The organism is Pseudomonas sp. AOB-7 (genome assembly GCF_003696305.1).
Lineage (GTDB): Bacteria > Pseudomonadota > Gammaproteobacteria > Pseudomonadales > Pseudomonadaceae > Aquipseudomonas.
The window spans coordinates 56,432-112,122 of the sequence record NZ_RFFK01000013.1; the positions used below are offsets into that span (position 1 = coordinate 56,432).

At 65.4% G+C, this 55,691-nt stretch carries 54 protein-coding genes, 1 tRNA gene, 2 pseudogenes and 2 riboswitches (2 of these 59 running past the window's edge); of the genes and pseudogenes, 37 read left to right on the top strand and 20 right to left on the bottom strand.

Annotation, left to right across the window (positions count from 1 at the left end; genetic code table 11):
- The 4 genes from EA796_RS19660 to EA796_RS19675 all read left to right on the top strand — a co-directional run.
- Positions 1-1,004: the 3' portion of an iron-containing alcohol dehydrogenase gene (locus EA796_RS19660; RefSeq protein WP_122109826.1), read on the top strand. The gene continues 148 nt to the left of window position 1, outside the view; only the last 1,004 of its 1,152 coding nucleotides appear in the window; its start codon lies beyond the left edge, outside the window; it ends in the stop codon at positions 1,002-1,004.
- 67 nt (positions 1,005-1,071) lie between these two features.
- Positions 1,072-2,226 (top strand): succinyl-diaminopimelate desuccinylase, encoded by a 1,155-nt coding sequence (gene dapE / locus EA796_RS19665; protein WP_122109827.1) that lies wholly within the window; start codon positions 1,072-1,074, stop codon positions 2,224-2,226.
- The gene (locus EA796_RS19670; RefSeq protein WP_122109828.1) at positions 2,223-3,050 is read left to right on the top strand and encodes a putative RNA methyltransferase; all 828 of its coding nucleotides are present in this window, start codon (positions 2,223-2,225) and stop codon (positions 3,048-3,050) included. The genes dapE and EA796_RS19670 overlap by 4 nt, the downstream gene beginning before the upstream one ends.
- A 5-nt stretch (positions 3,051-3,055) precedes the next feature.
- Positions 3,056-3,427 (top strand): hypothetical protein, encoded by a 372-nt coding sequence (locus EA796_RS19675; protein WP_122109829.1) that lies wholly within the window; start codon positions 3,056-3,058, stop codon positions 3,425-3,427.
- Positions 3,428-3,620: 193 nt separating this feature from the next.
- On the opposite strand, the gene EA796_RS19680 is transcribed toward EA796_RS19675, so the two are convergent.
- The 6 genes and pseudogenes from EA796_RS19680 to EA796_RS19705 form a co-directional block, all read right to left on the bottom strand.
- A complete protein-coding gene (locus EA796_RS19680) occupies positions 3,621-3,830 on the bottom strand; it encodes a cold-shock protein (RefSeq protein WP_031303182.1) in 210 nt (69 codons plus the stop codon).
- Between the two features lie 232 nt (positions 3,831-4,062).
- Positions 4,063-5,055 (bottom strand): DUF4340 domain-containing protein, encoded by a 993-nt coding sequence (locus tag EA796_RS19685; protein WP_122109830.1) that lies wholly within the window; start codon positions 5,053-5,055, stop codon positions 4,063-4,065.
- 279 nt (positions 5,056-5,334) lie between these two features.
- Entirely contained in the window at positions 5,335-7,167 is a 1,833-nt protein-coding gene (locus EA796_RS19690; protein ID WP_021443701.1) for a Gldg family protein, read from the bottom strand.
- A gap of 9 nt (positions 7,168-7,176) precedes the next feature.
- Positions 7,177-7,908 carry an ABC transporter permease subunit gene (locus EA796_RS19695; RefSeq protein ID WP_021443702.1) on the bottom strand — a complete coding sequence of 244 codons (732 nt, stop codon included), beginning with the start codon at positions 7,906-7,908 and terminating at the stop codon, positions 7,177-7,179.
- Positions 7,905-8,828, bottom strand: a complete 924-nt coding sequence (locus EA796_RS19700) for an ABC transporter ATP-binding protein (RefSeq protein WP_021443703.1) — start codon at positions 8,826-8,828, stop codon at positions 7,905-7,907. Before EA796_RS19700 ends, EA796_RS19695 begins: the two co-directional genes overlap by 4 nt.
- A gap of 319 nt (positions 8,829-9,147) precedes the next feature.
- Positions 9,148-10,112, bottom strand: a pseudogene (locus EA796_RS19705) (integron integrase).
- A gap of 154 nt (positions 10,113-10,266) precedes the next feature.
- Between EA796_RS19705 and EA796_RS23135 the strand changes: the two are divergent.
- The 9 genes from EA796_RS23135 (at position 10,267) to plsB (ending at position 18,147) form a co-directional block, all read left to right on the top strand.
- Positions 10,267-10,671 carry a hypothetical protein gene (locus tag EA796_RS23135; RefSeq protein ID WP_147459062.1) on the top strand — a complete coding sequence of 135 codons (405 nt, stop codon included), beginning with the start codon at positions 10,267-10,269 and terminating at the stop codon, positions 10,669-10,671.
- Positions 10,672-10,778: 107 nt separating this feature from the next.
- Positions 10,779-11,357: a hypothetical protein gene (locus tag EA796_RS23140; RefSeq protein WP_147459063.1), complete on the top strand. Its 579-nt coding sequence runs from the start codon at positions 10,779-10,781 to the stop codon at positions 11,355-11,357.
- 90 nt (positions 11,358-11,447) lie between these two features.
- Complete coding sequence (locus EA796_RS23145) at positions 11,448-11,834, top strand: hypothetical protein (protein WP_147459064.1); 387 nt, start codon at positions 11,448-11,450, stop codon at positions 11,832-11,834.
- 91 nt (positions 11,835-11,925) lie between these two features.
- Positions 11,926-12,603: a DUF4145 domain-containing protein gene (locus EA796_RS23485; RefSeq protein ID WP_122109832.1), complete on the top strand. Its 678-nt coding sequence runs from the start codon at positions 11,926-11,928 to the stop codon at positions 12,601-12,603.
- A gap of 115 nt (positions 12,604-12,718) precedes the next feature.
- On the top strand, positions 12,719-14,011 hold the full coding sequence (locus tag EA796_RS23150) for a HEPN/Toprim-associated domain-containing protein (protein ID WP_147459065.1): 1,293 nt from the start codon (positions 12,719-12,721) through the stop codon (positions 14,009-14,011).
- A gap of 121 nt (positions 14,012-14,132) precedes the next feature.
- Positions 14,133-14,528, top strand: coding sequence for a lysozyme inhibitor LprI family protein (locus EA796_RS19725; RefSeq protein WP_082457837.1), 396 nt, complete (start codon positions 14,133-14,135; stop codon positions 14,526-14,528).
- 83 nt (positions 14,529-14,611) lie between these two features.
- Complete coding sequence (locus EA796_RS19730; protein WP_082457838.1) at positions 14,612-15,001, top strand: hypothetical protein; 390 nt, start codon at positions 14,612-14,614, stop codon at positions 14,999-15,001.
- Positions 15,002-15,145: 144 nt separating this feature from the next.
- Positions 15,146-15,517 carry a hypothetical protein gene (locus EA796_RS19735; protein ID WP_031303034.1) on the top strand — a complete coding sequence of 124 codons (372 nt, stop codon included), beginning with the start codon at positions 15,146-15,148 and terminating at the stop codon, positions 15,515-15,517.
- A 146-nt stretch (positions 15,518-15,663) separates the two neighbouring features.
- Positions 15,664-18,147 (top strand): glycerol-3-phosphate 1-O-acyltransferase PlsB, encoded by a 2,484-nt coding sequence (gene plsB, locus EA796_RS19740; protein ID WP_021443709.1) that lies wholly within the window; start codon positions 15,664-15,666, stop codon positions 18,145-18,147.
- Between the two features lie 245 nt (positions 18,148-18,392).
- Here plsB and EA796_RS19745 read toward each other — a convergent pair whose 3' ends face one another.
- The 5 genes from EA796_RS19745 to EA796_RS19765 all read right to left on the bottom strand — a co-directional run bounded on the left by EA796_RS19745 (position 18,393) and on the right by EA796_RS19765 (position 23,524).
- On the bottom strand, positions 18,393-20,000 hold the full coding sequence (locus EA796_RS19745) for a malate:quinone oxidoreductase (protein ID WP_021443710.1): 1,608 nt from the start codon (positions 19,998-20,000) through the stop codon (positions 18,393-18,395).
- A gap of 298 nt (positions 20,001-20,298) precedes the next feature.
- Positions 20,299-20,985 (bottom strand): LrgB family protein, encoded by a 687-nt coding sequence (locus EA796_RS19750; RefSeq protein WP_021443711.1) that lies wholly within the window; start codon positions 20,983-20,985, stop codon positions 20,299-20,301.
- A complete protein-coding gene (locus tag EA796_RS19755; protein ID WP_021443712.1) occupies positions 20,982-21,335 on the bottom strand; it encodes a CidA/LrgA family protein in 354 nt (117 codons plus the stop codon). Before EA796_RS19755 ends, EA796_RS19750 begins: the two co-directional genes overlap by 4 nt.
- Before the next feature lie 15 nt (positions 21,336-21,350).
- Positions 21,351-21,860, bottom strand: a complete 510-nt coding sequence (locus tag EA796_RS19760) for a DUF934 domain-containing protein (protein ID WP_021443713.1) — start codon at positions 21,858-21,860, stop codon at positions 21,351-21,353.
- A complete protein-coding gene (locus EA796_RS19765) occupies positions 21,857-23,524 on the bottom strand; it encodes a nitrite/sulfite reductase (RefSeq protein ID WP_021443714.1) in 1,668 nt (555 codons plus the stop codon). Before EA796_RS19765 ends, EA796_RS19760 begins: the two co-directional genes overlap by 4 nt.
- A gap of 336 nt (positions 23,525-23,860) precedes the next feature.
- On the opposite strand from EA796_RS19765, the gene ccoG reads away from it, so the two are divergent.
- On the top strand, positions 23,861-25,273 hold the full coding sequence (ccoG, locus tag EA796_RS19770; protein WP_021443715.1) for a cytochrome c oxidase accessory protein CcoG: 1,413 nt from the start codon (positions 23,861-23,863) through the stop codon (positions 25,271-25,273).
- 204 nt (positions 25,274-25,477) lie between these two features.
- Positions 25,478-26,890, top strand: coding sequence for a GntR family transcriptional regulator MpaR (gene mapR / locus EA796_RS19775; protein ID WP_021443716.1), 1,413 nt, complete (start codon positions 25,478-25,480; stop codon positions 26,888-26,890).
- 24 nt (positions 26,891-26,914) lie between these two features.
- On the opposite strand, the gene ung is transcribed toward mapR, so the two are convergent.
- Positions 26,915-27,604, bottom strand: coding sequence for a uracil-DNA glycosylase (gene ung, locus EA796_RS19780; protein WP_021443717.1), 690 nt, complete (start codon positions 27,602-27,604; stop codon positions 26,915-26,917).
- Between the two features lie 182 nt (positions 27,605-27,786).
- Here ung and EA796_RS19785 point away from each other — a divergent pair, with 182 nt between their 5' ends.
- Positions 27,787-28,200, top strand: a complete 414-nt coding sequence (locus EA796_RS19785; RefSeq protein WP_021443718.1) for a PaaI family thioesterase — start codon at positions 27,787-27,789, stop codon at positions 28,198-28,200.
- Positions 28,201-28,316: 116 nt separating this feature from the next.
- Here EA796_RS19785 and EA796_RS19790 read toward each other — a convergent pair whose 3' ends face one another.
- The gene (locus tag EA796_RS19790) at positions 28,317-29,198 is read right to left on the bottom strand and encodes an AraC family transcriptional regulator (protein WP_031303036.1); all 882 of its coding nucleotides are present in this window, start codon (positions 29,196-29,198) and stop codon (positions 28,317-28,319) included.
- A gap of 126 nt (positions 29,199-29,324) precedes the next feature.
- Between EA796_RS19790 and EA796_RS19795 the strand changes: the two genes are divergently transcribed.
- The 6 genes from EA796_RS19795 (at position 29,325) to mmsB (ending at position 36,328) form a co-directional block, all read left to right on the top strand.
- A complete protein-coding gene (locus tag EA796_RS19795; protein ID WP_122109833.1) occupies positions 29,325-30,821 on the top strand; it encodes a CoA-acylating methylmalonate-semialdehyde dehydrogenase in 1,497 nt (498 codons plus the stop codon).
- A 97-nt stretch (positions 30,822-30,918) separates the two neighbouring features.
- On the top strand, positions 30,919-32,166 hold the full coding sequence (locus EA796_RS19800; RefSeq protein WP_122109834.1) for an ABC transporter substrate-binding protein: 1,248 nt from the start codon (positions 30,919-30,921) through the stop codon (positions 32,164-32,166).
- Positions 32,167-32,172: 6 nt separating this feature from the next.
- Positions 32,173-33,336, top strand: a complete 1,164-nt coding sequence (locus EA796_RS19805; protein ID WP_122109835.1) for an acyl-CoA dehydrogenase family protein — start codon at positions 32,173-32,175, stop codon at positions 33,334-33,336.
- Positions 33,337-33,390: 54 nt separating this feature from the next.
- Positions 33,391-34,209 carry an enoyl-CoA hydratase gene (locus tag EA796_RS19810; RefSeq protein ID WP_021444473.1) on the top strand — a complete coding sequence of 273 codons (819 nt, stop codon included), beginning with the start codon at positions 33,391-33,393 and terminating at the stop codon, positions 34,207-34,209.
- A gap of 88 nt (positions 34,210-34,297) precedes the next feature.
- A complete protein-coding gene (locus EA796_RS19815; RefSeq protein ID WP_122109836.1) occupies positions 34,298-35,401 on the top strand; it encodes an enoyl-CoA hydratase/isomerase family protein in 1,104 nt (367 codons plus the stop codon).
- A gap of 42 nt (positions 35,402-35,443) precedes the next feature.
- Complete coding sequence (mmsB, locus tag EA796_RS19820; RefSeq protein ID WP_122109837.1) at positions 35,444-36,328, top strand: 3-hydroxyisobutyrate dehydrogenase; 885 nt, start codon at positions 35,444-35,446, stop codon at positions 36,326-36,328.
- 154 nt (positions 36,329-36,482) lie between these two features.
- Here the strand turns inward: mmsB and EA796_RS19825 are convergent, their stop codons facing one another.
- Together EA796_RS19825 and EA796_RS19830 are read right to left on the bottom strand one after the other, a co-directional pair.
- Positions 36,483-36,728 carry a DUF1145 domain-containing protein gene (locus EA796_RS19825; RefSeq protein ID WP_122109838.1) on the bottom strand — a complete coding sequence of 82 codons (246 nt, stop codon included), beginning with the start codon at positions 36,726-36,728 and terminating at the stop codon, positions 36,483-36,485.
- 80 nt (positions 36,729-36,808) lie between these two features.
- On the bottom strand, positions 36,809-38,596 hold the full coding sequence (locus EA796_RS19830) for an alkyl/aryl-sulfatase (RefSeq protein WP_122109839.1): 1,788 nt from the start codon (positions 38,594-38,596) through the stop codon (positions 36,809-36,811).
- 97 nt (positions 38,597-38,693) lie between these two features.
- On the opposite strand from EA796_RS19830, the gene EA796_RS19835 reads away from it, so the two are divergent.
- On the top strand, positions 38,694-39,605 hold the full coding sequence (locus EA796_RS19835; RefSeq protein WP_122109840.1) for a LysR family transcriptional regulator: 912 nt from the start codon (positions 38,694-38,696) through the stop codon (positions 39,603-39,605).
- 6 nt (positions 39,606-39,611) lie between these two features.
- Here EA796_RS19835 and EA796_RS19840 read toward each other — a convergent pair whose 3' ends face one another.
- The 3 genes from EA796_RS19840 to EA796_RS19845 all read right to left on the bottom strand — a co-directional run bounded on the left by EA796_RS19840 (position 39,612) and on the right by EA796_RS19845 (position 40,512).
- Positions 39,612-40,097, bottom strand: a complete 486-nt coding sequence (locus tag EA796_RS19840) for a hypothetical protein (protein WP_122109841.1) — start codon at positions 40,095-40,097, stop codon at positions 39,612-39,614.
- An 80-nt stretch (positions 40,098-40,177) separates the two neighbouring features.
- The gene (locus tag EA796_RS23315; RefSeq protein WP_021442965.1) at positions 40,178-40,333 is read right to left on the bottom strand and encodes a hypothetical protein; all 156 of its coding nucleotides are present in this window, start codon (positions 40,331-40,333) and stop codon (positions 40,178-40,180) included.
- Positions 40,333-40,512 (bottom strand): hypothetical protein, encoded by a 180-nt coding sequence (locus EA796_RS19845; RefSeq protein WP_031302854.1) that lies wholly within the window; start codon positions 40,510-40,512, stop codon positions 40,333-40,335. The genes EA796_RS23315 and EA796_RS19845 overlap by 1 nt, the downstream gene beginning before the upstream one ends.
- 206 nt (positions 40,513-40,718) lie before the next feature.
- Positions 40,719-40,838, top strand: a riboswitch (guanidine-I (ykkC/yxkD leader).
- 54 nt (positions 40,839-40,892) lie between these two features.
- Between EA796_RS19845 and EA796_RS19850 the strand changes: the two genes are divergently transcribed.
- From EA796_RS19850 to EA796_RS19905, 12 genes and pseudogenes are all read left to right on the top strand, one after another.
- Positions 40,893-41,954 (top strand): putative urea ABC transporter substrate-binding protein, encoded by a 1,062-nt coding sequence (locus EA796_RS19850; protein ID WP_122109842.1) that lies wholly within the window; start codon positions 40,893-40,895, stop codon positions 41,952-41,954.
- A gap of 170 nt (positions 41,955-42,124) precedes the next feature.
- Positions 42,125-42,228, top strand: a riboswitch (guanidine-I (ykkC/yxkD leader).
- Between the two features lie 66 nt (positions 42,229-42,294).
- A complete protein-coding gene (locus EA796_RS19855) occupies positions 42,295-43,365 on the top strand; it encodes a putative urea ABC transporter substrate-binding protein (RefSeq protein WP_122109843.1) in 1,071 nt (356 codons plus the stop codon).
- Positions 43,366-43,466: 101 nt separating this feature from the next.
- Positions 43,467-44,282: an ABC transporter permease gene (locus EA796_RS19860; RefSeq protein WP_021442969.1), complete on the top strand. Its 816-nt coding sequence runs from the start codon at positions 43,467-43,469 to the stop codon at positions 44,280-44,282.
- Entirely contained in the window at positions 44,279-45,196 is a 918-nt protein-coding gene (locus EA796_RS19865; RefSeq protein WP_122109844.1) for an ABC transporter ATP-binding protein, read from the top strand. Before EA796_RS19860 ends, EA796_RS19865 begins: the two co-directional genes overlap by 4 nt.
- A gap of 2 nt (positions 45,197-45,198) precedes the next feature.
- Positions 45,199-45,927: an urea amidolyase associated protein UAAP1 gene (locus tag EA796_RS19870; RefSeq protein ID WP_122109845.1), complete on the top strand. Its 729-nt coding sequence runs from the start codon at positions 45,199-45,201 to the stop codon at positions 45,925-45,927.
- A 10-nt stretch (positions 45,928-45,937) separates the two neighbouring features.
- A complete protein-coding gene (locus EA796_RS19875; RefSeq protein ID WP_021442972.1) occupies positions 45,938-46,573 on the top strand; it encodes an urea amidolyase associated protein UAAP2 in 636 nt (211 codons plus the stop codon).
- A 196-nt stretch (positions 46,574-46,769) separates the two neighbouring features.
- Complete coding sequence (uca, locus tag EA796_RS19880) at positions 46,770-50,420, top strand: urea carboxylase (protein WP_122109846.1); 3,651 nt, start codon at positions 46,770-46,772, stop codon at positions 50,418-50,420.
- Positions 50,421-50,541: 121 nt separating this feature from the next.
- Positions 50,542-50,781, top strand: a pseudogene (locus tag EA796_RS19885) (GGDEF domain-containing protein); the annotation flags it as partial.
- Positions 50,782-50,840: 59 nt separating this feature from the next.
- Positions 50,841-51,062, top strand: a complete 222-nt coding sequence (locus EA796_RS19890) for a cysteine-rich CWC family protein (RefSeq protein ID WP_122109847.1) — start codon at positions 50,841-50,843, stop codon at positions 51,060-51,062.
- A 3-nt stretch (positions 51,063-51,065) separates the two neighbouring features.
- Complete coding sequence (locus tag EA796_RS19895; RefSeq protein ID WP_122109848.1) at positions 51,066-51,758, top strand: pseudouridine synthase; 693 nt, start codon at positions 51,066-51,068, stop codon at positions 51,756-51,758.
- 403 nt (positions 51,759-52,161) lie between these two features.
- The gene (locus EA796_RS19900) at positions 52,162-53,049 is read left to right on the top strand and encodes an alpha/beta fold hydrolase (protein WP_122109849.1); all 888 of its coding nucleotides are present in this window, start codon (positions 52,162-52,164) and stop codon (positions 53,047-53,049) included.
- Positions 53,050-53,134: 85 nt separating this feature from the next.
- Positions 53,135-53,208, top strand: a tRNA-Gly gene (locus EA796_RS19905).
- 100 nt (positions 53,209-53,308) lie between these two features.
- Here the strand turns inward: EA796_RS19905 and EA796_RS19910 are convergent.
- Entirely contained in the window at positions 53,309-53,596 is a 288-nt protein-coding gene (locus EA796_RS19910; RefSeq protein WP_122109850.1) for a DNA-binding transcriptional regulator, read from the bottom strand.
- A 135-nt stretch (positions 53,597-53,731) separates the two neighbouring features.
- Between EA796_RS19910 and EA796_RS19915 the strand changes: the two genes are divergently transcribed.
- Entirely contained in the window at positions 53,732-54,427 is a 696-nt protein-coding gene (locus EA796_RS19915; RefSeq protein ID WP_122109851.1) for an endonuclease, read from the top strand.
- 77 nt (positions 54,428-54,504) lie between these two features.
- On the opposite strand, the gene EA796_RS19920 is transcribed toward EA796_RS19915, so the two are convergent.
- The gene (locus EA796_RS19920; RefSeq protein ID WP_122109852.1) at positions 54,505-54,702 is read right to left on the bottom strand and encodes a hypothetical protein; all 198 of its coding nucleotides are present in this window, start codon (positions 54,700-54,702) and stop codon (positions 54,505-54,507) included.
- A gap of 73 nt (positions 54,703-54,775) precedes the next feature.
- Between EA796_RS19920 and EA796_RS19925 the strand changes: the two genes are divergently transcribed.
- Positions 54,776-55,691: the 5' portion of a sigma-54-dependent transcriptional regulator gene (locus EA796_RS19925; protein WP_122109853.1), read on the top strand. 602 nt of this gene lie beyond the right edge of the window; the window shows 916 of its 1,518 coding nt (coding positions 1-916); its start codon is at positions 54,776-54,778; the stop codon falls past the right edge of the window.

Below are 55,691 nucleotides of genomic sequence, written 5' to 3' on the forward strand. Positions count from 1 at the left end.
TGGAGCGCAGCCTGCACGGGCGCCCGCTGAGCCGCTTCGCCGGGATCGAGCCCAACCCGCAGTACGACACCCTGCTGCGCGCCGTGGCCCAGGCCCGGCACGACGCCTGCGACTTCGTCCTGGCCATCGGCGGCGACGCGCCGATCGATGCCGGCAAGTTCCTCACCGCCGCCCTGTGCCACCCCGGCGATCCGCTGCAACTGCTGTGCGGCGCGCCGATCCGCGCGGCGCTGCCGCTGGGCTGCCTGCTGACCCTGCCGATCGGCAGCGCCCTGAGCCACGCCGAGGGCCTGGTCAGCCATGCCGAACGCCAGCAGAAGCTGCCCTTCGCCAGCCCGCTGCTGCACCCGCGCTTCGCCATCGTCGACCCCGGCCTCCACCTCGACGCGCCGCGTCAGCAACTGGCGCACGCGGTGATCGAGGCGTTCGCCCGCACCTGCGAGCACTACCTCGGCGTCGCGGCCGATGCGCCGCTGCAGGCGCGCTACGCCGAGGCCCTGCTGCTGACCCTGATTGAAGAAGGTCGCAAGTTGATCACCGATCCCGAGGACCAGGCCGTGCGCGCCAACCTGCTGTGGTGCGCGCTGCAGGCGCTCGACGGCCCCGCCGGCTGCGGCGTGGTACCGGCGGGCGGCGCGCGGCGGATCGCCCGGGAGCTGAGCGCGCTGTACCACCTGGCCCCGGCGCAGAGCCTGGCCGTGGTGCTGCCCGCGCTGCTCGCCGAATGCCGCGAGGCGCACGGCGCCAGGCTGCAGCAATACGCCGAACGGGTCTGGCAGCTGCCCGCCGGCAACGCGGAGCAGCGCATCGACGCCGCCATCGCCGCCACCGCGGCGTTCTTTCGCGATCTCGGCCTGGCCACCCGGCTGAGCGAGCACGGCCTGGACGCCGAGGCGGTCCCGGAAGTGCTGGCGCAGTTGCAACGCCGCGCCCCGGGCGCCCTCGGTGAAGGCGACGAGCTCGACCCAACCGTGTGCGAACGCATCCTGCTGCGCGCCTTATGACCTGATCGGTAACGACTTTTGCTTTAAGATGGCCAGCCTTCACGCTAGCCGCCGTACCGGAGCCGCAATGACCGCCACCCTCACCCCGACCCTGGAACTCGCCTTCGACCTGATCCGCCGCCCGTCCGTGACCCCGGTCGACGAAGGTTGCCAGGAGCTGATGATGCGTCGCCTGGCCGCCTGCGGCTTCGAGGTCGAGCACATGCGCATCGAAGAGGTGGAGAATTTCTGGGCCAAGCGCGGTGGTCGCGATGGCGCCCAGGGCCCGGTACTGTGCTTCGCCGGGCATACCGACGTGGTGCCCACCGGCCCGCTGGACGCCTGGCAGTACCAGCCGTTCGACGTACGCGTCGATGAAGACGGCATGCTCTGCGGCCGCGGCGCGGCGGACATGAAGGGCAGCCTGGCGAGCATGATCGTCGCGGTGGAGCGCTTCACCGCCGACCACCCTAATCACAAGGGCGCCATCGCCTTTTTGATCACCAGCGACGAGGAAGGCCCGGCCCAGCACGGCACCAAGGCGGTGGTCGAGCGTCTGCGCGAACGCGGCGAGCGTCTGGACTGGTGCATCGTCGGCGAACCGTCGAGCACCAGCCTGCTCGGCGATGTGGTGAAGAACGGCCGCCGCGGCTCGCTCGGCTGCACCCTCACCGTATACGGCAAGCAAGGCCACGTGGCCTACCCGCACCTGGCGAAGAACCCGATTCACCTGGCTGCCCCGGCACTGGCCGAACTGGCCGCCGAGCACTGGGATCATGGCAACGACTACTTCCCGCCGACCAGCTTCCAGGTGTCCAACCTCAACTCCGGCACCGGCGCCACCAACGTCATCCCCGGCGAACTGAAGGCGGTGTTCAACTTCCGCTTCTCCACCGAATCCACCGTCGAAGGCCTGCAGCAGCGCGTCACCGCCATCCTCGACAAGCACGGCCTGGACTACCACCTGGAGTGGGCGCTGTCCGGCCTGCCCTTCCTCACCCAGCCGGGCGAGTTGCTCGACGCCGTGGCCGCCAGCATCAAGGGCGTCACCGGCCGCGAGACCACGCCGTCGACCAGCGGCGGCACCTCCGACGGTCGCTTCATCGCCACCCTGGGCACCCAGGTGGTCGAGCTCGGCCCGGTCAACGCCACCATCCACCAGATCAACGAGCGGGTGCTGGCCAGCGACCTCGACCTGCTCACCGAAGTCTATTACCAGACCCTGGTGAAACTGCTGGCATGAGCCTGATCTGCCCCCTCTGCCAGACGCCGCTGCAGCCCAGTGACAGCGGCCTGGTCTGCAGCAACCGGCACAGCTTCGACCGCGCCCGCCAGGGCTACTACAACCTGCTGCCGGTGCAGCACAAGAACAGCCGCGATCCCGGCGACAACGCCGCCATGGTCGAGGCGCGCCGACGCTTTCTCGACGGCGGTCACTACGCGCCGCTGGCCGCGCGCCTGGCGGCACTGGCGGCCGAGTACCAACCGGCGCGCTGGCTGGATATCGGCTGCGGCGAGGGCTACTACACCGAGCAGATCGCCCGCGCCCTGCCCCATGCCGACGGTTATGCCCTGGATATCTCCCGCGAGGCGATCAAGCGTGCCTGCAAACGCGCCCCGCAGCTGAACTGGCTGGTGGCGAGCATGGCCCGCGTGCCACTGGCGGATGCCAGCTGCGAGCTGCTGGCCAGCGTGTTCAGCCCGCTCGACTGGGCCGAGGCCAATCGCCTGCTAGCCCCCGGCGGTGGCCTGCTGCGCATGGGCCCGACCCGTGTGCACCTGATGGAGCTGCGGCAGAAGCTCTACGATGAGGTGCGCGACTACGACGACGAGAAGCACCTGGCGCTGATTCCGCCGGGCATGCACCTGGCCCATAGCGAAACCCTGCAGTTCCCGCTGCACCTGAGCGATGCCCAGGCTCGCGCCGACCTGCTGGCCATGACCCCGCACGGCTGGCGCGCCAGTGCCGAACGGCGCGAGGCGGTGATTGCCGCGCCCTTCGAAGTTACCGTTGCCATCCGCTACGATTGGATCGTCAAAACCCAGAGCCCACGCTCTCAGGACTGAATGCCATGCGCCAACCCGATATCGAGATCTACCTGAAAGACGCCGAACGCGACGCCGTGGCGCAGTGGCTGGGTGAGGCCCTGGGCCCTTGCAGCGACTGGCAGCAGAAGGGCCAGACCTTCAAATGCAAGGCCGGTGACGTGCCGGTGACCTGGCTGCCGAAGGCCGTGGGCAAATGGCACAGCCTGTACCTGGAAAGCGACGCCACGCCCTGGGCCGACGACCTGGCCTGCGCCCGCGCCGCCCATGCCGCGCTCGGCGTGCAGATCCGCTGCGCGCCGGGAACCTGGGTGGAAGATGAAAGCGACGAGGAAGCCGACCGCTGGATCAAGGTGGATGCCGACGGCGAAACCGAGATCGTCTGGCGTACGGAATGACAGCGGCCGCATCCGTAGGGTGCGTAGCGCGCACCGTGGCCATTCATCCAACCACCCGTTGCGCCCGGCACGATCCGTAGGGTGGATCACGCCTTATCGATCCACCGCGTGGTGGATGTAAAAACGACATCCACCCTTGCGCCATAAACGAAAAGGCCCGTCATCGACGGGCCTTTTCGTTGGAGTCTGGAACTCAGACCGCGGAAACGTCTTCCGCCTGCAGGCCTTTCTGGCCCTGGGTCACGCCGAACTCGACCTTCTGCCCCTCGATCAGGGTGCGGTGGCCTTCGCCACGGATGGCCCGGTAGTGAACGAATACGTCCGGGCCGCTTTCGCGCTGAATGAACCCGTAGCCCTTGGAATCATTGAACCATTTAACGGTTCCGGTCTCACGATCTGCCATTACCCACTTCTCCAACTCGCAAATTTTTATTGTCCCGAATAGGCGCTGTGACGGCTCGGTAAAAACGTTCTGTTCATCGTTCGCCAACCCCGGCAATTGGAGCATGGAGCAGGTCAAGCGAAGGGCGTTCTTGCTGCAACCGCTGGGCCGAGTATAAAGCATGAAATGTGACTGAAAAGCACTTTTTTAGAACCGAGCGCAAACCAGACAACATCGGGGTTACAGCCGGTTTTTATCCGTTTTTCGCCAGCAAATCGCGTAATTTCTTCGCCAGCCTCTGCACCTGCTCGGCGTCCAGACGATAGGCCCAATCGCTGCGCGCGGCCACCTCGCCGTCCTCGAATCCCTGGCGCTCGCCGAGCACCAGCCAGTGCTGCTCGCCCTGCTGGTACAGCGCGCCTTCGAGGCTCTGGCCGTCGAAGCCGGTCAGGCTCAGCCTGAGCATCGGCGCCTGCTTGAAAGCGATCTGCGCCAGCGGCGCGGCATCGGCGAAACGCAGGTTGGAGAACAGCGTGACCATGCCGTTGGCCGCGCCCTCGAAACTGAGCTGCTGGCCCTTGCCCAACTGCTCCACAGTGAAGTTGTACTGCTCGGCGTCGGCCTTGCTCAGGGTCAGCGTCTCGCCGCTGGCGTAGCGCAGCTCCAGGCGTTTGACGCTGGCGAAGGGAATGTCCGCGACGCGGCGATCCAGCCAGTCCAGCTCGCGGCTGGGCAGGTCGAGCTGCTGGTCGATCAGCCACACCTGATCCTCGCCGGCGCGGCGCACCAGTTGCCCGCTGCCCTGCTGCGACGGGTTGCCCAGACGCAGGCTCAACTCGGGATGGCCGTCGAACTGCAGCTGCAGACGCAGCGCCTGCTCGCCCTCCTCGCCGCTTTCCGCCAGGCCCAGGCGTGCGTGCCACTGCGCGTTGGCGGTCTTGGCCTCGACGGTGCGCGCCTCGCGCAGCGCCCGCAGCAGCTCGGCCAGGGGCTCGCGCGCGGCCGGGTAATCGGCCTTGGCCGGCACCACCCAGGCCTCGCCGCGGCGCTCGATACGCACCGCCGGCTGGCCGGGCGGCTGGATTTCCAGCGCCTGCAGGCTACCCAGATAGCCCTGCTCGGCGGCCAGCCAGGGCGTGCGTTCGAGCTGTGCAGTGCCCTGCTGCTGGCGCTGCTGCAGCGCCAGGTAACCCAGCAGGCACAGCAGCACGATGACGATCAATGCGATCAGACCTTTACGTCCCATGATCCCCTCACTGTTGAAAACTCGGGAGGCTCATCCTTCGGCTCCCCATCGGAGCGACAGATGCCCCCAAGGTTGAAAGCGACGAACCGTGGTGCGCCATGCGCACCGCCTCAAAAGCTTTGGTGCGAGTGGCGCACCCTACGGCCCCGGTTCGTAGGGTGGATCACGCTTCACCGATCCACCGTTGTGGTGGATGTAAAAAGCGACAGCTACGCGCCCCGATCCACCCGACGCGCTTTAGCTGCGAACGAGTCGCCGCTAAAGCGCCTCCCACAATGCTCAGGCCCGGCGGCGGCGCCGCCACAGCCACAGGGCCAGCACGCCGAGGGTCAACAGTGCCGGCACCAGGGCGATATTGATCACCTTGAGCGTGCGGCCCAGCACCTCGATATCGGCGTTGAGCTGGTAGCGCACGTCGCGCAGCTCCTTGCGGATCGCCAGCTTCTCCTGGATGAAGCGCTGCACCGCGCCCTGCTGCTCCGGGGTCAGCTCCAGCGCCTGGCTGGGGTCGTCGTTGCGCTGCAGCGCCGCCAGTTGCTGCTCGGTCTCGGCCAGGCGCGCCTGCAGCGCCTGTTCCTTCTCGCGGAAGCGCTGCTCGGCGGCGCGCTGCAACTCTTCCACCACCACGAAGGGACGGCTGAAGCGGCCGCGCGAACGCACGCTGATCAACGCCTCGGAGCCGGCCAGGTTGTCCAGCGCGTTGATCGCGAAGCTGCCGTTGTCGGCCCAGGGCTGCGGAATGCGCTGGCCGAAGAAGTCCTGCACCTGCACCCACAGGCGGTCGCTCAAGATGTCGGTATCGGCCACCGCGATCACGTTGATGGTGTCGGCCTGCTTGAGGCCGTCCTTGCGCCCTTCGATGCCGTCGGGGAAGGCGCTCTGCGCCGGGCCGTCGATGCGTGCGGCGATGGCGTAGCGCTCGCCGGTGGGCTCCAGCTCGCGGATCAGCTCCTCCGGATTGCTCAGCATGGCGAAACGCTGGGCGTCGAAGGGCATGGCGTACTCGGAGCTCTGCAGCAGCGGGGTGAAGCGGGTCTTGGCGCCTTCCACCGGTTCGAGGATGCCGGCGGTGGCGACGGTGATGCTCTCCAGCCCGGCGGTGGCGATGTCCTCCTGGTCCAGCGCCTGGCGCGGCAGGCTCAGCCAGGCGGCATGACGCACCGCACGCTGGCCCTGGCCCATGCTCACCGACATGGCGTAGGAGCCGTCGCCGAGCACCTTGTCCGGCACCAGACGCAGGCCCCAGGCCTGGAACAGCGGCTCGAGGTTGGAGCCCTTGTCCACCGCCATCTCGCCCGGCATGTCGCCAGTGTCGGCCTCGGCATAGGGGTCGACGAACACCATCAGCTTGCCGCCGCGCAGGACGAACTGGTCGATGGCGTACAGGGTCTGCTCGGGCAGGTTCTTCGGGTGCACCAGCCACAACACCGAGACGCTGTCGGGAATCAGGTCGACGTCGGCCTTGAGCTGCTCGATCGAAAACAACTGGCGCACCTGCTCCAGCACCATCCATGGCGGCGTCGGCTGCCGCGCCATCATGTCGAAGCCACCGGTCATGGGCAGCCCGGAGAGCACCCCGACCACCGGCAGCTGCGGCTTGGCCAGGCTCTGCACCAGGCGGCTCAGCTCGTATTCGAGGTGCTCCTCCTGATCCAGGGCGAAGAACGGGATCACCTGGGTGTCGTCCAGCGCGTTGGTGCCGGCCAGGCCGAAGTAGATGGAGTCGCCACCCTGCTGCAGGGGGATGCCCTGCAGGCCGAACTCGGCGGCCTTGTCCTCGTCCTCGGAGAAGGGCTCGGGGTCGATGAGGTGCAGGCGGATCTTGCCGCCGGCCTGGCGCTGGTAGGCCTTGAGCATCTCCTCCACGCGCTGGGCGTAGGTGCGCAGCGCCGGCAGGTCCTTGGCTACCTTGTCGGAGTAGAAGAAGTACAGGTTGATCGGCTCGTCCAGCTCGCCAAGGATCTGCTTGGTGCCATCGGAAATGGTGTAGAGCTTCTGCTCGGTCAGGTCCAGGCGGGCGCCGCCCAGGCCGAGGCCGGCCAGCAGGTTGAAGGCGAGAAAGGCCGCCGCGATCAGCAGCAGCCCGGCGCCGGAATAGATCAGCTTTTTCATGGGCGCTCCTCAGTCGGCTTTCTTCAGGTCGATGACCACGGCGGTGGCGGTCAGCCAGGCGGCGATCAGCGAGAGGAAATACAGCAGGTCGCGCAGATCGATCACGCCCTTGCTGATGGCGTCGAAGCGCACCAGGAAGCTCAGCGAGGCGATGGCGTCCACCAGCCACTGCGGCGCCCAGGCGAAGGCATCGAGCACCATCGGAAAGCCGCTGACGATAAACAGGAAGCAGGCGCTGACCGCGAGGATGAAGGCGATCACCTGGTTCTTGCTCAGCGCCGACATGCACGAGCCGATGGCCAGATAGGCGCCGGCCAGCAGCCAACTGCCGATGTAGCCGGTGACGATGGCGCCGTTGTCCGGCTCGCCCAGGTAGTTGACCGTGACGATCATCGGGAAGGTCAGCAGCAGCGCGAGGCCGGCGAACACCCAGGCGGCGAGGAACTTGCCGGTGACCGCCTCGAAGCGGGTGATCGGCAGGGTCATCAGCAGCTCGATGGAGCCGGACTTGCGCTCCTCCGCCCACAGGCGCATGGCAATCGCCGGCACCAGGAACAGATAGAGCCAGGGGTGGAAGTTGAAGAAGGCGGACAGATTCGCCTGGCCGCCCTCGAAGAAACCGCCCAGGTAGAAGGTGAACACCCCGGACAGCACCAGGAAGATCACGATGAACACATAGGCCAGCGGCGTGGCGAAGTAGCTCGCCAGCTCGCGCTTGAAGATCACCGGCAACTGGGTCATGGCTGCTCTCCCCGGGTCAGGCTGCGGAACACTTCGTCGAGCCGGCCGCGTTCCACGTTGAGTTCCTTGATGTTCCAGCCACGCTGGCCGATCAGCGCGTTGACCTGCGGGAAGATCACCTCGCCCGGCTTGGCCAGCACGCTGAAGCTGTGCTCCAGGTGGTTCTCCTCGATCCCGGCCACCCCCGGCAGCGCGGCCAGGGCATCCAGATCCAGCGGCTCGGCGGCCACCAGGGTCACCGCCTGGTGGTAGCGCGAGCGGCTTTCCAGCTCCAGCGGCGTGCCATCGGCCAGCAGGCGGCCCTGGGCGATCACCACCGCGCGGGTGCACAGCGCCGTGACCTCTTCGAGGATGTGGGTGGAAATGATCACGATCTTGTCGCGCGCCAGGCCCTGGATCAGCTGGCGCACCTGATGCTTCTGGTTGGGATCGAGGCCGTCGGTGGGCTCGTCGAGAATCAGCACGCGTGGATCGTGGAGGATCGCCTGGGCCAGGCCGACGCGGCGCTTGAAACCCTTGGACAGCGTCTCGATGCTCTGCTCCAGCACCTTGTCCAGCTCCACCTGCGCCACGGCGCGCTCGACCCGCTGACGCTTCTCGGCGCCACGAAAGCCGCGCACCTCGGCGATAAAGTCGAGAAAGCCGCGCACCGTCATGTCGCCGTAGCAGGGCGCGCCTTCCGGCAGATAGCCGATCTGCCGCTGGGCCTGCAGGGTCTGGGTCTGGATATCGCAACCGAGGATGCTCGCCGTGCCGGAGCTCGGCGCGAGAAAGCCGGTGAGCATCTTCATGGTGGTGGACTTGCCGGCGCCGTTGGGGCCGAGAAAGCCCAGCACCTCCCCCGGCTGGACGCTGAACGACAGATCGTCGACTGCCGTGTGCTGCGCAAAACGCTTGGTCAGGTTTCTTATTTCGATCATGGCCTCTCACCAGTGCGGTCAAAGCCTGGCGCGCCGCTCGTGGGCACGAGCCAGGCCTGCAAAAATGCCGGCGGAACTATAAGAAGTCGGATGCGCTGATTGCAACCGAGTGGCGCCCGCGGAAATTTACCGGAGGTTACCGCTGCCCGGCGGCGCGCCCAGCAATACCTGAAATAGTCGTCGTTCCCGCGCAGGCGGGACAGCAGCTTTATCGCTGAACAGCGCTTGCGCTGGCCCGAAGGGGAATAACCCAGAGGCTGCGCAGCACCTGGACCAGCGCCTTCGCAGGTGTGGCGGTAAATGGTTTTTCAGCACGCCCTCAGCGATCCAGCGGGCTCAGCACCGCCAGGCCGCCGCGATTGAGCACATGGGTGTAGATCATGGTGGTCTTCACGTCGGCGTGGCCGAGCAGCTCCTGCACCGTGCGGATGTCCTGGCCCGCCTCCAGCAGGTGGGTGGCGAATGAATGGCGCAGCGAATGCGGCGTGGCATGCTTGATCGAGCCGGCACGCCGCGCAACCTCGCGCACCGCACGCTGAATGGTCTTCTCATGCAGGTGATGGCGAAAGATCCCCTGGCCGCGCGGGTCCCGCGAGCGGTTAATGGACGGAAAGACGAACTGCCAGCCCCATTCCTTGGCCGCATTGGGGTACTTGCGCGCCAGGGCGAAGGGCAAATTGGCCTCGCCAAAACCCTCGGCGAGATCGCTCCGGTGCAGATGCCGCACCTTATCGAAATGAAGCCGCAGCGGCTCGACGATACGCAGGGGCAGCATGGTCACCCGGTCCTTCTGGCCCTTGCCATCGCGCACCAGAATCTCCCGCCGGGCGAAATCCACATCCTTGACCCGCAGCCGCAGCGCCTCGAGTAGACGCAAGCCCGAGCCATAGAGCAGGTTGGCGACAATCCAGCTCACGCCCTGCAGCTGCGCCAGCAAGGCCTCCACCTCGGCGCGCGTCAACACCACCGGCAGATGCTGGGGCTTCTTCGCCCGCACTATGTCTTGTAACCAGGGCAAATCCAGCTTGAGCACCTCCTTGTAGAGAAACAGCAGAGCGGCCAAGGCCTGGTTCTGCGTCGAAGCGGATACATCGCGCTTGACCGCCAGATGAGTCAGAAAAGCTCGATCTCCGCCGCGCCCATCTCCGCCGGATGCCGATAGCGATGGAAGCGGATATAGCGTTTTGCCCACTCGGCATAGACAGTTTCGGTACGGATGGAATAGTTTCTGACTCGAATCTGCTGGCGCAGTTGATCCAGCAGCTTGGGCTTGCCGTCATCCATGTCGCGTTTCTCCCAGAGTGCTGTCGCGTTTGCCGCGACCACCTTCAAGCTAGACAAGGACTTACAAGACGACAAGGAAGGTTATGCGACAGGTGTCGTGGGCAAACGCGACAGCCATGTCGCCTAATTAATAGTTAGGCGACTAGGAGAAACCGTGGAAGAACTTAAAAACATACACAAGGCATTTATTAATCATCTTGGGAAAGAAAACGCTAAAGGCCTTTGTCATGTCATAAGCGTTTGCACGATGAGATGGATGAATGAAATATCATACTTAGATCAAAGCTGGAGGCTATGTCTGGGCAAGTTCTCCAGCAACAGCATCTCAGAAGAGCATTATTGGCTGGAAGGAAGCTCACCATCAAACGGAGTGGAAAATTTTTTAGACATGACGGCCGATCAATTTGGAAGCAAAGCACCGCTATTATCTATTGGCAGGCCGCCTGAATATATACTTGAGACAAATAAAGAGACAGAGCTTACCGCAATTTTGGAAGCTGCTGCAGTAGACACATGGATGCCTTTAGTAAAAGAAGCAGTATCACGTGTAGATGCCTAACAATGCGCTCAACTGCCGCTCACTCCGTTCGCTGGACGTCCAAAAGCTGCGCTTTTGGCCGCCCGTTAGCTTAATCGTTGTGCACCTAGAGAGAGGTCCAAAGCCACATGCTGAAGCACATAATTACTCTCGCAGCTTTAGCCTTGCTTACTATTGGTGTTTATCTTTTTAAATTCGGCCTACCAGTAACCTCTAGCGACTATGCCAACCTAGGATCTTTTTCTGGAGGCACCTTTGTTGCTTTAGCAACGGTGTATGGGGTGCTGTATGCAATTTGGCACAACATCTCAAGTAAAAAAGAGAACGAAAGCTCTCTTATAGACGCACATCTAAATTTAATGAGAACCTATAAAACCGCTCATACGGGCGGGTATAGCGAAGACGGTTACGCATTTCTTAATTGGCTATGGCCACTCACAGTAAACCAACTCACCGCTCCCCCGACCCGTGAAGCAGTACTCGCAAACTCAAATTTAAAAGAAATGGCGCAGTGGCTCCGCAGCGTCAAAAGGTGCGGAAATTCAAGAGCCGCAGAGCTCGTCGAAGTAATGTCACCAATAGAAGTAAAGTTGGCACAGCTATATCTCACCGTGTCGGAGATCCCAGAATCATATAAGGCTCCCATCAGTAACAAGATCTCTGGCATTGAGTTAAATGACAAAGAAAAAGCCTTGCTCTCACTCTGAAGTACGGCGCACAACAATGCGCTCAAATCGTTCGCTTCGCTCACTGGGACCGGCTAAAGCCGGCCCCTTAGCTTAATCGTTAGGCCTTATATGAAGAATGTATCGCCAGAAGAAAGTGCACTATTCAATAAATGCCAAGCTCTCGCTCAAGCACTGCGATGGCAGCGCAAGCCTTTTGATGCAAAAGAGATTGATGAACTAACAGAAGATTTTTATCGAACAGCCAAACTCTATGCGCCTTACAAAAGTGGGGATACTGCCGCAGGGCTTCGCTCAGTTTATGGAGCCGTTGACTTGCTGCTTCAAAACATCTGCGGCCCAAACAACGAAAATCCATCAGAGTGGTTTTTAATTTCAATACAGACACTAATAAATATTATTGAGCCAACATCAATAATTGAATCCGAAGAAGGCTTAGAGTTCTTATTGGAGCTTGAAAGCGGAATTGCTCGCCTTAGAACTGGGGAACAAGCCTAACAAGTGGTTCAAACCGTTCGCTTCGCTCACTGGGACGGGCTAAAGCCCGCCCCTTAACCAAACGTTAGGTGTATCCACAGTAGAGGCCACAATGAACTTCACTGCGCCAGAATTTAAATTGGAAGCCTTTCATTGCCCGACATGCGGAACATACGCGCATATGACTTGGGAGGACTTGGGTAGCCAACAAGGGCGTCACGCACTCTACACCGAAGCTATTTGCTCAAAATGTAAAAATACAAGCCTGTGGCGTATCACCAAATATAGCCACGCACATTATGGCAGGCTGGATGAAGAAGCTGAACTTATATTTCCTGACTTCGGGGTCTCTGCACTACCCGAAGACGACATGCCAGAAGATGTAAAATCCGATTACATTGAGGCCTCTAGGATATTCTCGCGGTCTCCTCGCGGGGCAGCAGCATTATTAAGACTTGCCCTTCAAAAGCTATGTAAGCACTTAGGTGAACCGGGAAAAAATATCAATGAAGATATTCGAAGCCTCGCGGCCAAAAACACCCTCCCGCCTCTCGTCGTAAAGGTGGCTGACACAGTTAGAATAACTGGCAACAATGCTGTTCACCCTGGAGAAATGTCAGATGAAGACTTCGACCATGTTGCATCAAAAATGTTCGAGCTTTTGAACTTCATAGTCAAAAAGGGAATTTCCGAACCTAAGGAACTTGAAGCTCTTTATTCAAAAACACCAGAAAAGCCTAGAAAAGACGCAGAGACCAAAGACGCAAAAGCGAAGGCCGCAGGCACCTAACAACTGGTTCAAACCGTTCGCTTCGCTCACTGGGACGGGCTAAAGCCCGCCCCTTAACCAAACGTTAGGCAGCACGAGTGCGATTAATTAAGCTAGTAATAAGAAGGTAATTTAAATGGGAACATCGATAGAGTTGTGCGTAGGGAACGTTTCTCTGTCGTATTCTAAAAATCACATGGGCATGGATTATGGATTTCTTTTTCAAGATGGTGACTTAATACGCCGAAAGTCTGAGTCAATAGACTACGAATATTATGAAGAAAATCCAGAATTAAAACATGAGATAGAAGAGGCGGAGGAGACTTTTGCTAGGGCTCTATATCGGGTTATACCACGCCTAAACATACTCGGCTATACGCTTGATGCGGCACGTGCCGAATACTATTCGTTGATAGCAGAAGCGGAAGAGATCTCAAGCGAGATTGATGCAGGTGAATCAAAAAAGGAATATCTTACGTTTGAAGAGTTTTGCCACTTGGCATGTCGCTATCCGCTGTCTGGTTTAACAAACGACTATATAGAATACGACACACCAGATCGAGACACTATTTCTCAGGGCCGTCTTGCCACTGATAGCGAATTGTTTGATCGAGTTCCTTGGTCTGGAGGCTCAGATCTCTATTGGTCTGAGGCCAGTTACCTGTCTTCGAGAGTTTGTATCCTTAGTGCTGAATCTATGCTTCAGGTTTTTGCGCAAAATGCAGCAAATTCTGATGTTGAGGTTACTTGGGAGTTTGGCCCTATTGTTCATGCTGGGTGGGTTCAACGAGAGGCGTTTCGGGCTGGAGCACTCCAAAAGCAAAAGGTTTTGATAGCAACCGAGGGAACATCAGATACACGCATTATTAAGCGAGCTCTACAGGTCCTACGTCCGGATGTGGCTGATTTTTTCAATTTCGTGGATGTCGATGAGCGACATCCATACTGGGGAACGGGCAATCTAGTAAAATTTGCAGAGGGACTATTGCGAATCGAGGTCCTAAATCAGGTCTTATTTGTTTTCGATAACGATGCAGAGGGCGTTGACGCTTTTCGCAAATTTGAAAAGTTGAATTCTCCTGCCAATATGAGGGCGATGCTCCTACCTGATCTTGATGAATTTAGGGAGTTTATAACTCTCGGACCTGAAGGGGTGAGCACTTCTGATATCAATGGTAGAGCTGCTGCGATTGAGTGTTATCTTGATCTTCGCCTAGATCAATATCCTACAGCACAGGTCACATGGAGTAATTTCAAAAAAGATATCGATGCATGGCATGGTGTTTTAGATTACAAAGAATCCTATTCAAAGCATTTTTACGAGCAGTCCGATAACCAGTTGCTGGATGGCACTTATAATGCATCTAAGCTATTGAAATTAATAGATACGCTAATCCAAGAAGCTGGATTGGTTGCCCCGATTATTTGAGGAGCTTCTTCATTTTTGACATTTTGGAGAAATTAAATACCTTGCCTAACAAGGCGCTGCTGTCGGACAAACTTTCCGCTACGCTCCAAATTTGCCGCAGAGCGCGGCGTTAGGGCATTCAATGCATCGCTCACTAGTTGCCTGCCTACTAGCCTTATCTATTGAGGCATATGCAGAACCCGAGAAAAATATTGATTGTGCCAATGCATTCTCAACACCGGATATTGAACAGTGCACATCTATCTCTCTCGAAAGCACAGAGAAAGAGCTGAATTTAGCGTATAAAAAATTGGTGGAAAGCCTTTCTCAACCAAACACTGAGTATGAAAACTACACCGAATACAGAAAAAAGCTTTTAACAGCCCAAAGAGCATGGATTACATTCAGGGAAGCGGACTGCGCCGCTCAATACGAAATGCATAGATCAGGTACTATTCGCAACAGCATCTATCTAGCCTGCAAAGAAGAGCGCGCCAAACAGCGAATAAAGGAACTTCAAAACTATGCTCCGTACTAGCCCTAACAAATGGTTCAAATCGTTCGCTCCGCTCACTGGGACGGGCTAAAGCCCACCCCTTGACCAAGCCTTAGGGGGCACATATGAGAATGCGCAATGCTCGTATCGCGATAGTGCTACTCGGACTCGTATTACCTTATATGGCACGCCTGCCTCGCGGCATCGAATGGCTGCAGCAGTACACGGATACCGATCTTGGTAGTTGGCTATTTTTGGGGGCGTTCAATGCCATTGCATGGGGTGCAATCCTTGCATGTAGCTTTATGTATCTCCGCCCCTCTTCACTAATTGGACCATGCTTGCTTGGCTTCGGCTTCCTAGCATGGGCGCACAACACCTTAGATCTCAGCGCAGACGCGCAAGCCGCTATCGGCCTGATCTTCATTCCTATCTATGCTCTCTTGCCAATTGCAATTGGCGGCGCAATTGGTTACGTCTTGGATCGGAGGCTACGGCGCAATGATGCCGCCTAACAATTCGCATATGGACTCTCCCCCACAAGCGGTGAGGAATAGCTTTTTGACACTGTCGTCAGCGCGGTTGCACTCGTATATCCGGCCTTGCATCGGGCATCGCCCTGGCCATTCTGTTGCTCGCGCAGCGGGGGCCAAGCGCGCATGAGGTATCTGTTGTGGCTCGACGGCGCTGCCGCCGCGCTGGCCGGCGCTCTGCTGCTAACGTTTCGCCACTGGCTGAGCGAGTTGCAGGCGCTGCCCCTGGCGCTGCTGACCCTGATCGGCCTGGTCAATCTGCTCTATGCGGCTTACTCCCTGAGCCTGGCGCGCCGCCGGCGGCGACCGCAAGCGCTGATCGTGCTGTTGGTGCTGGGCAATATGGCCTGGGCGGCGGTGTGCCTGGGGCTGGCGGCGAGCTTTGTCGGCTCGGCGCGTCCCTGGGGCCTGGCTTATCTGGTTGGCGAAGCGCTGTTCGTCGCGCTGCTGGCCGGCCTCGAATGGCGCTGGCGCGAACGCCTGTCAGTGGCCGCTTGAGCGCTCGCCTCGCCCGCGGCGGATAGCCCGCGCCAGGCGCTGCGCGTGGCCTGCAGCGCGAGAGTTTTTTGCCCGCCACGCGCCCTTGCGGCACACTAGCGCCCTTCCCGAGCAATCGCTCGTTTTGCCATGCAAGCAGAGTCCGTATGACCCGTTCCCCCTTCCGCCGCCTCGCCTTCGGGGCGCTGCGCCGCCTGCTGTACCTCTGGGTACGCTCGGAAACCATCAACCAGTCCGCCTTCACCCTCAAGCTCGACCGCAGCAAGCCGGTGTTTTACGTGCTGCAGCAGCCTTCGGTGAGCGACCTGGCGGTGGTCGACCGCGAATGCAGCAAGGCCGGCCTGCCGCGCCCGGTGCTGCCGGTGGCGGTCGGGGAACATGTCGAGCCGGCGGCCTTCTTCTACCTGACGCCGGAGCCGGACTGGTTCGGCCGTCAGGACAAGCGCGGCATCTCGCCGACTCTGGATCGGGTAGTCGCCGCCCTCTCCCGCCAGGCGGTGGACGATGCGCAGATCGTGCCGGTCAGCGTGTTCTGGGGGCAGTCGCCGGATCGCGAGACCAGCGCCTGGAAACTGCTGTTCGCCGACAGCTGGGCGGTGACCGGGCGCCTGCGCCGGCTGGTGAGCATCCTGATCCTGGGGCGCAAGACCCGCGTGCAGTTCTCCACGCCGATTCACCTGCGCGAGCTGGTCGAGCAGGACAAGGGCCAGGAACGCACCCTGCGCATGGTCCATCGCATCCTGCGTGTGCATTTCCGCAACCAGAAGGCCGCGGTGATCGGCCCGGACGTGTCGCACCGGCGCAACCTGGTCAAGGGCCTGGTGCACGACCCGCTGGTGCGCCAGGCGATTGCCGAGGAAGCCGAGCGCGAGAAGATCAGCCTGGAGAAGGCCGAGGCGCAGGCGCTGCGCTACGGCAACGAGATCGCCTCGGACTACACCTACACGGTGATCCGCTTCCTCGAACTGGTGCTTTCCTGGTTCTGGAACAAGATCTACGACGGCGTCAAAGTGCACAACATCGAAGGCGTGCGCGACATCGCCCAGGGCCACGAGGTGATCTACGTGCCCTGCCACCGCAGCCATATCGACTACCTGCTGCTGTCCTACCTGCTGTTCACCAACGGCCTGACGCCACCGCACATCGCCGCCGGGATCAACCTCAACATGCCGGTGATCGGCGGCCTGCTGCGCCGCGGCGGCGCCTTCTTCATGCGCCGCACCTTCAAGGGCAACCCGCTGTACACCGCGGTGTTCAACGAATACCTGCACACCCTGTTCAGCAAGGGCTTCCCGGTCGAGTACTTCATCGAGGGCGGCCGCTCGCGCACCGGGCGCATGCTGCGGCCGAAGACCGGCATGCTGGCCATCACCCTGCGCAGCTTCCTGCGCTCGCATCGCCTGCCCATCGTCTTCGTGCCGGTGTATATCGGCTACGAGCGGGTGCTGGAGGGGCGCACCTACCTGGGCGAGCTGCGCGGCGCGAGCAAGAAGAAGGAGTCGATCTTCGACCTGTTCAAGGTGCTCGGCGCGCTCAAGCAGCGCTTCGGCCAGGTCTCGGTGAACTTCGGCGAGCCGATCAAGCTGGCCGAGTTCCTCGACCAGCAGCAGCCGGACTGGCGCAGCCAGGAGCTGGCGCCGCAGTTCCGCCCGAGCTGGCTGAACGAGGCGACCAATCGCCTCGGCGAGCGGGTGGCGCGTCACCTCAACGAGGCGGCGGCGATCAACCCGGTCAACCTGGTGGCGCTGGCGCTGCTGTCCACCAGCAAGCTGGCCCTGGACGACCGCGCCCTGGCGCGGGTGCTCGACCTCTACCTGGCGCTGCTGCGCGCGGTGCCCTACTCGCCGCACACCACATTGCCGGACGGCGACGGCGCGGCGCTGATCGAGCACGTCAAGGGCATGGACCTGCTGGCCGAGCAGAAGGACGCCCTCGGCAAGATCCTCTATCTGGACGAGCAGAACGCCGTCCTGATGACCTACTACCGCAACAACGTGCTGCACATCTTCGCCCTGCCGGCGCTGCTGGCGAGCTTCTTCCAGAGCAGCGCGCGGATCAGCCGCGAGCAGATCCTGCGCTTCACCGGCGCGCTCTATCCCTACCTGCAGGCCGAGCTGTTTATCCGCTGGGATAGCGACCAGCTCGAGGAAGTGGTCGACCAGTGGCTGGCCGCCTTCGTCGAGCAGGGCCTGCTGAAGACCGAGGGCGACGTGTACCTGCGCCCGGCGCCCAGCTCGCGCCAGTTCGTGCTGCTGACCCTGCTGTCGCGCTCGGTGGCGCAGACCCTGCAGCGCTTCTACATGGCCATCGCCCTGCTGCTCAACGCCGGGCAGAACGCGATCAGCGCCGAGGAGCTGGAGGACCTGTGCACGGTGATGGCCCAGCGCCTGTCGATCCTGCATGGCCTGAACGCGCCGGAGTTCTTCGACAAGAGCCTGTTCCGCCACTTCATCCAGAGCCTGCTGGACCAGGGCGTGCTGCGCCAGGACGAGGCCGGCAAGCTCAGCCACCACCCGCTGCTCAGCGAGCTGGCCGAAGGCGCCGCCAAGCGCGTGCTGCCGGCGGAGATTCGCCTGTCGATCCGCCAGGTGGCGCTGGATCGCAACGAGGACGAGCCGGCAGCGCCGTAATTGTCGCGTCGTAGGGCGCGCTATGGCAGAACCCCCAGGGTGGCTGTCGCCTTTTACCTCCACCAGGGCGGTGGATCGGTGAAGCGTGATCCAGCCTACGCGCCGACCGGCAATCGCGGCTAAAGCCCCTCCCACGGCGTCCACCCCACCCGTAGGAGGGGCTTTAGCCGCGACAGGTTCGCAGGCCAAACAAAACCCGCCGTGCGCGAGGCGCAGGGCGGGTTCTCTTTACCGCGTGAAAGGCCTTACAGGGTCACCGCCGCCGGCTTCGGCTCGGCGGCCACTTGCACGTCCGGCGCCACTTCGATGTGCTGCAGCTCGAGGCGCTCGCTGCTCCACTGGCGCACGCGGTTGGTCAGCGCCAGGTCGTCGTTCAGCTTCTGCCCGTAGGAGGGGATGATCTGCTGCAGGCGCGCCTGCCACGCGGGGCTGGCGACCTGCTCGGCGAAGGCCTTCTCGATCAGCTGCAGCATGATCGGCGCGGCGGTGGAGGCACCCGGCGAGGCGCCGAGCAGCGCGCTGATGCTGCCGTCGGCGGAGGTCACCACCTCGGTGCCGAACTGCAGTACGCCGCCCTTCTCGGCATCCTTCTTGATGATCTGCACGCGCTGGCCGGCCTGGATCAGCTCCCAGTCCTCGCTCTTGGCCTCCGGGAAGTATTCGCGCAGCGAGGCCATGCGGTCTTCCTGGCTGAGCATCAGCTGGCCGATCAGGTAGGTGCTCAGCGGGATGTTGTCCATGCCGGCATTGGCCAGCGGCAGGAAGTTGTCGCTGGTCATGCTGCCGAACAGGTCGAGCAGCGAGCCATGTTTAAGAAACTTGGTGGAGAAGGTGGCGAAGGGGCCGAACAGCAACACGGTCTCGTCGCCGATCACGCGGGTGTCCAGGTGCGGCACGGACATCGGCGGCGAGCCGACCGAGGCCTTGCCGTACACCTTGGCCTTGTGCTGGGCGACGATCTCGGGGTTGCGCGTCATCAGGAACTGGCCGCCGACCGGGAAGCCGGCGTAGCCCTTGGCCTCTTCGATGCCGGATTGCTGCAGCAGCTTGAGCGCGCCGCCGCCGGCGCCGATGAACACGAAGCGCGCCTTGACGCTGCTCTCGGCGCCATCGTTGGCCAGGTCGGCGACCACCACGGTCCAGCTGCCGTCAGCGTTGCGCCGCAGGTCGCGCACCTCGTGTTCCAGGTGCAGGCGCGCCTGGTCCTTGGCGATCAGCGAGTCGATCAGCTGGCGGGTGATCTCGCCGAAGTTGACGTCGGTGCCGATGGCCATGCGGGTGGCGGCGACGGGTTGGCCCTGGTCGCGGCCCTGCATGACCAGCGGCGCCCACTGGGCGATCTGCGCGTGATCCTCGCTGAACTCCATGCCGCGGAACAGGTTGCTGTGCTCGAGCGCGGCATGGCGCTTGCGCAGGTATTCGATGTTGTCCTCGCCCCAGACGAAGCTCATGTGCGGGGTGTTGTTGATGAAGCTCCTGGGCTTGCTCAGCACCTCGCGCTCGACCTGGTAGGCCCAGAACTGCTTGGAGATCTCGAAGGATTCGTTGATCGCCACCGCCTTGCCGATGTCGATGCCGCCGTCGGCGGTTTCCGGGGTGTAGTTCAGTTCGCAGAACGCCGAGTGGCCGGTGCCGGCGTTGTTCCAGGCGTTGGAGCTCTCGCCGGCGACGCGGTCGAGGCGCTCGTAGATTTCTATGCTCCAGTCCGGCTCCAGCTCGTTGAGGTAGGTGCCGAGGGTGGCGCTCATCACGCCGGCGCCGATCAGCAGGACGTCGACGGTTTTCTCGGGCTCGCGGGGCTTGGAGCAACCGATCACGCTGAGACAGAGCAGCGTCAGCAGGATTTTCTTCATGGCACAGTCCAGTGGTGTGCACGACGGCGCGCCGTGCAGGCAAGGTTTCGGGTGGCAGCCGTATGGGCCGCCCATGGGCGATGGCCGCCGATCGGCGGCGCGGCGGGAGGAAGGGTGTTCCAGGCCTCTTGGCGGGCGTATTCCGCTTGTGCCGCCGGCAGGAGCAATATGCGTGCCGCTGAAAGGATTCAGCGCTGGATCGGGCCTCGCCGCGCGCCGGGAGGCACGATGCAGTGGCGAGTTCTCGCCAAAGGCGGCGGGCCCGCGCGGCGCCGGTGGCGGGATTCCGCCCCGCGCCTCAGTTGGACAGCAGCAGGGGCAACAGCAGCGCCGTGGCGATCCCCAGCAGGCTCATGGCCAGGGCGGCGAAGGCGCCGCACTCCTCGCCTTCCTGCAGGGCATGGGCGGTGCCGATGGCATGGGCATTGATACCGTAGCTGAGGCCTCGGGCCGCCGGGTGCTCGACCCTGGCCCAGCGCAGCAGCCAGGGGCCGAGCGCGGTGCCGATCACCCCGGTGAGCATCACCAGCACCGCCGCCAGCGAGGCGATGCCGCCGATCTGTTCGGCCACCGGCATGGCGATCGGCATGGTCACCGATTTCGGCGCCAGGCTCATCAGCACCACCCAGTCGGCGCCCAGCGCCCAGCCGATGGCCAGGGTCAGCGTCACCGACAGCACGCCGCCGGCCAGCAGGGTGAGCATGATCGGCCAGAACAGCTGGCGGATGCGCTTGATGTTGTGCTGCAGCGGCACCGCCAGGGCCAGGGTGGCCGGGCCGAGCAGCCAGGCGATGGGCTCGGCGCCGGCGCGGTAGGTGGCGTAATCCACCCCACACAGCAGCAGGGTGGCGACGATCAGCGTCACCGACACCAGCACCGGCTGCAGCAGCAGCCAGCCGCTGCGCCGATACAGCCAGGCGGCGATCAGAAAGGCCGCGAGGGTCAGGCCGATGGCGAACAGCGGATGCGCGGCCAGGGCATTCATCCCTTGCGCTCCTGACGGCGGATCAGTGTCTGCAACAGCCAGCCGCAGAACGGTACGGTGACCAGCAGCGACAGCACCAGGGCCGTGGCGATCACCGGCAGCTCGGCCAGCAGCAGCTCGCTGCTGGTCATGATCCCGGCGGCCGGCACCGCCAGCAGCAACGGCAGGTAGGGCAACAGGCCATTCGCCGCCTGCTGCAGCGGCTCGGGCACCGCGCCGCGCCACATCAGCCAGGCCGACAGCAGCAGCAGGCCGATGATCGAGCCCGGCAGCATGGGCAGCAGCCACTGGTTCAGGGCCACGCCCAACAACTGCAGCAACACCAGCCAGAACAGGCCACGCAACATCATGATCTCCACTCCTCCTTAATTGCGCCCCCGGCGAAACAGCGGACGCGGCTCGATGGCCGAACGACCATACAACACACTGAGCCCGGCCAGGCCCTTGAGTGCATCCTCCAGCGACTTGTCGGCGCGCACGGCGAAGGCGTCGAAACCGCACTGGCGCATATGCGCCAGCTGGTCGCGCAGCACATCGCCCACCGCGCGCAGTTCGCCGCGCCAGCCCAGGCGGGTGCGCAGCAGGTAGGCCTGGCTGTAGCCGCGGCCGTCGCGGAAGCTGGGGAAGTCGATGGCGATCAGCGGCAGGCTGGAGAGAAACGGCTGCAGCGCTTCCGGCTCGTCATCCACCTGCAACAGCAGGCCGTCGGCGCTCGCCGCCCTGCCCTGCAGCACTTCGGCCGACTGCCGTTCGCGCCAGGCGGCCAGCGGCAGGATCTGCGGCGCCGCGCCAACGCTGTCGGCGTCATGCAGTTGCCAGGGGTCGTCGGTGATGATGCGGGCCTGGCCCTCGACCAGGCGGATCAGATTGTTCATGCCACCGCCTCCCGGGCGTAGACGCGCTCCTTGAACGGCTCCAGGCCGATGCGCTGGAAGGTGTCGAGAAAGCCTTCGTTCAGCTCGCGGTAGTCGACGTAGGTCTGCACGATGCGCTCGATCACCTCGGGCACCTGCTCGGCGGCGAACGCCGGGCCGATCACCTTGCCCAGCGCCGCCTGCCGGCCCTGGCTGCCGCCGAGGGTGAGCTGGTACCACTCGCTGCCGTTCTTGTCGACGCCGAGGATGCCGACGTTGCCGATATGGTGGTGGCCGCAGGCGTTCATGCAGCCGGAGATGTTCAGGCTGATATCGCCCAGGTCGTGCAGGTAGTCGAGGTCATCGAAGCGCTGCTGGATGGCCTGGGCGATGGGGATCGACTTGGCGTTGGCCAGCGAGCAGAAGTCGCCGCCCGGGCAGGCGATGATGTCGGTGAGCAGGCCGGCGTTGGCGGTGCCCAGCCCGGCCGCCCGAGCCTCGCTCCATAGCGCATGGAGATCGCGCTTGCGCGCGTCGGGCAGCACCAGGTTCTGTTCGTGGGCCACGCGAATCTCGCCGAAACCGTAGCGCTCGCTCCAGTCGGCCAGCGCCTCCATCTGCTCGGCGCTGACGTCGCCGGGCGGCGCGCTGATGCCGGGTTTGGTCGACAGCACCACGCTGGCGTAACCGGGCACCTGATGCGCCATGACGTTGCGCGACACCCAGCGGGCGAAGTCCGCGTCGCGCGCCAGCTGGGTGCCGAAGTCGATATCGGCATCGGCCAGCTCGGCATAGGCCGGCTTGTGGAAGGAGGCGGCGACGCGCCGGTATTCCTCATCGGTGAGCCGCGCCGGGCCGTCCTTGATCGACTGCCACTCGCGCTCCACCTCGGCGGCGAAGGCCTCGATGCCGAGCGCCTTGACCAGGATCTTGATCCGCGCCTTGTACTTGTTGTCGCGCCGGCCGTGGCGGTTGTACACGCGCAGGATGGCCTCGACGTAGGACAGGCAGTCCTGCCAGTGCAGCCCTTCACGCAGTTGCTGGGCAATGATCGGCGTGCGCCCCAGGCCGCCGCCGACCAGCACCCGCAGGCGCAACGCGCCGGCCTCGTCGCGATGCAGCTGCAGGCCGATATCGTGCACCTGGATCGCCGCGCGATCTTCGGCGGCGGCGCACAGGGCGATCTTGAACTTGCGCGGCAGGAACAGGAATTCCGGGTTGACCGTCGACCACTGGCGGAGGATCTCGGCCAGCGGACGCGGGTCGAGGTACTCGTCGGCGGCAACGCCGGCGAAGGCTTCGGTGGTGATGTTGCGCACGCAGTTGCCGGAGGTCTGGATGGCGTGCATGTCGTGCGCGGCCAGCCAGTCGAGGATGTCCGCCACGCGCTCGAGCTCGATCCAGTTGAACTGGATGTTCTGCCGCGTGGTGAAGTGGCCATAACCGCGGTCGTACGCGCGGGCGATATGCGCCAGCGCGCGCATCTGCTTGGCCGACAGGGTGCCGTAGGGAATCGCCACGCGCAGCATGTAGGCATGCTTCTGCAGGTACAGGCCGTTCTGCAGGCGCAGCGGCAGGAACTCCTCTTCGCTCAGCTCGCCTTCCAGGCGCCGCTGTACCTGGTCGCGGAACTGGGCGACGCGCTCGCGCACCAGCGCACGGTCAAAATCGTCGTATTGGTACATGCCGGCAGGCCTCCTGATCACGGGCGTCGACTATGCCTGCCGGACGTGTTTCGAAAACAGCGCCAGAAAAGCCTAAAAAAACCAGATCAGATAAGCGAAAGAAGGCTGTGGCTTACCGGAGATTGGCGCGGCGCGATGTCGCAGGCCGAGGCCTGTAGCGCTCAGGCTGAAATCCACAGCAGCCAGAGATGGCGTGGCCTGGAGACCTGTCAGGCACTTTTCCCGGCGCCCACCGGCCGCATCTGATCCGCTTTTTTTACGAAAACCTGAGACTGTTTCGCAAACAGTTCGCCTCGGATCATGGCGCCAGCCTGATTAACGCCTGAGGGCAACGCCATGACCGAGCTGATCCCCGTGCGGGCCGTCGAGAGCATCGACCCTGCCAAACCCATCCGCCTGACGCCGGCCCAGGCCGGTGGGCCGATCCACACCCGCAGCTTCACCGGGCGCTTTCGCAACCTGCGCCTGCTCGGCGCCGGCCTGCTGTTCCTGCTGTTCTTCGGCACCGCCTGGATCGACTGGAACGACCGCCAGGCCGTGCTCTGGGATCTGGGCGCGCGTCAGTTCCATATCTTCGGCGCCACCTACTGGCCGCAGGATTTCATCCTGCTCTCGGCCATCCTGATCATCGCCGCCTTCGGCCTGTTCTTCATCACCGTGCTGGCCGGGCGCGTCTGGTGCGGCTACGCCTGCCCACAGAGCGTGTGGACCTGGATCTTCATGCGCGTGGAACAGCTCACCGAGGGCGACCGCGGCCAGCGCATCAAGCTCGACGCCGCGCCCTGGTCGCTGCACAAGATCCTGCGCCGCGGCGCCAAGCATGGCCTGTGGCTGGCGGTGAGCCTGGTCACCGCGCTGGCCTTCGTCGGCTACTTCACCCCGATCCGCCAGCTGACCCTGGACCTGGCGACCCTCGAGGTCGGCGCCACCACGGCCTTCTGGGTGCTGTTCTTCACCGCCGCCACCTACATCAACGCCGGCTGGCTGCGCGAGAAGGTGTGCCGCGACATGTGCCCCTACTCGCGCTTTCAGAGCGTGATGTTCGACCGCGACACGCTGATCGTCTCCTACGACGCCGCCCGCGGCGAGAACCGCGGGCCGCGCCGCAAGGACGCCGACTACAAGGCCGAAGGCCTGGGCGACTGTATCGACTGCACCATGTGCGTACAGGTCTGCCCCACCGGCATCGACATCCGCGATGGCCTGCAACTGGACTGCATCGGCTGCGGCGCCTGCATCGACGCCTGCGACAGCGTGATGGACAAGCTCGGCTATGCCCGCGGCCTGGTGCGCTACGGCTCCGAGCGCGAGCTGGCCGGCGGCAAGACCCGCTGGCTGCGCCCCAACCTGGTCGGCCATGCGGCGATGCTGGCGCTGATGATCGGCGCCTTCGCCTGGGCCCTGGCCGAGCGCCCGCTGCTGTCGCTGGACGTGACCCGCGACCGCGGCCTGTACCGCGAGAACGCCCTGGGCCAGATCGAGAACATCTACAGCCTGAAGATCATCAACAAGACCCAGCAGGCGCGCAGCTACAGCATCGCCCTGGTCGAGCCGGGCGACTTCGAGCTGCATGGGCCGAGCACGCTGCATCTGGCCCCCGGCGAGATCCGCGACCTGCCGGTCAGCGTCGCCCTGACCGCCACGCGCAATGGCGCCGGCCCGCAGCACCTGCAGTTCGAGGTGACCGACCAAGCCGAGCCGGACAGCCGCGTCGCCACCCGCAGCACCTTCCTCGCCCCGCTGCGCTGAAACCTCCTAGCCCGGATGCCATCCGGGGCCGTCCGCTGCGCGGATGGCACCCGGGCTACACCTACCCTGTAGGCGCGGATTGATCCGCGATTCGCCCAGCACGCCCGACGGTCCCGCCCGAACGACTCACGAGGCCCTGCCATGTCCGCCGTTCACCCCGTAAAGTGTTCGCCCGTACCCCTTGCACCGGTGAACCAGGACAGGATGAAACGCTACGAGAAATTCGCCGACGAGATCGCCGAGCTGATCCGCAGCGGCGTGCTCGCCCCAGGCGAGAAGGTGCCCTCGGTGCGCCACGCCAGCCGCACCTACGGGGTCAGCCCGTCCACCGTGTTCCAGGCCTACTACCTGCTGGAGGATCGCGGCCTGATCCAGGCCCGCGCCCGCTCCGGCTACTTCGTCCGCGAACACGCGCAGCGCCCGCTGCACGAGCCGGAAGCGGCCGTGCGCGCCGCGCAGACCACCGAGGTGGACGTCAGCGAACTGGTGTTCTCCGTGCTCGCCTCGCTGAAAGACCCCGACACCGTGCCCTTCGGTTCGGCCTTCCCCAGCCCCGACCTGTTCCCCCTGCCGCGCCTGGCGCGCAGCATGGCACACGCCCTGCGCGAGCTGTCGCCGCACGCGGTGATCGCCGACATGACCGCCGGCAACCCCGACCTGCGTCGGCAGATCGCCCTGCGCTACATGGTCAGCGGGGTGATGCTGCCGATGGAGGAGCTGGTGATCAGCAACGGCGCCATGGAGGCGCTCAACCTCTGCCTGCAGTGCGTCACCCAGCCGGGCGACCTGGTGGCCATCGAGTCGCCGGCCTTCTACGCCTGCCTGCAGGTGCTGGAGCGGCTCAAGCTCAAGGCGGTGGAAATTCCCGTGCACCCGCGCGAAGGCATCGACCTGGCGGCGCTGGCCGACAGCCTGCAGCGCCTGCCGATCAAGGCCTGCTGGTTCATGAGCAGCCTGCAGAACCCGCTCGGCGCGAGCATGAGCGAGGCGAAGAAACAGGCGCTGTACGAGCTGCTGGTGCGCCACCAGGTGCCGCTGATCGAGGACGACGTCTACGCCGAGCTGTACTTCGCCAGCCAGCCGCCCAAGCCGGTGAAGAGCTTCGACCGCGAGGGCCTGGTGATGCACTGCGGCTCCTTCTCCAAGAGCCTGGCACCCGGCTACCGGGTCGGCTGGGTGGCCGGCGGGCGCTACGCCGAGCAGATCGCCCGGCTCAAGCTGATGACCACCATCTCGCCCTCGGTGCCGGCCCAGGCGGCCATTGCCGACTACCTGCAGCACGGCGGCTACGACCGCCACCTGCGCAAGCTGCGCCACGCCCTGGAAATGCAGCAGGGCGCCATGCTCGCCTCCGCCGCCCGGCATTTTCCCGCCAGCACGCGGGTGACGCGGCCGGCCGGCGGTTATTTTCTCTGGTTCGAATTCCCCGAACGGCTGGACTCCCTGCAACTGCTGCGCCTGGCGCTGGCCCAGGGCATCAGCCTGGCGCCGGGACCGATCTTCTCCGCCAGCCAGGGCTTTCGTCACTGCGCCCGCCTGAACCACGGCCACCCCTGGGACGCGCGCAGCGAACAGGCCATGGAGGTGCTCGGCCGGCTGGTGGCGGGGTTGCTCTGACAGAGCGGCGCAGCCTGCGCGCAATTAGAGCGCCGGCAACCGCCAGTCGATGGGCGTCATGCCGTTCTGCACGAGGAACTGGTTGCAGCGGCTGAAGTGACCGTTGCCGATAAAGCCGCGGTGCGCCGACAACGGCGAGGGGTGCGGCGAGCGCAGCACCAGGTGCTTGGTCGGGTCGATCAGGCGCTGCTTGCCCTGCGCATGGCTGCCCCAGAGCAGGAACACCAGCTTGGGCCGCTGCTGGCTGACCACCTCGATCACCCGGTCGGTGAACAGTTGCCAGCCCTTGTTCGCGTGGGAGCCGGCGTTGCCTCGCTCCACGGTCAGCGAGGTGTTGAGCAGCAGCACGCCCTGCTCGGCCCAGCTCTGCAGGTAGCCGTGGGCGGGGATATCCAGGTTCAGGTCGCGCTTGAGTTCCTTGTAGATGTTCACCAGCGACGGCGGCGTCTGCACCCCCGGCTGCACCGAGAAACACAGGCCGTGGGCCTGGCCGGGACCGTGGTAGGGGTCCTGGCCGATGATCACCACCTTGACCCGCTCCAGCGGCGTGGAGTTGAGCGCATTGAAGATCAGCGGGCCCGGCGGGTAGATCTCCTTGCCGGCCGCCTTCTCGGCACGGAGGAACTCGCGCAGCTCGCTCATGTAGGGCTTGTCGAACTCCTCGCGCAGCGCCTCTTTCCAGCTGGCGTCGAGTTTGATGCGGTCGTCGGTCATCCCGGGTGTTCCTGCGCTGAAAACGAAAACGGCACGCTAGGCAAGGCACGGGGGCAAGTCAAGGCATCGCACGGGATAACGCGGCGCCGACTGATGCCTGCCCATCACGCCGCTGGATGCGCGTTGCCACGCCGCCCTCGCCGGCCAAGACTCAAAGGCGATATCCCGAGGAGCAGCGCAGCATGAACACCGCGACCGCTATCAGCCGCGAACGCCTGGAACAGGCGCTAGCCCACTCCACCTTCGCCCAGTTGCTCGGCGCCGAGCTGCTCGACTTCGAACCCGGCAAGGTCAGCCTGCAGGTGCGCAGCCGCCCCGACCTGTGCCAGCACCACGGCTATCTGCACGGCGCGGTGGTCGGTTTCATGGTCGACAGCGGCTGCGCCTGGGCCGCCGCCTCGCTGGTCGGCGACGTGGTCACCAGCGAATACAAGCTCAACCTGCTCGCCCCGGCCATCGGCGAGCGCCTGCTGTGCCGGGCCGAAGTGCTCAAGGCCGGACAGCGCCAGGCGGTGTGCCGCGCCGACGTGTTCGCCTTGAAGGATGGCCAGGAGAAGCTGGTGGCCACCGGCCTGGCGACCATCGCCCGGGTGTAGGGCGGATTCAGCAGTCTTAGGTTGGGTTGAGGTACGCCGCGCCGAAGCCCAACGGGTCAGGTCGAGGACTGCTGGGCTTCGCTGCGCTCGGCGCCCAGCTAGCGGCGGGGGCCGCCCTAGCCCTGGTGCAAGGCCCGGTAATGGCTGGGCGCCATGCCCACCACCTTGCGAAACAGTCGCGAGAAATAATAGGGATCGTCGTAGCCCAGTTGCTCGGCGATCTGCCGCACCTCGGCGTCGCCCTGGTCGAGCAGGCGGCAGGCCTGGGCCATCTTCAGCTGGATGAAATCCTGGATCGGCGCGTGGCCGGTCAGGGCACGGTAGGTCTTGGCGAAGTGGAAGCGCGACAGCTTGAACTGCGCCGCCAGCTCGTCGAGGTTGAGGCTGCCATGCAGGTGGCTGCGCATCACCGCCTGCACCGCGTCGACGTCCAGCACCCGCCCGGATTTGAGGTTGGCCCGCGCCGGCAGCACCGCCAGGGAGCTGAGCAGCGCCTGCAGCTGATGGGCGGCGTGGATGAAGGGCACCGGGTTGAGACCCTGGCGCTGCAAGCCCAGCAACGCCTCGAAATCCGCCAGCAGGCGCGGCTGCACGCCGATGCGGCGCACCCGACGCGGCCCCAGCAGACGCAGGAAGTCCTCGGCCAGGCTGCCGTCGAAATGCACCCAGTACAGCGTCCAGGGCCGTACGGCGTCGGCGCCGTAGCGGTGGGCGAGGCCCTTGGGCAGCAGCAGCAGATCGCCGCCGCCGACCTCGAATCGTCCATCCGCCGTCTCCAGCCAGCCGCGCCCGGCGCGGCAGTAGATCAGCAGGTGATCCTCCGGCTGACTGCGCTGCATCAGGTGCCCGGCCGCTTCCGGGTAAAACCCCAGCGCCAGCGGGTAGCAGCCGCAGCTCAGCGGCTGACGGGCCAGCAGGCGACGCAGGCGCGGCGGGGTGATGAAGCGCTGGCCGTTGGCGGGCAGCGGCCAGCTGGAGGTTTCCACTCGTGCAGTCATCGGCGCGCCCACCTCGCTGGGGGATGGCAATGCCAAGATCGTCCATCCAAAGGCCAAGATCGTCAATCCACAAGCAGCCGGACACTGACTATAAAGAGAGCACAGAAGAACAACAGGAGGCCGACCATGCCCCGTACCCTGCCCCAGCTGATCGACGGCCAGTGGCTCGCGAGCCAGGCCCGCGAACTGATCGAAGTCACCGACCCGGCCACCCAACAGGTGCTGGCGCTGGCGCCCAAGGCCACCCATGCGGAGATCGAGGCCGCCGTGGCCGGCGCCAAGGCCGCCTTCCTCACCTGGCGCGAGGTGCCGGTGCCGGAACGGGCACGGCTGATGCTGCGCTACCAGCACCTGCTCAAGGAGCACCACGACGAGCTGGCCGAGATTCTCGCGCAGGAGACCGGCAAGACCTTCGCCGATGCCAAGGGCGATGTCTGGCGCGGCATCGAGGTGGCCGAGCACGCCGCCAACGTGGCCAGCCTGATGATGGGCGAGACGGTGGAGAACGTCGCCCGCGAGATCGACACCGCCAGCTGGATCCAGCCGCTGGGCGTGTGCGTCGGCATCACCCCGTTCAACTTCCCGGCGATGATTCCGCTGTGGATGTTCCCGCTGGCCATCGCCTGCGGCAACACCTTCATCCTCAAGCCCTCCGAGCAGGACCCGATGACCCCCAACCGCCTGGCCGAGCTGTTTCTCGAGGCCGGCGCGCCGCCCGGGGTACTGCAGCTGCTGCACGGTGGGCGCGAGCAGGTCGACGCGCTGCTGGTGCACCCGGACGTGCGCGCGATTTCCTTCGTCGGCTCGGTGCCGGTGGGCCAGCATATCTACCGCACCGGCACCCAGCACCTGAAGCGGGTGCAGGCCTTCGCCGGGGCCAAGAACCATATGGTGATCATGCCCGACGCGCCCAAGGACCAGGTCATCAGCAACCTGGTCGGCGCCAGTTGCGGCGCCGCCGGCCAGCGCTGCATGGCGATCAGCGTGGCGGTGTTCGTCGGCGAGTCGCGACAGTGGATTCCCGAGCTGGCCGCGCAGATGGCCGAGCTGCGCCCCGGCCACTGGCGCGACAGCGGCGCTGCATTCGGCCCGCTGATCAGCCAGCAGGCGCGCCAGCGCGTGCTGCGCCTGATCGCCGAGGGCAAGGCCGAGGGCGCCGAGTGCCTGCTGGACGGTTCACAGTGCAGCGTCGAGGGCTACCCGGAGGGCAACTGGCTGGGGCCGACGCTTTTTCGCAAGGTCACGCCGAAAATGTCCATCTACCGCGAGGAAATCTTCGGCCCGGTGCTGGTGTGCCTGGAAGTCGCGACCCTGGAAGAGGCCATCGAGCTGGTCAACGCCAGCCCCTACGGCAACGGCACCAGCATCTTCACCCGCTCCGGCGGCGCCGCGCGCCACTACCAGCACGCGGTGGAAGTCGGCCAGGTGGGCATCAACGTGCCGATCCCGGTGCCGCTGCCGTTCTTCTCCTTCACCGGCTGGAAGGGCTCCTTCTATGGCGACCTGCACGCCTACGGCAAGCAGGCGGTGCGCTTCTACAGCGAGACCAAGACGGTCACCAGCCGCTGGTTCGACGACACACCGCTCGGCGACGGCCCCAACATGACCATTCAGTTGAAATGAGAACGGAGTAGGCCTCTGTTAGACCAATAGACGATCACTGCAACTGGACGAGCGGCGTAAAACAGTCTCCTGCAGCACAACAACAAGGAGAACTGCAATGCGCCACCTGACTGCCACCCTGGCCCTGTGGGCCGGGATCACCGCCTGTGCGCAGGCCGCCGAGCCCATCACCCTGGGGCTCAACTACCCGCGCACCGGCCCATACAAGGAGGAGGGATTGGCGCAGATGCGTGGAGCCCTGCTGGCCATCGACGAGCTCAACGCCGCAGGCGGCGTGCTGGGCCGCCCCTTGCGCCTGTCCAGCAAGGACACCGCCTCGCGTCCGGCCAAGGCGGTGAAGAACGTCGACAAGCTGGCCGCCGAGGGCGCCGCCATGCTGTTCGGCGGCGCCTCCAGCGCGGTGGCCATCGCCGCCGGCAAGCGCGCCCGCGAACACGGCCTGCTGTACTTCGGCACCCTCACCTACTCCAACGACACCACCGGCAAGGACGGCCACCGCTACCTGTTCCGCGAGTGCAACAACGCCTGGATGAGCGCCCAGGTGCTCGGCCAGTACCTGAGCAAGCACCTGCCGGACAAGCGCTACCTCTACGTCACCTCCGACTACACCTGGGGCCACACCACCGAGGCCTCGCTGCGCCAGGCCACCGCCAGCGACGACGCCGGCCAGCACGCCGGCGTGCGCGTGCCCTTCCCCGGCGCACGCCTGGCCGACTACCAGGATGCCCTGACCCAGGCCGCCGCGAGCGATGCCGAGATCCTCGCCCTGGTGCTGTTCGGCGAGGACCTGGTGCGCGCCATGCGCATCGCCAAGGACCTGGGCCTGACCGAGCGCATGCAGGTCATCGCGCCGAACCTGACCCAGAGCATGGTCGAGCAGGCCGGCCCGGACCTGATGCAGGGCGTGATCGGCACCGAACCCTGGACCTGGCGCGTGCCGGCGCTGGAGAAATCCGCCCGCGGCGAAGCCTTCGTCGCCGCCTTCAAGGCGCGCTACCAGATGTATCCCTCGAGTTCCGCCGCCTCGGCCTACAGCATCGTCCAGCAGTGGGCCGATGCCGCCAAGCGTGCCAATAGCCTGGATAGCGAGGCGCTGATCAAGGCGCTGGAAGGCCACCGCTACAGCCTGCTGAAGGACGAACAGCAGTGGCGCGCCTTCGATCACCAGAACCTGCAGACGGTCTACGCGGTGCGGGTCAAGCCGCGCGACGAGGTGCTCAAGGACCCGCTCAAGCAGGACTACTTCGAAATCGTCGACCGCCTCGACGCCGACACCGCGCTGCCCAATCTGGCGCAGTGGCAGGCCGAGCGCCGCGCCGGCGGTCAACCCCTGACATTGCAATGAGGCGCCATGGACTTCGAACTCAGTGACGAACAACGCCTGCTCACCGACAGCGCCCGCGCCTTCGCCGCGCGGGAGCTGGCGCCGCACGCCGGCGACTGGGACCGCGACCACCACTTTCCGCTGCCGGTGATCCGCCGCGCTGCCGAACAGGGTTACCTGGCCCTGTACCTCAAGGAGGAGGACGGCGGCCTGGGCCTGTCGAGGCTGTCCAGTTCGCTGATCTTCGAACAGCTGGCCGCCGGCTGCGTGGCCACCACCGCCTACCTGACCATCCACAATATGGCCTCGTGGATGTTGGCGAGCTTCGCCGACGAGGCCCTGAAGGCGCAGTACCTGCCCGGACTGATCGACGGCCGCCTGCTGGCCTCCTACTGCCTGACCGAGCCGGACGCCGGCTCCGACGCCGCCCACCTGCGAACCCGCGCGCGGCGCGATGGCAACGATTACCTGCTCGACGGCAGCAAGTGCTTTATCTCCGGCGCGGGATCGACCGATGTGCTGATCGTCATGGCGCGCACCGGCGAGGACGGCGCCAAGGGCATCTCCTGCTTCCTGGTGCCGGCCGACGCCGCCGGCATCCGCTACGGACGCAACGAGGACAAGATGGGCTGGCGCGCCCAGCCGACCCGCACCATCGCCTTCGACGGCGTGCGCATCCCCGCCGGCAACCGCATCGGCCCGGAGGGCCAGGGCTTCGTCTACGCCATGCAGGGCCTGGACGGCGGCCGCCTGAACATCGCCAGCTGCTCGCTCGGCGCGGCCCAGGCGGCGTTGCAGCAGAGCCTGCACTACGTGGAGGAGCGCAAGCAGTTCGGCAAGCCACTGGCCGAATTCCAGGCGCTGCAGTTCAAGCTGGCCGATATGCTCACCGAGCTGACCGCCAGCCGGCAGATGGTGCGCCTGGCCGCGGACAAGCTGGACCGGCGCCACGCCGAGGCCAGCCTGTACTGCGCCATGGCCAAGCGCTTCGCCACCGACCAGTGTTTCGCCATCTGCAACGAGGCGCTGCAGCTGCACGGCGGCTACGGTTACCTGAGCGACTATCCGCTGGAGCGCTGGGTGCGCGACAGCCGCGTGCACCAGATACTGGAAGGCACCAACGAGATCATGCGGGTGATCGTCGCCCGCCGCCTGCTGCAGCAGGGCGGCATGCTCGATCGCCTGCTGTGACCGCTTTATCCCCTCTCCCCGGGGGAGAGGGGAACATCATTTAAGAGGACCCTTATGAGCACCGCCATCGAAGCCTACAAGCCCGGCATCTTCGACCTGACCCACAAGCTCACCGTGGAAAAGCACGGCCACACCGCGCTGATCACCATCAACCACCCGCCGGCCAACACCTGGGACCGCGACTCGCTGATCGGCCTCAAGCAGCTGGTCGAGCACCTCAACCGCGACGACGACATCTACGCCCTGGTGGTGACCGGCCAGGGGCCGAAGTTCTTTTCCGCCGGCGCCGACCTGAACATGTTCGCCGACGGCGACAAGGCGCGCGCCCGCGAGATGGCGCGGCGCTTCGGCGAGGCCTTCGAGACCCTGCGCGACTTCCGCGGGGTGTCCATCGCCGCGATCAACGGCTACGCCATGGGCGGCGGCCTGGAATGCGCGCTGGCCTGCGATATCCGCATCGCCGAACGCCAGGCGCAGATGGCCCTGCCCGAGGCCGCGGTGGGCCTGCTGCCCTGCGCCGGCGGCACCCAGGCGCTGCCCTGGCTGGTGGGCGAAGGCTGGGCCAAGCGCATGATCCTCTGCGGCGAACGTATCGACGCCGAAACCGCCCTGCGCATCGGCCTGGTGGAACAGCTGGTGGACAGCGGCGAGGCCCGTGGCCATGCGCTGCTGCTGGCGGCCAAGGTGGCGCGACAGAGTCCGGTGGCGGTGCGCACCATCAAGCCGCTGATCCAGGGCGCGCGCGAGCGCGGCCCGAACACCTGGCTGGCGGAGGAACGCGAGCGCTTCGTCGACCTGTTCGACGCCGACGACACCCGCGAAGGGGTCAACGCCTTCCTCGAGAAGCGCGACCCGCAGTGGCGCAACAAATGATTCGTGGCACCGTAATCGGCCAGGCCCGTAGGGTGGATGTCGCTTCTTACATCCACCAGAACCGCCCCGCCCTAAGCTGGAAACCTGTATGAACCTGCACTTCGAAGAACGCCCCAGCCTGCATGGCTACCGCATCGGCATCGCCAGCCTGGATGCCGAGAAGAGCCTCAATGCCCTGTCGCTGCCGATGATCGAGGCGCTGGACGCGCGCCTGAAGGCCTGGGCCATCGATCCCGAAATCGCCTGCGTGCTGCTGCGCGGCAACGGGCCCAAGGCCTTCTGCGCCGGCGGCGACGTGGTGCAGCTGGTGCAGCAGTGCCGCGAACACCCCGGCGAGGTGCCGCCGCTGGCGCGGCGCTTCTTCGCCGACGAATACCGCCTCGACCACCGCATCCACAGCTATCCCAAGCCGCTGATCTGCTGGGCCCACGGCTACGTGCTGGGCGGCGGCATGGGCCTGATGCAGGGCGCGGCGATCCGCATCGTCACCCCCAGCAGCCGCCTGGGCATGCCGGAAATCAATATCGGCCTGTACCCGGACGTCGGCGGCAGCTGGTTCCTCGCCCGCCTGCCGGGCAGGCTCGGCCTGTTCCTCGGTCTCACTGCCGCCAGCATCAACGCCCGCGACGCGCTGGACCTGAACCTGGCCGACCGTTTCCTCCGCGACGAGCAGCAGGACGCACTGATCGAAGGCCTGGTGCAACTCAACTGGCGGGAGCACGCCGCGCAGCAGCTGCACAGCCTGCTGCGCGCGCTGGAACGCGAGGCGCGCGGCGAGCTGCCGCAGGCGCAGTGGCTGCCGCGCCGCGAACGCCTCGACGCGCTGCTCGACGTGGCCGACCTGCCCGCCGCGGTACAGGCCATCGCCGGCCTGCACGGCGACGCCGACCTGCTGCTAGCCCGTGCGGCCAAGACCCTGGCCGGCGGCTGCCCGCTGACCGCGCACCTGGTCTGGGAGCAGATCCGCCGCGCCCGTCACCTGTCGCTGGCCGAGGTGTTCCGCATGGAGTACGCCATGAGCCTGAACTGCTGCCGCCACCCGGAGTTTGCCGAGGGCGTGCGCGCCCGCCTGATCGACAAGGACCAGACGCCGCGCTGGCACTGGCCGGACGTGGCGGCCATCCCGCCGGCGGTGATCGAGGCGCACTTCGCCCCGGCCTGGGACGGCGCGCATCCGTTGGCGGATCTGTAAACCTTCGCTCCCCGAGGCATCAGCACAAGGAGAACCCAAACCATGACCCAGATCGCCTTTATCGGCCTCGGCCATATGGGCCTGCCCATGGCCCGCAACCTGCTCAAGGCCGGCTACCCGCTCAAGGTCTTCGACCTGGTGCGCAGCGCCGTGGACGAACTGGCCGGCGAAGGCGCCCTGGCGGCGGACAGCGCCGCCGAGGCGGTCGACCAGGCCAAGGTGGTGATCAGCATGCTGCCGGCCAGCCGCCATGTCGAAGGCCTGTACCTGGGCGACGCCGGCCTGCTGGCGCAACTGCCGGCCGGCACCCTGGTGCTGGAATGCTCGACCATCGCCCCGGAGTCGGCGCGCAAGGTGCACGCCGCCGCCCGTGAGCGCGGCATCGCCCTGCTCGATGCGCCGGTGTCCGGCGGCACCGCCGGCGCCGCGGCCGCCACCCTGACCTTTATGGTCGGCGGCGAGGCCAACGCCCTGGACAAGGCGCGGCCGATCCTCGCCGCCATGGGCAAGAACATCTTCCACGCCGGCCCGGACGGCGCCGGCCAGGTGGCCAAGGTGTGCAACAACCAGGTGCTGGCGGTGCAAATGATCGCCACCGCCGAGGCCATGGCCCTGGGCGTGGCCAACGGTCTGGAGCCGGCAACCCTGGCCGAGATCATGCGGCAGAGCTCCGGCGGCAACTGGACGCTGGAAAAGTACAACCCCTGGCCCGGGGTGATGGAGAATGCCCCGGCCTCCAAGGGCTACAGCGGCGGTTTTATGGCCGAACTGATGGCCAAGGACCTCGGCCTGGCCCAGGAAACCGCCAGCCACAGCGGCAACAGCACGCCGATGGGCGCCCTGGCGCTGCAGCTGTACCGCCTGCTGCTCAAGCAGGGCAAGGGCAAGAAGGATTTTTCAGTGGTGCAGCAGTTGTTCGTGGAGTAGCGGTCCGTAGGCGCCAGCTTGCTGGCGATGCCTTGAAGCGGATCGCGGCAAGCCGGCTCCTACGAAAGCGCGAGTACGTCGTGCAGTCTTGGCCCGGATGCAATCCGGGATAAAGCGCGGCGACCGCCCCGGATTGCCTCCGGGCCAACGGCATTCAGCGCAGCGTCTGCAGATACAGCAGGCCGAACAGCAGCACCTGCAGGCGCTGCCGCCACAGCCCCGGCCGGCCGTGCAGGCGCACGCGAAACAGCAGCAGCTCGCCTAGATGGGCCAGCAACAGCGCCAGCGCGGCCCAGTTGACCCAGCCGCCCAGCGGCGCGGCGAAGGGGTAGAGCAGGTTGAGCAGCGCCACCAGCCAGAACATGGCCAGGGCGCCCTTGGCGAACGACAGCAGTTTCATCGCGATCCTCCGGTTGGGCGATCGCCGCAGTGTGCCGGGCCAGCCCGGCGCTGCCGCCGCTCTTTCGGCTGGAACGGTGCTCAGCGCAGGGTCAGGCCGAAGGACTCGTCGGCGAAGTCGAAGCAGGCGAGGAAGCGGCGGATCTCCAGCAGGTTGCCCTCGACCTGCACGTCGCCCAGCAGCGCGCCCTTGACCAGGCCGCCTTCGCCGGTCAGCAGGGTTTCCATAAAGCGCTTGTCCATGCTCAGCCGCAGCTCGGTGCCTTCGGGAATGCCCCGGTGCAACTGGGCCACGCCGCGGCGCACTTCCAGCGCCCACTCCTCGTTCACGTCCGGGAAGCGAAAGCCCAGGGTCAGTTCGAGGTCGCCGGCCTGCTCTGGGTCGATGCGCGTCACCCAGTTCTGCAGGAAGGCCTGCGGGGTGAAGCTGCGCACCATGTCCGGGGAGAGGAGGACCTTGCGCATCTCCTGCGAGCGCTGGCGGATGGCCTCGCCGTCGAGCTTGCCTTCCAGCTCCATGGCGCTCATCAGGTACCAGTTGCGCCAGTTGATGTTCATGCTGGCGTAACCCAGCTTGCGCAGGCTGCGCGCCTTGATCTCACGTGCCAGTCGATCCTCGCGGTCGACGCGGATGGCATAGCCGGCCAGCTCGGCGGCCCACTGGTAGTCGCCCTTGAGGTAGGCGTTGCCGGCCTCCAGCAGCAGCTTTTCCCGGCCACCGGCCAGGGCGATCAGCCGCTCGGCCTGCTGCCGCGGCGGGGTCGGGTCGAGCGCCACCGGGTCGCCCTGGAACCAGCCCAGGTAGCCGTTGTAGATCTGCCGCACGCTGTGCTTGACCGTGCCGTAGTACTCGCGCAGGTAGGGCGTGTAGCCGGCCAGGTGCGGCGGCAGCTTGACCTTCTCCACCAGCTCGTCCGGGGTCAGGCCCTTGTTCATCCAGCGCACGCTCTGGTCGTGGATATAGGCGATGCCGTCGCGGGTCATGCGCAGCACCTCCTCGACCCGCTCCTGGCCGCTGACCGGGCGGCCGTGCAACGGCACCATGTGCTCGGCCTGGTATTCGCGCAGCTTGTCCAGGCTGGCGACCCACTGCACCGGGTCGCGGAACTTGGTGCCGCGCAGGGTATGGATGTTCGGCAGGGTCGGCCCCTGCTCCACCTCGGCGCTGATCAGTACGCGGTTGTCCGGCAGGTACAGGGTGATCTCGTCCGGCGCCTCGCTGGGCACGTGCAGCAGCTGCACGTCGAGGCCGGCGATGCGGGTGTCCAGGCGCTCGGCGAAGGTCACGGTCGGCGCGATAAAGGACGACGGCTCGGGCTTGGCCAGCGGGCCGATGCCGGCATTCATGCCCTCCAGGTCGCTCGCCGGCAGGAAGGAGCCGAAGCTGTAGGCCGAGCGCACGCCGAGAATCGGCCCGACCAGCGCGCCTTGCGCCACCACGTTTTCCAGTAGGCTTGCGTGGGCGTAGATCTGCACCTCGCCGCGTTCCACCTGCTCGCGGCTGACGAAGGCCTGCACGCCGTTGATATGGTCCGGGTGGAAGTGGGTGTAGACCACCGCCTTGACCGGCTTGTCCGAGAGCTTGCGGAATTCGGCCATGATCTTGCGCGACTCGCCGACCGACTCGCCGGTGTCGACGATGATCAGCCCCTCGGGCGCCTCGATCATCACCACGTTGCCCAGCTGCCAGCCGACGGCCGAGTAGACGTTGCCCGCGACGCGGTAGACCTGCTGGACGAAGTGCTTGGTGTGCGCGGCCAGCTCGGCGTGGATGCTCGGCTCGATGCGCTCGGCCGGCAGTTCGGCCTGCGCGTTCAGGGGCAAGGCGGCGGCCAGCAGCAGGCCGCCAAGGCGAGAGAAGGTGCTCATGGCGATAGGACGTCTTGTTGTTGAAGTGCTGGCAGGTTGGCAAAGGCCGCCTGATAATTCCAATGCATTCGAATCCATGAACCAATGCAGGCAGCGCATGAACGACCTACGCCAGCTCCGTCACTTCGTCGCCCTCGCCGAACACGGCCACTTCGCCCGCGCCGCCGAGGCCGTGCACCTCAGCCAACCGGCACTGAGCCGCAGCATCCAGGCCCTGGAGGCGCAGCTCGGCTGCAGCCTGGTGGATCGCCACAGCCGCGGCATCAGCCTCACCGCCCACGGCCAGCTGGTGCTGGAACATGCCCGCCGCCTGCTGGCCGGCAGCCAGGCGCTGAGCAACGCGGTCAGCCAGCTGGACAACCTGGAGGCCGGCGAACTGCGTCTGGGCGCCGGCCCCTACCCAGCCGCACGGCTGGTGCCGCAGGCGGTGGGCAGGCTGCTGCAACGCTATCCGCGGGTACAGGTGAGACTGGAGATCGGCAACTGGCTGGAGCTGCGCGAGCGGCTGCTGGAGGCCGGCGTCGAACTGTTCGTCGCCGATGTGCGCGAATTGCAGGATGACCCGCAACTGCAGATCGAGGCGCTACAGGTGCATGCCGGCGTGCTGTTCTGCCGTCCCGGCCACCCCTTGCTACGCCGCGCCGCGCTGCGCCTGAGCGACCTGCTCGACTTCCCCCTGGCCGGCACCCAGTTGCCGCAGGCGGTAGAGCGCAGCCTCGGCGCGGCCAGCGGCCGGCCGCAACCCTTGAGCGTGCAGTGCGACAACTTTCTGGTGCTCAAGCGCCTGGTGGCCGACAGCGAGGTGCTGAGCATGGCGCCCTGGGACGTGATCGCCGAGGAAGTGGCGGCCGGCCAGCTGAGCCTGCTGCCGCTGGCCCCGGCGAGCCTGCAGCAGCAGTCGGCCTACGGCCTGGTCAGCCGTGCCGGGCACAGCCTGTCGCCGGCGGCGCAGGCGCTGGTGGAGGAAATTCGCCGGGCGGATCGCCAGCCGCTGCCGCCACGGCGCTGAACGCCGCTAGTTGCGCCGCCAGTCGCCGCTGCGCTGCTGCTCGCCGCGCGAGTGACGGTCGTCGCGGGAGTAGCGCTGCTGCACCTGCTGCTGGCGCTTGCCGTCCCAGTGCTTGCCGGCGGGCAGGCCCTGCAGATGCTGCTTGTGCTGCGATCGCTGGTGACCGTCGTGGCGGCGCCAGTCATCGCGGCGGCCGTCGTGGCGCGAGTAGCCGTCGTGGCCTTTGTGATCGCGCGGGTAAAAGCCATGCTGGCGCGGCGGTACCGGCACGTAGTGTTTGGAATCGTGGCGATGGCGGTCGTGGCGGCGATCGTCGTAATAGTAGTAACGCGGCGTGACGTAGACCGGCGGCGAGTAATCGCGGCGGTAACCGTCGTAATAGTGGTGCGAGTGATGATGGTCGCGGTAGCCACGGTCGTAACCGTCGCCGTACACGGCGCAGCCACTGAGCGGGATGAACAGCAGGGCAGCAAGCAGGGTTCTGTAGGACATGGGGAGCCTCCGCAGGGGAAGCGGGGGACGCGCACCGCGCCCCCGAGGGAAGAGGCCGGGCCGCGAGGCCCGGGACTGGATCAGCAACGACCTTTCTTGGCCTGCCCCGGCGGGCAGTGGGGAGGACCACCGCCAACATCGCCGATATCGATGCCGATACCCGGCAGCCTCAGGCTGCAGCCGGACAGACCGAAAGCCAGGCTGATCGCCAGCAGCAACGCGCCGAAGGTTTTCATCAGCAGCTCCCCTTCATCCGGTGCCCCGGCGGGCAGAAGTGACCGCCGCCGTGGTAGCCGCGACCACCCAGGTCGACATGAATCACATCGGGATCGCCGACCCGGGCATGCACGCCCGGCGCACTGAAACTGCAGCCGCCCAGCAGCAACGCCAATACCATCACAGTCAAACCACGCATGTCGGAATACTCCTCGAATTTCCAGTGGCCATTAGATGCCCCGCAAGCGGCGCGGGCACAATTCTATCGGCATGCTGGTTCGACCATCGGCAGTGGATCACGTTCCGTGCAGCCGAGTGACGGCCATCACAGGCTCGCCATGGCCGCTGGCACGCTCCTCGCTTGGCAAGGCGCCGCAGCGGGAAGGCGAACAGCGCTGCGTGCAGACAATGGCCGACTAGGGTTCCGGCCCGCCCCACCAGGCGGGTGGCTGGTCCGAGAGTGGGCGACCTCATAGAGCGGCGGGAAGCCGCGGGGTTACACGGCGGGATAAAAGCCCGGGAGAACGCGCAGCACGGCTGCCCGCCTTCCCGCCTCCGTTCCCTGCCGCCGAGGTCACCATGTCATTGCGTACCCTGCTTACCGCCCTGCTCTGCACCGCCCTGCTGACCGCTCCCGTCGCCCAGGCCGCGCCCAAGACCTTCAAGCTGTGCTGGTCGATCTTCGCCGGCTGGATGCCCTGGGGCTATGCCGCCGAACAGGGCATCGTGAAGAAATGGGCGGACAAATACGGTATCGACATCCAGGTGCAGGAGGTACCGGATTACGTCGGCTCCATCGAGCAATACGCCGCCGGCCAGTTCGACGCCTGCACCATGACCAACATGGACGCCCTGACCATCCCCGCCGCCGGCGGCGTGGACAGCACCGCGCTGATAATCGGCGACTTCTCCAACGGCGCCGACGCCCTGCTGCTGCGCGGCGCCGGCAAGAGCATCCGTGACCTCAAGGGCAAGACCGTGCTGCTGGTGGAGCATTCGGTGTCGCACTACCTGCTCAGCCGCGCGCTGGAATGGGCGCTGCTGGAGGAAAGCGAGGTGACCATCGAGCACGTCTCCGACACCGAGATCGCCGCAGCCTTCCTCGCCGGCCGCGGCGATGCGGTGATCACCTGGAACCCGATCCTCGCCGAGATCAAACGCAAGGCCGAGGTCAGCCAGGTGTTCACCTCCAACCTGATTCCCGGCGAGATACTCGACCTGACCGTGGTCGACAGCCAGACCCTGGCGCAACATCCTGAATTCGGCCGGGCACTGACCGGCGCCTGGTTCGAAACCCAGCGTCTGCTCGGCCTGCCCACCGCCGCCGGGCGTGAGGCCAGGGCGAAGATGGCGGCCGCCGCGCACACCAGCGCCGAGGACTTCGAGGCCCAGTTGAACACCCTGCGTTCCTTCTACGCCCCGCGCTATGCGCTGAACTTCGCCCAGACCGGCAAATTGCCGGACCTGATGCAGCGCGTCGCCCATTTCGCCGATGCGCACGGCTTGTTGGGCCAGAGCGGCCAGGGCCTGAGCAACCTGGGTATCGCCTTCAGCGGCGAGCAGACCCTGGGCAACGCTCAACGCATCCTGCTGCGCTTCGACCATCGCTATATGCAGCTGGCCAGCGACGGGGCGCTATAACGCCCCATCGAGAGGCACACACAGCCCGGCACGCACCAGCAGTGCGCAGATTTCGACCACGGCGGTGGCGAAAGGCCCGGATTAGCCGCCGCGGGCAACTGGCACGATGTTCGCTATAGACCCTGTGTGCAGGAACAACCCGGCTCGCCGGGATAGCGGCACCACAATTTGCAATGGCCGACTAGGGTTCCGGCGCGCCGACAGCGGCGCGCGACTGGTCCGAGAGTTGGCGACCTCCTTCGAGGTTACACGGCGGGACAAAAGCCCGGGAGAACGCGCCCCAGCGATGGGAAACCGCCGCGCACTCCTGCCCGCCCCTTACTCGAACTGGAGGTTCCCCATGCGTAAACCCCGTCTGTTCTCCGTTCTCGCCGCCGTCGGCCTTGGCGCCGCGCTCAGCCTCTCGGCCCAGGCCGCGCCGAAAAGCGACTTCAGCGTCTGCTGGACCATCTACGCCGGCTGGATGCCCTGGGAATACGGCGACGCACAGGGCATCGTCGACAAGTGGGCGAAGAAATACGACATCAGCATCGACGTGGTGCAGATCAACGACTACGTCGAGTCGATCAACCAGTACAGCGCCGGGCAGTTCGACGGCTGCACCATGACCAACATGGATGCCCTGACCATCCCCGCCGCCGGCGGCGTCGACAGCACCGCGCTGATCATCGGCGACTTCTCCAACGGCAACGACGGCATCGTGCTCAAGGGCGAGAGCAAGACCCTGGCCGACCTCAAGGGCCTGGACGTCAACCTGGTGGAGCTGTCGGTCTCCCACTACCTGCTGGCCCGCGGCCTGGAGCGCGCCCAGTTGAGCGAGCGCGACCTCAAGGTGGTCAACACCTCCGACGCCGACCTGGTCGCCGCCTTCGCCACGCCCGGCGTGCAGGCCGTGGCCACCTGGAACCCGCTGCTGGCCGAGATCGAGGCCACGCCGCAGGTGACCAAGGTGTTCGACTCCAGCCAGATTCCCGGCGAGATCATCGACCTGATGGTGGTCAACAGCCAGACGCTGAAGGACAACCCGGCCTTCGGCAAGGCGCTGACCGGCGCCTGGTACGAAATCATGGCCCGCATGAGCAGCGACTCGGCCGAGGGCAAGGCCGCCCGCGAGCATATGGCCAAGGCCTCCGGCACCGACCTGGCCGGCTACGAGGCGCAGCTGGCGGCGACCAGAATGTTCTATTCGGCCAGCGATGCCGTGGCCTTCGCCACTAGCCCGAAGCTGCCGGCGACCATGACCAAGGTGGCCGAATTCTCCTTCGCCCACGGCCTGCTCGGCGAGGGCGCGCAGAGTGCCAAGGCCATCGGCATGAGCTTCGCCAAGGACCTGGTCACCGGCGATGCGAGCAACCTCAAGCTGCGCTTCGACCCCAGCTATATGCAGATGGCCGCCGACGGCAAGCTCTGAGGCGGAAACCTTCGCGTAATACGGCTTCGTAGGGTGGATAAGGCCTCACCCTCCCTGCGAGTACCGATGGTGCGCACGGCGCACCCTACCAGAGATAGCCCATGCGTCTGATCAACCGACACCCGGACCGCGGCAGCCGCCTGCTGCTGATCCTGCTGCCCTTCGCCCTGCTGCTGTTTCTCTACTTCAGCAGCTCGACCGCGCGGCTGGCGGACAACCCCAACGACAAGCTGCTGCCCAGCGCCAGCCAGATGGCCGATGCCATCGAGCGCCTGGCCTTGACCGAGGACAAGCGCAGCGGCCAGTACCTGTTCTGGGTCGACAGCGCCGCCAGCCTCCAGCGCCTGGCCTTGGGCCTGGGCGTCGCGGCGCTGGCCGGCCTGGTGCTGGGCATCGCCGCCGGCAGCCTGCCGCTGTTCGGCGCGCCGCTGTCGCCGCTCTTGACCGTGCTGTCGATGATCCCACCGCTGGCGATCCTGCCGATCCTGTTTATCGTCTTCGGCCTGGGGGAGTTGTCGAAAGTGATGCTGATCGTGATCGGCATAACCCCCTGCATCGCCCGCGATATCGAGCAGCGCGCCCGCGAGATCCCGCGCGAGCTGCTGATCAAGGCGCAGACCCTGGGCGCCAACACCTGGACGCTTATCCTGCGCCTGGTGCTGCCGCAACTGCTACCGCGCCTGCTGATCTCGCTGCGCCTGATGCTCGGCTCGGCCTGGCTGTTTTTGATCGCCGCCGAGGCCATCGCCAGTACCGACGGCCTGGGTTACCGCATCTTCCTGGTGCGCCGCTATATGGCCATGGACGTGATCCTGCCCTACGTGGCCTGGATCACCCTGCTGGCCTGGTCGATGGACCTGGGCCTGCGCCAGCTGACCCGGCTGTGCTTCCCCTGGTACGAAGGAGCCAAGCCATGAGCGATAAAAAAAGCGGAGCCGTTGCGAGCGAGTCGCTGGCAAGGCGCACGGAGCGCAGCAACCGGAGTGGACAGGTAGTCCATGAGGATTGCGAGCACCGCGCAACGCAGTCAGCGGCTCGCGCAGTAGGCGCTTTCATCGAGGTGAACAACGTCTGGCAGCAGTACGGTGACCAGGTGGTGCTTGAGCGCCTGAATCTGAACATCAACGAAGGCGAATTCTGCACGCTGGTCGGCGCCTCCGGCTGTGGCAAGTCGACCTTCCTGCGCCTGCTGCTCGGCCAGGAACGCCCCAGTCGCGGGCGGATCCTACTGGCTGGCGAACCCTTGGCCGCCGAGCCGGATGCCAGCCGCGGCGTGGTGTTCCAGCGCTATTCGGTGTTCCCCCACCTGTCGGTACTGGACAACGTCGCCCTCGGCCTGGAACTGCCGCAGTCGAAGCTGCTCGGCCGCCTGTTCGGCGGGGCCAAGCGCCAGGCGCGCGAGCGCGCCGCCGAACTGCTGCACAAGGTCGGCCTCGGCCACGCCCTGGACAAATACCCCAGCGCACTATCCGGCGGCATGCAGCAGCGCCTGGCCATCGCCCAGGCGCTGATCATGCAGCCGCGCGTGCTGCTGCTCGACGAACCCTTCGGCGCCCTCGACCCCGGCATCCGCAAGGACATGCACGCCCTGCTGCTCGAGCTGTGGCACGAGACCCGACTCACCGTCTTTATGGTCACCCATGATCTGAGTGAGGGCTTTCGCCTCGGCACGCGCATCCTGGTCTTCGACAAGCTGCGCCACGACCCGCACGCCCCCGGCGCCTATGGCGCACGGGTGACCTACGACATCCCCCTCAACGAAAGCCGCCGCAGCCAGCGCGCCGCGGCCGAGCTGCTGCCGGCCCAGCTGGCCGGTATTCAAGGAGCCTGAGCATGACCGCCTCTCTCGTCCTGCGCCCGACCCTGTACGAGGAAACCGTCCCCGGTGGCGGCCACACCTCCTTCGTGCTCAAGCGCGGCCAGCTGCTGCGCATCACCGATATCGAAGGCGACGCCAACGTCAGCCTGCTGCTGTTCAACGCCGCCGAGAAAAGCGAGCGGCTGAACCTGCCCGATACCCTCAAGTGCCAGCACACCGCCAGGCTCAGCGCCGGCCACTGCCTGTATTCGGACATGGGCCGCGTGCTCGCCGCCATCACCGCGGATACCTGCGGCTGGCACGACAGCTTCGGCGGCGTGCTGTCGGCCTCCGAAGTGCTGGAGAAATACGGTCAGGGCCGCTACCAGGAACTGCGCAACGGCTTCTTCCGCAACGGCATGGACAACCTGCTGGTGGAAATGGGCAAGTGGGACCTCAACCTGCAGGACCTGTTGATGAACCTCAACCTGTTCAGCCGCGTGGACGTCGACGCCGAGGGTGTCTTCCACTTCCAGCCGAACAACTCCAAGGCCGGCGACCATATCGAGCTGTATGCGCCGATGGACACCCTGGTGGTGCTCACCGCCCTGCAGCACCCGATGGACCCCAACCCGCAGTATGCGCCCAAGCCGGTGCAGCTGCGCTGGAGCAAGATCGCCAGCGACGGCATCACCCTGCTCTGCCGCACCTCGCGCCCGGAAAACGGCCGCGGCTTTCACAATACCGAACGCCAGTATCTCTGAGGGCGCACACATGAGCCTGACCGCAAGCAAGCTGCATCCCGAAACCGCCAGCTTCCGCCACACCATCCCGGCGGGCGAGCCCTACCTGTTCGAGGTCAAGGCCGGGCAGACCCTGCGCCTGCATGATCTGGAAGGCAACCAGGCGATCGACACCCTGTTCTTCGCCGCGCGCACCCCGCGCGAGCGCTTCGATCCGCAGCGCACCCTGCGCAAGCAGAACAAGGTCTACCTGACCACCGGCACGGTGCTCTACTCCAACCTCGGCAAGCCGCTGCTGACCATAGTCGCCGACACCTGCGGCCGCCACGACACCCTCGGCGGCGCCTGCGCGCAGGAAAGCAACACCGTCAGATATGCACTCGAGAAGCGCTATATGCACAGCTGCCGCGACAACTTCCTGCGCGCCAGCCTGCACGACGGCCGTCTGAGCAAGCGCGACCTCGGCGCCAATATCAACTTCTTCATGAACGTGCCGGTCACTCCCGAAGGCGGCCTGACCTTCGAGGACGGCCTCTCCGCGCCCGGCAAGTACGTGGAGCTCAAGGCCGAGACCGATGTGATCGTGCTGATCTCCAACTGCCCGCAACTGAACAACCCGTGCAACGGCTGGAACCCGACCCCGGCTGAAGTCCTGGTTTGGGATTGATCACTTCCCGTAGGAGCGGCTTCAGCCGCGATAACCCGTAGGGTGGATGTCGCTTTCTACATCCACCGGCTCCGCCGGTTCGCGGCTAAAGCCGCTCCTACACAGCAATACGCATCACCCGATTTTTTCGCCACGGACGACCGTGGCGCAGACCCAATGACGGCGGGACGGCCCGCCACCTTCGAGGGCTCCTCGAATGTTCGACAAACTCCTGATCGCCAACCGTGGCGCCATTGCCTGCCGCATCCTGCGCACCCTGCGTGAGCTGAATGTCAGCGGCGTAGCCGTGTATGCCGAAGCCGACGCCGCCAGCCTGCATATCCAGCAGGCAGATGAAGCCTTCTGCCTCGGCGACGGCCCGGCTGCGCAGACTTATCTCGTTGTGGAGAAAATTCTCGACGTCGCCAAACGCAGCGGCGCCAAAGCCATTCACCCCGGTTACGGTTTTCTCTCCGAAAACGCCGCCTTCGCCGAAGCCTGCGAAGCGGCCGGCATCGCCTTCGTCGGCCCGACGCCCGAGCAACTGCGCGTATTCGGCCTCAAGCACACCGCCCGCGCCCTGGCCAAGCAGCACGGCGTGCCGATGCTCGAAGGCACCGAGTTGCTGGAAAATCTCGATGCGGCGCTGGCCGCAGGCGAGGCGGTCGGTTACCCGGTGATGCTGAAAAGCACCGCCGGCGGTGGCGGCATCGGCATGCGCGTATGCCGCTCGGCGGCAGAACTCAGCGAAGCCTTCGAGGCGGTCAAGCGCCTGGGGCAGAACAACTTCAGCGACAGCGGCGTATTTATCGAGAAATACATCCAGCGCGCCCGCCACCTGGAAGTACAGGTGTTCGGCGACGGCCAGGGTGAAGTGCTAGCCCTCGGCGTGCGCGACTGCTCGGTGCAACGGCGCAACCAGAAGGTGCTGGAAGAAACCCCAGCGCCGAACCTGCCCGCCGGCATGGCGGATGAGCTGTGCGCGGCGGCGATCAAGCTGGCCAAGGCGGTCAGTTACCGCAGCGCCGGCACCGTGGAATTCGTCTATGACAGCGAGGCCGAGCGCTTCTACTTCCTCGAAGTGAACACCCGTCTGCAGGTCGAGCACGGCGTCACCGAACAGGTGTGGGGTGTCGATCTGGTGCGTTGGATGATCGAGCTGGCAGCCGGCGATCTGCCGCCGCTGAGCGAACTGGCGAAAACCCTCGAACCCAGCGGCCATGCCATCCAGGCACGCCTGTACGCCGAAGATCCGGGCCGCGATTTTCAGCCCAGCCCCGGCCTGCTCACCGCCGTCGCATTCCCGCCCGCTGACGGCAAGGCCCTGCGCATCGACACTTGGGTCGAGGCCGGCTGCGAGATTCCGCCCTACTTCGACCCGATGATCGCCAAGCTGATCACCTGGGCGCCAAGCCGAGAAGAAGCCTCCAACGCGCTGGACCAGGCGCTGGCAGACACGCTGCTGTATGGCGTGGAATGCAACCGCGACTACCTGCGCCAGATCCTCAGCGATGCGCCCTTCGCCAGCGGCAAGCCCTGGACGCGCTGCCTGGAAAACCTCGTCTATCAGGCCAGCACCTTCGAAGTGCTCAGCGCCGGTACCCAGACCAGCGTGCAGGACTTCCCTGGCCGCCTCGGCTACTGGGCCGTCGGCGTGCCGCCGTCCGGGCCGATGGACAGCCGCGCCCTGCGCCTGGGCAACCGCCTGCTGGGCAACGCTGAGGGCGCCGCCGGCCTGGAAATCACCATGAGCGGCCCGCTGCTGCGCTTCAATACCGACGCCGTAGTCGCCGTCACTGGCGCCGAGATTCCGCTGAGCGTCGATGGCGTGGAACAGCCAATGAACACCGCCCTGCCGATCAAGGCCGGCACTACCCTGGCCCTCGGCACCATCGCCGGTAGCGGCGCACGCTCGTACCTGACCCTGCGCGGCGGCCTGCAGGTGCCGGATTACCTGGGCAGCAAGAGCACCTTTACCCTCGGCCAGTTCGGCGGCCATGGCGGCCGCGCCCTGCGCGCCGGCGACGTGCTGCACCTGCTGCCGCTGAGCGATACCAGCAGCGGCGCACAACTGCCCGCCGAGCTCTGCCCGACCCTACCGGCCGTACGCGAACTGCGGGTGATCTACGGCCCGCACGGCGCGCCGGAATACTTCAGCGAGCGCTATATCGAGACCTTCCTCGCCACCGACTGGGAAGTGCACTTCAACTCCAGCCGTACCGGCGTGCGCCTGATCGGCCCGAAACCGGAATGGGTGCGCGACAGCGGCGGCGAGGCCGGCCTGCACCCGTCCAATATCCACGACAATCCCTACGCCATCGGCGCGGTGGACTTCACCGGCGATATGCCGGTAATTCTGGGGCCCGATGGCCCCAGCCTGGGCGGTTTCGTCTGCCTGGTGACCATCATCGAGGCCGACCTGTGGCAGCTCGGCCAACTCAAGGCCGGCGACAAGGTGCGCTTCGTGCCGGTGGATATCGCCACGGCGCGGGAGTTGGCACAACGCAATGCACGCGAATACGCCGAATTAGGTGGGAGGGGCCGGGCGGCGCTCCGCTTTAGCCGCGACGATCACGCCGCTTCGGTCGCGGCTGCAGCCCCTCCCACAAAGGCCCTCCAAAGCCCTATCGTGCTGGACCTCGGCGAAGGCGACACCCGTCTGGTCGCGCGCCTGTCCGGCGACACCCACCTGTTGCTGGAAATCGGCGCGCCTGAGCTGGACCTGGTGCTGCGTTTCCGTGGCCACGCGCTGATGCAGGCGCTGGAGGCCAAGCAGCTCGACGGTGTGATCGACCTCACCCCCGGCATTCGCTCGCTGCAGGTGCACTACCAGCCGGAAACCCTGCCGCTGCAGCGGCTGCTCGACACAGTCGCCGGCGAGTGGGACGCAGTTTGCGCGGCCAAGGACCTGAAGGTACCGTCGCGCATCGTCCACCTGCCACTGTCCCGGGATGACCCGGCCTGCCAGCTGGCGATAGAGAAATACATGACCACGGTGCGCAAGGACGCGCCCTGGTGCCCGAGCAACCTGGAGTTCATCCGCCGCATCAACGACCTGCCGAATCTGGACGAGGTGTACCGCACCGTGTTCGACGCCAGCTACCTGGTGATGGGCCTGGGCGACGTCTACCTCGGCGCGCCGGTGGCCACCCCGCTGGACCCGCGCCATCGCCTGGTCACCACCAAGTACAACCCGGCGCGCACCTGGACCGCGGAGAACTCGGTGGGCATCGGCGGCGCCTATATGTGCGTGTACGGCATGGAAGGCCCCGGCGGCTACCAGTTCGTCGGCCGCACCCTGCAGATGTGGAACCGCTACCGCGAAGTCACCGCCTTCCACGGCAAGCCCTGGCTGCTGCGCTTCTTCGACCAGATCCGCTTCTACCCGGTCTCTGCCGAGGAATTGCTGCAGATCCGCCGCGACTTCCCCCTGGGCCGCTACCCGCTGCGTATCGAGCACAGCGAGCTGGCCCTGGCCGACTACCAGCAGTTCCTCGCCGATGAGGCCGCAGGCATCGACGCCTTCCGCCGCCAGCAGCGCGCCGCCTTCGCCGCCGAACGCCAGCGCTGGATCGAGTCGGGCCAGGCGCATTTCGAGGTCGAGGAGGTGGCCGCCGAACTCGGCGAGGATGCGCCGCTCGGCGCGGGCCAGCACGGCATCGACAGCCATATCGCCGGCAACCTGTGGCAGGTGCAGGTGGCAGAAGGCGCGCGCGTCGAGGCCGGCGACGTGCTGGTGATCCTCGAGTCGATGAAGATGGAAATTCCCCTCACCGCCCCGGTGGCCGGCACGGTGCGCGAGGTACGTGTGCAGCCCGGCTCGCCGGTGCGCGCCGGGCAGCGCGTGGTGGTGCTGGAACAGGCCTGAGCATCGCGGCCGCCGCTGACAACCCGGCGGCCGCGGCACGCAAGCGCAAATCGCACGGGCACCGATGACGCGCCTGCGGCGGCACGCTAGCATTGCTCCACGTCTCCAAGGCCCCGACCTCATGGCATTCAGCACTTCGCGCAAGGCCCAGATCCCCCTCCTGCTCCTACCGGGCGGCTTCCTTGCCACCAGCCTGGCCAGCTACTACGCCTCGCGCGCGAGCATCCGCCACAACATCGTCAACACCGAGCTGCCGCTGACCTCGGACAACATCTACTCGGAAATCCAGAAGGACCTGATCCGCCCCACCCAGATCGCCTCGATGATGTCGCACGACACCTTCCTGCGCGACTGGGCGCTGTACCGGGCCAAGCAGGGCGGGCGCAACCGCGTCTGCGCCGCCACCCTGGACGACGAGCCGTGAACCCCGCACAACGCTGCCCGCTCTGTGGCCAGGGCAACGCTTGCGCCCTGGCCGACGGCGCGCCGGACATCCAGGCCTGCTGGTGCTTCGTGGCCCGCATCGACCCGGCTGTGCTCGAGCGCCTGACGCCCGAACAGCGCGACCAGGCCTGCCTGTGCCCGGCCTGCGCGGGTGTGGTCGAAGCCGCCGAGCGCGACCGGCGCGACGAGCAGGACTGAGCCATGCGCCTCGACCGCTTCCTCAGCAACTTCCCCCGTTTCAGCCGCCAGGACAGCCGCCTGCTGATCAGCGCCGGGCGTTTGCGGGTGGACGGCGCGGTAATTCACGACCCGCGCTTCGACGTGCGCGACTTCCAGCGCGTCGAGCTGGACGACGAACTGCTGCAAGCCGGGCGTAGCGCGCGCTACTGGATGCTGCACAAGCCGGTCGGCGTGGTCAGTGCCACCGAGCACGACGAACACCGCACCGTCCTCGACCTGCTCGACGAGCCGGACAGACACGACCTGCACCTGGCCGGCCGCCTGGATCTGAATACCAGCGGCCTGCTGCTGATCACCAACGACGGGCGCTGGTCGCGGCGCATCACCCAGCCGCAGCAGCGCAAGCCCAAGGTCTACCTCGTCGACACCGAACAGCCGATCACCGCCGAGTACGCCGAAGTCTTCGCCCGCGGCCTGTACTTCGCCTATGAAGACCTCACCACCCTGCCCGCCCGGCTCGAACTGCTCGGCAGCCACAGCGCTCGCCTGACCCTGTTCGAGGGCCGCTACCATCAGGTCAAGCGCATGTTCGGCCACTTCCGCAATCGGGTCGTCGCCCTGCACCGCGAGAGCATGGGCGAGATCCACCTCGACCCCGCGCTTGCCCCCGGCCAATACCGTCCACTGACCCGCGCGGAAATCGCCAGCGTTTGAGGGGCGCTGGCAACGCCGGCAATCGTTCGCAAGCTAACCGACCAACGGCAGCAGCAATATGCGATAAAGCTGTGACTCGCTCTTGCATGGCTGCAAGGGCGCTGCTTAAATCGAACCATAAGTCTCGGCGTGACCAATGAGTCACAGCAGACATCTAAGCGTTCCATCGGTTGCTTGCGCCCTGCGCGAACTGGATTCCTGCCTGGTAACACCGCCCTCGCTCCCGGCCTTTAAAAGGCTTGGGCAGTCGCTCTGTTTCGATCCTAACTGATTGAAAATCAAAGAATTATAAAATCCTCCAGCCTGACATTAGGTTGTCATGTCCAGGCGTTTATCTGACTGCCCAAAAGCTTGCGAACGGCCCACCGCTCGCCTCGTCACACTTGCGCCAGGAGGAAACGACATGAGGCCACAAACCGCAGTCGTCGAGATCAACAGGAAGCACAAGGTTCACACGGAGTTCTACGGCAACCCGGCAGCGAGCAAGACGATCATCCTGGTCAACGGCTCCCTGGCGACCACGGCGTCCTTCACCCAGACCATCAAATACCTGCAGCCGCAGTTCAACGTGGTGGCCTTCGATCTGCCGTACGCCGGTCAGTCCAAGCCGTTCAACAGCGACTTCACGCCCATCAGCAAGGAAGACGAAGCCGCGATCCTGCTCAAGCTGATCGACCACCATGGCGCCAACTACCTGATGTCCTTCTCCTGGGGCGGCGTCGCCTCCATGCTCGCCCTAGCCCAGCGTCCGGCGAGTCTGGAGAAGGCGGCGATCTGCTCCTTCTCGCCGATCCTCAACGTGCCGATGCTCGACTACCTGCACAAGGGCCTGCGCTTTCTCGGCGCGGTGGACCGCGACAACATCGCCCTGCTGGTCAACAGCACCATCGGCAAACACCTGCCATCGCTGTTCAAGCGCTTCAACCACAAGCACGTCAGCACCCTCGACGAGCACGAGTACTGGCAGATGTATGCCCATATCAAACAGGTGCTCAGCCTGGAAGCGCACTGCCGCAAGGAATGCCTGCAGGCCATCGACATCCCCCTGCTGTTCGTCAACGGCGACCGCGACGAATACACCTCGGTGGAAGACGCCTGCCTGTTCGCCCAGCACCTCGATAACGCCCAGTTCGCCGTGATCAACGACGCCGGCCACTTCCTCGACATGGAGCACAAGGACGCCTGGCTGCAGACCCAACGCGTGCTGCTGGACTTCTTCAACGCCCCCAGCAAGCGCCTGCTGCTGCCACGCCGTGGCGGGCTGCAGGAGTTGCAGGCCATCGCCGTATGAGCAGGCCCCACGGCGAACCGGATGCACGACCAGCACCGGTTCGCCCTTCATTTCCCCGCCGAGTTCCGGTATAAAGGCACCCGCCGCGGGCGTCGTATAATGGCATTACCTGAGCTTCCCAAGCTCATGACGAGGGTTCGATTCCCTTCGCCCGCTCCAGAATTCAGCAAGTTAAAGCCCTGTATTTACAGGGCTTTTTCGTTTCTGGGGTTCGCTGGCGTCGAAGAAGTGTCGAAATCGACCAGCCATGCAGACGGGCTTAGGCGGACAGTGCCAGGATGGCGTGCTTCGGGTCGTTGTGGATCGCACGCAGCAACGCCCTGACCGGGCCGCCAGGTTCACGCCGACCCTGTTCCCGGTTGCGCAGCGAGCCGAGTCGAACATCGATGATGGCCGCGAACTTGGCCTGGATCAGTCCGGTGGCTGTACAGACTTTCCGCACCTGCAGCGCGTCCAGGGTAAACGCCCGCGAGGGCTGAGGTTCGCCGCGGCGAATTTCATCCCTCTGCTGGACGCTTTCCAGCAGACCTTCGACGAACTTGCCCATGGCGATTACCGCCACCACCTTCTGCCAGCAGCCTGCTGGGAGGCTTTGACGCGGCCCATTGCCACCATCTAAGCATTTGAAAAAAAGAGACTTTTTACTTCACGTCGACAGCAGTGACGGCTACCCTGGCGCCCCATGATTCGATGCCTTATCCCCCTGCTCTGCTGTCTCGCCAGCTTCTCCCTCAACGCCGCCCCCGCCAGCTTCGCCGAGGCCAAGCGCCTGGCCTGGCCGCTGTATGCCAAGCAGTCCACCGAGTTCTACTGCGGCTGCAAGTACAGCGGCAATCGGGTCGATCTACGCTCCTGCGGCTACAGCCCGCGCAAGAACGCGGGCCGCGCCAAGCGCATCGAGTGGGAGCATATAGTCCCGGCCTGGGTGATCGGCCATCAGCGCCAGTGCTGGCAGCACGGCGGGCGCAAGAACTGTGCGGCCAAGGATGCGCAGTTCCGCAAGGCCGAGGCCGATCTGCACAACCTGGTGCCGAGCATCGGCGAGGTCAACGGCGACCGCAGCAACTACAGCTTCGCCTGGCTGCCGCAACAGCCGCACCAGTACGGCCAGTGCCAGACGGTGGTGGATTTCAAGGCGCGCAAGGTGATGCCGCGCCCGGCCATTCGCGGGATGATCGCGCGCACCTATTTCTATATGGCCGACCGTTACCAGCTGCGTCTGTCCAAGCAGGATCGCCAGCTCTACCAGGCCTGGGACAAGGCCTACCCGGTCAAGCCCTGGGAGCAGCAGCGCAATCAGCAGGTGGCCTGTGTCATGGGTTGGGGCAACCCGCATGTGGGCAAGGTGGAGATGAGCCGCTGCGCGCGTAGGTCGTAGGGTGTCGCGGGGCCGCCCAGGTAGTGCGCACCAACGAAAATGAGGCCGGTGCGCACGCCGCGCCGTCGGAATCGCGGCTATGAAAGACGCTGCAACTCGCGACGCACCATATTGACGAACTCCGGCGGGCTGAGCTGGTACAGCTCCTGCGCCACCCAGGGCAGCCAGCGCCCTTGCAGTTCGGCCTTGCGCGCCAGCAGGCGCTGGGCCTCGGCTTCGGCGCGTCCCTGGTGCTTACGGTGGTAGTCGGCACGGCTCGGTTTTTCTGTGCTCACGGTGTTGCCCTTTTCCTCATGCCGGGCGGAGCAGGCATAATCGCCGCCTGTTCGCCCATTTCGACCGTCATCAATGCGCATCCACGTCAGCTTTATCGACCGCGTCGGCATTACCCAGGAAGTCCTGGCGCTGCTCGGCGGGCGCAATCTGAACCTCGATGCGGTGGAGATGGTACCGCCAAACGTCTATATCGACGCACCGACCCTGAGCGCCGCCGTGCTCGACGAGCTGCGCGATGCGCTGTTGCAGGTGCATGGCGTGCAGAGCGTGCAGGTGGTCGATATCCTCCCCGGCCAGCGCCGCCGCCTGCAGCTCGACGCCCTGCTCGCCGCCATGCCCGACCCGGTGCTGGCGGTGGATGATCGCGCCACCGTGCTGCTGGCCAACCCGGCACTGGTCGAGCTGTGCGGCAGCGCCCCGGCCGGCCAGAGCATCGCCGCGCTGTTCGCCGACGACGAACTGCAGCGGGCGCTGCTCGCCGCCGAGTTCCGTCTGCCACTGCGCGAAGTCACCCTCGGCGGCCAGCCGCTGCTGCTCGATGCCCAGCCGATCACCGAGGAGCGGCGCCTGGCCGGCGGCCTGCTGACGCTCTATGCGCCGAGCCGGATCGGCGAGCGCCTGGCGGCGCTGCACCACGATCACACCGACGGCTTCGATTCGCTGCTCGGCGACTCGACACCGATTCGCACCCTCAAGGCGCGCGCCCTGCGTGTGGCGGCGCTGGATGCGCCGCTGCTGATCCAGGGTGAAACCGGCACCGGCAAGGAGCTGGTGGCGCGCGCCTGCCACGCGGTCAGCGCCCGACGCAGCGCGCCGTTCCTGGCGCTGAACTGCGCGGCGCTGCCGGAAAACCTGGCCGAGAGCGAGCTGTTCGGCTATGCCCCCGGCGCCTTTACCGGCGCCCAGCGCGGCGGCAAGCCGGGATTGCTGGAGCTGGCCAACCAGGGCACGGTATTTCTCGACGAGATCGGCGAGATGTCGCCCTATC

Coding starts and splice junctions, on each gene's coding strand:
- dapE (WP_122109827.1), top strand. CDS start 1,072: ATGACCGCCACCCTCACCCCGACCCTGGAACTCGCCTTCGACCTGATC.
- EA796_RS19670 (WP_122109828.1), top strand. CDS start 2,223: ATGAGCCTGATCTGCCCCCTCTGCCAGACGCCGCTGCAGCCCAGTGAC.
- EA796_RS19675 (WP_122109829.1), top strand. CDS start 3,056: ATGCGCCAACCCGATATCGAGATCTACCTGAAAGACGCCGAACGCGAC.
- EA796_RS19680 (WP_031303182.1), bottom strand. CDS start 3,830: ATGGCAGATCGTGAGACCGGAACCGTTAAATGGTTCAATGATTCCAAG.
- EA796_RS19685 (WP_122109830.1), bottom strand. CDS start 5,055: ATGGGACGTAAAGGTCTGATCGCATTGATCGTCATCGTGCTGCTGTGC.
- EA796_RS19690 (WP_021443701.1), bottom strand. CDS start 7,167: ATGAAAAAGCTGATCTATTCCGGCGCCGGGCTGCTGCTGATCGCGGCG.
- EA796_RS19695 (WP_021443702.1), bottom strand. CDS start 7,908: ATGACCCAGTTGCCGGTGATCTTCAAGCGCGAGCTGGCGAGCTACTTC.
- EA796_RS19700 (WP_021443703.1), bottom strand. CDS start 8,828: ATGATCGAAATAAGAAACCTGACCAAGCGTTTTGCGCAGCACACGGCA.
- EA796_RS23140 (WP_147459063.1), top strand. CDS start 10,779: ATGCTGAAGCACATAATTACTCTCGCAGCTTTAGCCTTGCTTACTATT.
- EA796_RS23145 (WP_147459064.1), top strand. CDS start 11,448: ATGAAGAATGTATCGCCAGAAGAAAGTGCACTATTCAATAAATGCCAA.
- EA796_RS23485 (WP_122109832.1), top strand. CDS start 11,926: ATGAACTTCACTGCGCCAGAATTTAAATTGGAAGCCTTTCATTGCCCG.
- EA796_RS23150 (WP_147459065.1), top strand. CDS start 12,719: ATGGGAACATCGATAGAGTTGTGCGTAGGGAACGTTTCTCTGTCGTAT.
- EA796_RS19725 (WP_082457837.1), top strand. CDS start 14,133: ATGCATCGCTCACTAGTTGCCTGCCTACTAGCCTTATCTATTGAGGCA.
- EA796_RS19730 (WP_082457838.1), top strand. CDS start 14,612: ATGAGAATGCGCAATGCTCGTATCGCGATAGTGCTACTCGGACTCGTA.
- EA796_RS19735 (WP_031303034.1), top strand. CDS start 15,146: ATGAGGTATCTGTTGTGGCTCGACGGCGCTGCCGCCGCGCTGGCCGGC.
- plsB (WP_021443709.1), top strand. CDS start 15,664: ATGACCCGTTCCCCCTTCCGCCGCCTCGCCTTCGGGGCGCTGCGCCGC.
- EA796_RS19745 (WP_021443710.1), bottom strand. CDS start 20,000: ATGAAGAAAATCCTGCTGACGCTGCTCTGTCTCAGCGTGATCGGTTGC.
- EA796_RS19750 (WP_021443711.1), bottom strand. CDS start 20,985: ATGAATGCCCTGGCCGCGCATCCGCTGTTCGCCATCGGCCTGACCCTC.
- EA796_RS19755 (WP_021443712.1), bottom strand. CDS start 21,335: ATGATGTTGCGTGGCCTGTTCTGGCTGGTGTTGCTGCAGTTGTTGGGC.
- EA796_RS19760 (WP_021443713.1), bottom strand. CDS start 21,860: ATGAACAATCTGATCCGCCTGGTCGAGGGCCAGGCCCGCATCATCACC.
- EA796_RS19765 (WP_021443714.1), bottom strand. CDS start 23,524: ATGTACCAATACGACGATTTTGACCGTGCGCTGGTGCGCGAGCGCGTC.
- ccoG (WP_021443715.1), top strand. CDS start 23,861: ATGACCGAGCTGATCCCCGTGCGGGCCGTCGAGAGCATCGACCCTGCC.
- mapR (WP_021443716.1), top strand. CDS start 25,478: ATGAAACGCTACGAGAAATTCGCCGACGAGATCGCCGAGCTGATCCGC.
- ung (WP_021443717.1), bottom strand. CDS start 27,604: ATGACCGACGACCGCATCAAACTCGACGCCAGCTGGAAAGAGGCGCTG.
- EA796_RS19785 (WP_021443718.1), top strand. CDS start 27,787: ATGAACACCGCGACCGCTATCAGCCGCGAACGCCTGGAACAGGCGCTA.
- EA796_RS19790 (WP_031303036.1), bottom strand. CDS start 29,198: ATGACTGCACGAGTGGAAACCTCCAGCTGGCCGCTGCCCGCCAACGGC.
- EA796_RS19795 (WP_122109833.1), top strand. CDS start 29,325: ATGCCCCGTACCCTGCCCCAGCTGATCGACGGCCAGTGGCTCGCGAGC.
- EA796_RS19800 (WP_122109834.1), top strand. CDS start 30,919: ATGCGCCACCTGACTGCCACCCTGGCCCTGTGGGCCGGGATCACCGCC.
- EA796_RS19805 (WP_122109835.1), top strand. CDS start 32,173: ATGGACTTCGAACTCAGTGACGAACAACGCCTGCTCACCGACAGCGCC.
- EA796_RS19810 (WP_021444473.1), top strand. CDS start 33,391: ATGAGCACCGCCATCGAAGCCTACAAGCCCGGCATCTTCGACCTGACC.
- EA796_RS19815 (WP_122109836.1), top strand. CDS start 34,298: ATGAACCTGCACTTCGAAGAACGCCCCAGCCTGCATGGCTACCGCATC.
- mmsB (WP_122109837.1), top strand. CDS start 35,444: ATGACCCAGATCGCCTTTATCGGCCTCGGCCATATGGGCCTGCCCATG.
- EA796_RS19825 (WP_122109838.1), bottom strand. CDS start 36,728: ATGAAACTGCTGTCGTTCGCCAAGGGCGCCCTGGCCATGTTCTGGCTG.
- EA796_RS19830 (WP_122109839.1), bottom strand. CDS start 38,596: ATGAGCACCTTCTCTCGCCTTGGCGGCCTGCTGCTGGCCGCCGCCTTG.
- EA796_RS19835 (WP_122109840.1), top strand. CDS start 38,694: ATGAACGACCTACGCCAGCTCCGTCACTTCGTCGCCCTCGCCGAACAC.
- EA796_RS19840 (WP_122109841.1), bottom strand. CDS start 40,097: ATGTCCTACAGAACCCTGCTTGCTGCCCTGCTGTTCATCCCGCTCAGT.
- EA796_RS23315 (WP_021442965.1), bottom strand. CDS start 40,333: ATGAAAACCTTCGGCGCGTTGCTGCTGGCGATCAGCCTGGCTTTCGGT.
- EA796_RS19845 (WP_031302854.1), bottom strand. CDS start 40,512: ATGCGTGGTTTGACTGTGATGGTATTGGCGTTGCTGCTGGGCGGCTGC.
- EA796_RS19850 (WP_122109842.1), top strand. CDS start 40,893: ATGTCATTGCGTACCCTGCTTACCGCCCTGCTCTGCACCGCCCTGCTG.
- EA796_RS19855 (WP_122109843.1), top strand. CDS start 42,295: ATGCGTAAACCCCGTCTGTTCTCCGTTCTCGCCGCCGTCGGCCTTGGC.
- EA796_RS19860 (WP_021442969.1), top strand. CDS start 43,467: ATGCGTCTGATCAACCGACACCCGGACCGCGGCAGCCGCCTGCTGCTG.
- EA796_RS19865 (WP_122109844.1), top strand. CDS start 44,279: ATGAGCGATAAAAAAAGCGGAGCCGTTGCGAGCGAGTCGCTGGCAAGG.
- EA796_RS19870 (WP_122109845.1), top strand. CDS start 45,199: ATGACCGCCTCTCTCGTCCTGCGCCCGACCCTGTACGAGGAAACCGTC.
- EA796_RS19875 (WP_021442972.1), top strand. CDS start 45,938: ATGAGCCTGACCGCAAGCAAGCTGCATCCCGAAACCGCCAGCTTCCGC.
- uca (WP_122109846.1), top strand. CDS start 46,770: ATGTTCGACAAACTCCTGATCGCCAACCGTGGCGCCATTGCCTGCCGC.
- EA796_RS19895 (WP_122109848.1), top strand. CDS start 51,066: ATGCGCCTCGACCGCTTCCTCAGCAACTTCCCCCGTTTCAGCCGCCAG.
- EA796_RS19900 (WP_122109849.1), top strand. CDS start 52,162: ATGAGGCCACAAACCGCAGTCGTCGAGATCAACAGGAAGCACAAGGTT.
- EA796_RS19910 (WP_122109850.1), bottom strand. CDS start 53,596: ATGGGCAAGTTCGTCGAAGGTCTGCTGGAAAGCGTCCAGCAGAGGGAT.
- EA796_RS19915 (WP_122109851.1), top strand. CDS start 53,732: ATGATTCGATGCCTTATCCCCCTGCTCTGCTGTCTCGCCAGCTTCTCC.